Genomic DNA, 51,160 nt, shown 5'->3' with positions numbered 1-51,160 from the left:
ACAAGCACCTCGAACGGGACGAGGTCAATATAATAATAGTCCGATGCCATTCGCGCTTAGCCCGGTCGGAAGTCGAAACAGATCTCCGATTTGCGTGATGAACCGGACGTAGAGATCACCCACCTGCAGGGCCGGGCTCCACACCGTCTCGTTTCCAACGTCGAAGACATAGCTCATGATGGCCATTCTACTAGGACCGTTATACCCGCATACTTCGTTCGGAAATCAGCGAGAGTGTTCTGCACCGCAGCTCTCAATGCCGGATCCACACGTGGAGTGGTGAACCGGATGACTATAGGCGTGTTTTCAAAGAACGCGATATTGCCGCGATACGATGCACTTCTCTATTTTGTCGATGTATTGATCCATAACCCATTTCTCGATATTTGGAGGCGTGATCACAGTCTTTTCTTCCCGCAAAACGACATTCTCGACCAGGACAATATCGGTGACCTATCGAGGCATGGATCACGCCGGCCCACCACGCTCCCCGCCGGGAATTGGAGCGTACAGCTGGGGTATGCTATCGAAACCGTCCCAATAAATCCACAGATGGTCACTGACCGGGCATCGAAATGCTATCGTTCCGCTCCGGTAGATCTGCTCAACATCCACAAGCCCGTGATACGCGTCGAAGTCAATATCTGATATGAGTTTCCACTCATTCTCGTTCGGAATATTACCGCTGGTATGTATCACCGTTCCGCATACGCACACAAACTTTGCCATCAGTCTATTTAATCACGATAATGTCGCTGATTTGATCGGTTATTCCCCTGACACGTGGTAGTAGATCACCGAGCTGGTCGGGCGTAAGGGGTGATTGCCTGAGGTCGATCACTACCCCACCACCACGCACTTGTGATCCCTTATCGGCGATCGCACCGACGATGCGGTCGATATTGCCGGTCGTTGGCGTGTACACATCATATGGTTTGCCGTCCACAACAAGGTCCGAGGTACGTGGGGCAGATGGGTCCGCCTCCCGAAGGATGACGGTGTGTCCGCGATTGGCCAACTCCTGGGCCACCTCGCGCTCACTTGCGGAGAACCGCTCCCCTTCGACGGTGAGGTTGCCCGTCGATGGGTGCGGCGGCTGGCCAGGAGCCTCGCCTGGCGCTGGTTGAGGGCCGGGCTGGGTTGGTGTTGGCTGGGCATCGGGCGGCAAGATCTGTACGCCCCTCGCCTGCAACTCGGCCTCAAACGATTTGAGTGTGCGGTATTCGGCCCAGCAGGCGTCAAGCGCCGGCTGTTCTCGCGGCACTTGGAAAACATGCGTCAGACATTCTCCGCGATACGCCTCTTTCACGCGCTCGTAGAGTGCCTTCAGATCCTGGGTTGTCGTCTCCGCGTAGGTTTGCCGGACCTGCTCCGGTGTCATGTCTTTCGGGGGGATGGGCGGTGGACCCGGTGGTTCTGGGTCAAGTGGTGGAGGCACGCGTGGCGGGGCTTGTGGTGGCGGCCCTAATCCGCGTGGGCCGCCGAGCATTTGAACCCCGCTGGGTCCCGGACCTGGCTTGGGGGACCCGTTGAGCGGTGCGGGCCCGCCAGCGGCGAGGGCAGGAGATGCCGTCACGGGTGCTGCTGGCGCCAACGGCTGAGCCCGCGGGGGTTCGGTGGATAGCGGGGGCTGCCGGGTTTGGGCATGTTGGGCTTGCCCCGCATCAGGGGACTGCGTCGTCGGGGGTGGCTGGGGTTGAGTGTGTGCGAGCGGCTGGGCCGTCGGCGTTGGTGACGGTGCGGCACCAGGCGAGTGCGCCGGTGCGGTAACCGGGGGCTGCAGGATCGAAGCCAGCACCGGTGAGGAACCACCACCGGCACCAGTCGAGGGAGCACCACCGGTGGAGGGCAGCGGCGGCACGGGCGGCATCATCGCCGCAAGACCTTGATACATCCCGCCGCTGCCGACCTGCTCGCCGACCCGGGTCAGGCTCTGCCCGGAGTGGGTGTCTTCGGTGACCACCGACGCCACCGCGGCATCGGCACCAGCGGCATGGGTGGCTGCACTGGTTGCACTGAGCATGGCGGCCGCTTCATCCTGCTCGGCCAACGCAATCAGCGCGGCCTGGACCGCGGCGTCAAACGGGGTGGCCGGTGCGGTGATGGGCGGCGAAGCCGCCGCATGAGAAGCACCGCCAGCGGCGGATTTGGTGCCCACCGCAGCGCCCTGGGCGATCAGCGGCAGCGCCTGGGCGGGTTCGGCGAACAGCTCATCGCCGCCACCGGTGCCCGAGGAAACTACGGCGGCCATCAGCGATCGCGTCGCGCTCGCGAGCCCAACCGGGGCAGCGTGGGGACATGCAGATGGCCGATGACATGCGAGCCAGCGGAGGCAGCCGGGCGGTCACATACCGTGGCGCGCTCACTCCGCGGATCGACCACCACCGCATGATTGCACAACCACCGGCGAACATTCATAACCAGATGGAAGCGTTCAGTGTCCGGGGTTTGCTGTCACGCGGTGATACTAACGACGCCCGCAGGCTTGAGCAGCGGCCATCCGAGCCTGATTTTGCCCTGCCGCTTCCGATCGTGGTTCTGCCGAGTGGGCCGGTAAATACCGGTGAAGTTGTGGTAACGGACGGCCATCGTTACTACCTGACGCTTTAGCCGCGGCCGGGTCGGCCCCACGGCGCTCTGACATGCAGTATCGTCCGCACCCGACGACGCCTCTGCGCCAATGGTGTGTCGAGCCAATCGCTGACTTCGCCCGTCATGACGGCTGCTACGCCGGTAACTGCTCCCATATGTTCCCCTAATTACCGGTTAATGCCGGGCCAGGGACGCGATGCGATGGCATCAGCTTCGATCCACCGAAAGGACACCGACAGCCATGACCAGCGCCGAACAAGCGGCCCGCCTGGGGCCCAGCGACTTCCAACACCTGCTCACCGTCGGCGGACGCGTCTTCGAAACCGAGGCACTCACCCCCTGCCGGCAGCACACTGACCCTGTGCAAGGCCGCGATCTGTGGTTCTCCCCGTTCCGCGACCGCGAACAAGCCGCCCGGATGTGCCAGGACTGCCCATTCCTGGGCCGCTGCGGCTACAACGCCGTCGTCAGCCGCGCCACCCACGGTGTGTGGGGCGGCCACATCCTGCCCGGCGACAAACCGGGCGAGCTCGAACCCATCTACGCAAGCCTCCTGCAACAGTTCGAAGCACGCCGCGCACAAGAACTCGGCAACGCGCCGGCACCTAAGATGCCCGACGCCAGCCCGCGCCGCCGGGCGCGCCCGGACAGCAGTGCGGCGTAAGCACGCGAGCGGTCGAGAGCCGCTAGGGTGCCAGGCATGCCGACAATCAGCTCGAAAAGCCTTGTCCGCAGGTCGATTGCTGCAGCCGCCGCCAGCTTGGCCTTATTCGCGCTGTCGGCCTGTGACTCCCACAAGGCGGCATCGCCGGGGGCTAATCCGCGTCAGGTGACCGTCCTCGGGTCGGGGAAAGTTCAGGGTGTGCCGGACACCTTGACCGCCGACGTCGCCATCGAGTTCACCGCGCCCGACGTCACCAGCGCGATGAACCAGACCAACGACCGCCAACAGGCGGTGATTAACGCGCTGGTGGGCGCCGGGGTGGATCGCAAGGACATCCGCACCAACCAGGTCAGCCTGCAGCCGCAGTACAGCAATCCCGGTCCGTCGGGCACCGCGACCATCACCGGCTACCGCGCCAGCAATGGGATCGAGGTCAAGATCCACCCGACCGATGCCGCCTCCAAGTTGCTGAACCTGATCGTCAGCACCGGCGGCGACGCGACCCGGATCAGCTCGGTCAGCTACTCGATCGCCGACGACTCGCAGCTGGTGAAGGACGCGCGTGCGCGCGCGTTCCAGGACGCCAAGAGCCGCGCCGAGCAGTACGCACAGCTGTCGGGTCTGCGACTGGGCAAGGTGCTTTCCATCTCGGAGGGAACCGGCGCCGCACCCGCCACCGGGGCGCCGCCGGCCCCACGCGGCATGGCGGCGGTACCGGTGGAGCCCGGCCAGCAGACGGTGAGCTTCTCGGTGACGGCGGTCTGGGAGCTTGGCTAGTGACGATCGCGCGCGGCGCAGCCGGGCGAAGCGGGCCGCCACTGTGGGCGCGTCGACCGTGGGGGCTATGGACGAAATGCGTTGACTTTTCATCCATATCACCCACGCTCGGCTAGTGAGAGTGAGTTGAGGCGAACAGTACGTCAGACGACTCAGGACACTAGAGCTGGTAAACCCTGGGATCCAGCGTCCCGATGTACGGCAGGTCGCGGTAGCGCTCGTCGTAATCCAGCCCGTAACCCACGACGAAGTCGTTGGGAATGTCGAAGCCCACGTAGGTGATATCGACGTTGGCACCCACCGCGTCCGGCTTGCGCAGCAGCGTGCACACCCGCAACGAGCGCGGATGCCGGGTGGTCAGGTTGCGCGACAGCCACGACAAGGTCAGGCCGGAGTCGACGACGTCCTCGACGATCAGCACGTCGCGATCGTTGATATCGCGGTCGAGGTCCTTCAGGATCCGCACCACACCCGACGAAGACGTCGAGGACCCGTAGGAGCTGACGGCCATGAATTCGAACTGGGTGGGCACCGGAATCGCACGGGCCAGGTCGGTGACGAAGATCACCGCGCCCTTGAGCACGGTGATCAGCAGCAAATCCTGGCCGGTCTCGGCGGCAATGTCGCGGTAGTCGTTGCCGATCTGCGCGCCGAGTTCGGCAGTGCGTGCCTGAATCTGCTCCTCGGTGAGCAGCACGGACTTGATGTCTCCCGGGTACAGCTCCGGGGTTTGTCCGGGGGTGATCGCCGAGGAGATCTGGGCCACGACCACAGAGTGCCACGCCACTGGTCGAACAACCAACGCGAACCCCGATTTCGTTCGTCTGGACGGGGTTCTCAGGACGTTGGTGTGAGCCGACGGCGTTGCGCGTGCATTCAGGGCGTTGGGCGTGAGCTGACGGCGTTGCGCGTGCATTCAGGGCGTTGGGCGTGAGCTGACGGCTTCCCGTGTGCGTCCACGGCGGAAATTCGGCAATTTTTCCACCCAGGATTCACGCGGAAAGCCGAGGCTTCACACTCGTTGTCCAAGCGTCCGGACGTCCAGCCGGCCACCCACCTAGCCAGCCAGGCCGGCAAGACGTCCTTAGACCGGCTCGCGGCTCAGCATCAAAACGCCGTCATGTCGACCGGCCACCAATCGCTCACCGCGCAATGCAGAGCCGACGGCGACTCCGCCCTGACCGCGCCACGCGGTGACCAGCGTGTCCACTCCGCGGATCTGCTTATCGGTCAGGCCGCTCGCGCCACCGGCCAGCAGCCAGCCGCGGATCACCCGTCGGCGTACCGGGTCTGGCAGGGCAGCCAATGCCTGGGTGTCTAAACCGGGCCCGGCCTTGATGTCCGGCAACGCCTGCGCGGCGAGCTTGTCGATCAGTTCCGTATCCTCGCGCAACGCCGTCGCGGTGCGGGCCAGCGCCTCGGTGACCCCGCCCCCCAACACCTCTTCCAGCAGCGGTAGCACCTCCAGACGCAGCCGGGTCCGGGTGAAGCGGCGGTCGGTGTTGTGCGGGTCGTGCCATGCGATCAGGCCCAGCTCCTGGCACGCCGCGTGCGTGGCGCTGCGCCGCACCCCCAGCAACGGCCGGCACCACGGCGGATCGTGCGGCCGCATCCCGGCAATCGAGCGAGCCCCCGACCCGCGGCCCAGGCCCAGCAACACCGTCTCGGCTTGATCGTCGAGCGTGTGGGCCAGCAGCACCGGCCCGCCACGCCAGGCGTTCAGCGCGGCGTACCGTGCGGCACGGGCCGCCGCTTCCGGACCGCCGTCACTACCCACCTGCACGCAAACGACCTGTGCGTCAACACATCCCAATGCGACTGCCTGCGACCGTGCCGTTTCGGCGACGGCGACCGAACCGGGCTGCAGGCCGTGGTCCACGATGAGCGCTGTCGTGGGCCGCAGCTGGGCCGCGACCGCGGTCAGGGCCAACGAGTCGGGGCCGCCCGACAGCGCCACGCACCATGGATCGTCGGCAGCCAAATAGGTGCGAGCGAACGCTTCGACAGCCGCGCGCAGCTGCCCTACAGCACCCTGTCGATCCATCGTTGCGGCTCTTCGATCTCGGCGGGCAACGGCAGGGTGTCGGGGCCCGACCAGATCGTGTTGAACCGCTCCATTCCGACCCGGTCCACCACATGGTCGACGAACGCCTTCCCGCGGGTGTATTGGCTCATCTTGGCGTCCATGCCCAGCAGCGCGCGCACCAGCCGCTGCAGCGGCGGTTGCCTCTGGTGGCGACGCTCATCGAAACGGCGCCGGATGGTGGCCACCGACGGCACCACCCTCGGCCCGACGGCGTCCATCACATGGTCGGCGTGGCCTTCCAGCAGCGTGCCGAGCACCAGCAGCTGATCCAGGGCTTTGCGCTGCGGCTCGGACTGCACGGCCCGCACCAGGCCGAGAATCCCCGGCGAGCCCCCGTCTGCCGCCCCGTCACCGCGGTTGCGGACGAAGTCGGCGAGCCGGCTCACCACCTGCCCGACGTCCTCGCCGGCGTCCTGGGTCACCATCCCCAGCGTCTGCGACATATAACCGGCCAACCACGGATTGGCGGTGAACTGAACCCGGTGAGTCACCTCGTGCAGACAAACCCACAACCGGAATTCGGATGGCTCGAGGCGTAGCTGACGCTCGACGGCTATGACGTTCGGATACACCAGCAGCAGACAGCCCTGTTGCCCGGCGGCGAACGGGTCGTACTGACCCAGGATCGCCGAGGATACGAACGCCAACACCGCACCCGTCTGCGCACCGGTGATCCGGCCGGTCCAGAACCCCTGCGGTTTCTCGGTCCCCTTCGTCATCACCCGCATCGACTCGGCCGCGGCCCCCACCCACTCCGAGCGGTCGACGATGCGGGTCGGCCGCACGTCGCCTGTTGTAGAGCCGTCGGTAACCAGGCCGGTGATGTCGCGCACCGGCGGTTCGGCTTTCGCGGCCGAGCTCGTCAGCTCCTCGATCACCTGGCGGCGGGTGTAGTCAGTGGACGGCGGCCCCGGCCGGGCCAGCCGCTGGCCCACGGTGGCAGCGAATCGCCAGTCGACAGCGGTACCGAGAGTGAGGTCAGAGGGTGTCACGCGCACCCGCATCCCCACAGCTTGGTAGCCAGAGCATCCATCACGTTGCGGCCGTTGGGGCCCGCGCCGTTGGAGATAAACGCGAACGTCAGCACCCGGCCGCTGCTGTCGGTGAGCACCCCGACCAGCGCGTTGATCGCGGTCAGCGAGCCGGTCTTGGCCCGCAGCCAACCAGCTGGCCCGAGGTTGGTGGCCGGGTCGAGGAAGCGGTCGGACAACGTGCCGCTGCCACCGGCGATGGGCAGCAGATCCAGCAGCGCCCGCAACGACGGCTGATCCGGCCCAGCCGCCGCCTGCACCACACCGTCGAGTGTCTTGGCCGTCAACCGGTCGTCGACGGACAACCCGCTGGAATCGACCAGCCGGACGCCGCCGGTGTCGACGTGTGCGGTGCTCAACCGGTTGGTCACCGCGTCGACCGCACCGGCGAAGCTCTGCGGCCGGTTGATGGCGGCCGCCACCTCGCGACCGATGCATTCGGCCATCACGTTGTCGGAGTGCTCCATCATCTGCGACAGCCGCTGGATCAACGGCGCCGACTGCACCACGGCCAGCTGCCGCGCGCCGGTCGGTGCTGTGGTGAGCGTGACCGCGTTGGCATCCAGTCCAAGGGCCTTGGCCAGCTCGCGGCCGGCATCGAGTGCCGGGGTCTGCGACCGTCGCGAGTTGACGGTGGTCGGCTGGATACGCCCGGCGTCGATCATCACCGCCTCGATCGGGGCGATATCGCCGTTGCCGACGTCGGCCGGGTCCCAGCCCGGCGCCATCGTCGGGCCGGTGAACACGTGGTTGTCCACCTGGACCGCCGTCGGTGTCGTGCCGCTTCGATGGATCTGCTCGACGAGGTCGCTGATCCGCGCCGAACCCCGGTACCAGGTGTCGGCACCGGGCGCCGCTGCCGACAGCGTCGGATCCCCGGCGCCCACCAGCACGACCGGGCCTTGCGCGTTCTGGCTGCCGGCCACGACCCGGGTACTGATGCGGGCCTGACGGTCCAGCGTGAGCAGTGCCGCCGCGGCCGTCAGAACCTTGTTGGTCGACGCCGGCACCAACGGCACGTCAGCTGCCGCCTGCCACAGCTCCTTGGCTGTCATGGCGTCGCTGATCCGACCCCCCAACGTGCCCAGATTGGGGTCGGCCGCAATCGGGGCCAACGCCGCCGCGAGCCCGGCGGCGCTCGGGATCTCGGCGGTGTCGGCCACCGGATTCATGGCCGGTTTGACCGTCGGCGGTCGAGGCGGCGGCACCGTCGGGCGTGCGCTACTGGTGCCGTGACCAGTGGTGAAGTACGCCGCCGCCGCGACCACAGCGGCAACCAACACCAGCACGGCCACCGTGACGATCGCGTAGGTGGATTTCCGCCAGCGAGTAGGACCCATCACTCTCCTGACTGTCTCGTCCCATTCTGCCGAACCAGCAGCCGCATGCTCGACTAGGGTGGATCCGCTACCAACTGACCTACCCCTGCTCAGCCAGATCCCGAGGAGCCAACACGGTGCAATTCGACGTGGTCATCGAAATTCCGAAAGGCCAGCGCAACAAGTACGAGGTCGACCATGAGACGGGGCGGGTGCGTCTGGACCGTTACCTCTACACCCCGATGGCGTACCCCACCGACTACGGCTTCATCGAAGACACCCTCGGTGAAGATGGCGACCCGCTGGACGCCCTGGTACTACTGCCGCAGCCGCTGTTTCCCGGAGTGCTGGTGGAAGCGCGTCCGGTGGGAATGTTCCAGATGGTCGACGAGGCCGGCGGCGACGACAAGGTGCTCTGTGTTCCGGCCGGCGACCCCCGCTGGGACCACATCCAGGACATCGAGAACGTCCCCGCGTTCGAGCTGGACTCGATCAAGCACTTCTTTGTGCACTACAAGGACCTGGAACCGGGCAAGTTCGTCAAGGCCGCCGACTGGGTTGGCCGCAAGGAAGCCGAAGCCGAGGTGCAGCGCTCGGTGGAGCGGTTCAAGTCGGGCGGGCACTGACCAGTTCGGCGTCTGCCCGGGCCCGCGCCTGGCGTCGATTACGCCGTACGCTCGCGCTGAACGCCGCCACGATGAAGACCAAACCCACCGACGCGGTGACCACCTCGGGGACGTGGATCCCCTGCTCGATGTCGACCAGCATGATCACGGCCAGCGCGCCGATCGCCCAGTGCGCGCCGTGTTCCAGGTAGACGTAGCGGTCCAACGTCTCCTGGCGGACCAGGTAGATGGTGATCGACCGGACGAACAGCGAGCCCACCAGTCCCAGACCCAGCGCCATGATGATCGGGTCCGAGGTTATGGCGAACGCGCCGGTGACGCCGTCGAACGAGAATGCGGCGTCCAGAACCTCGAGGTAGAGGAACAAGGCCAGCCCGGCCTTCCCCACAGCCTGACCGGCGCCTTCGGTCCCGATCTCGACGTTCGACGGCCGAAATGCCCGGCTCAAGGCGTTGACGACCAGATAGGTCATCATGCCCACCAGGCCGGCCGTCAGCACCGTCGCCCGCTCGTCGCTGGAGTGGGTCAACTGCGTGCCGACCATGACCAGCACAACCCCGGCCACCACCACCGACAACCGGCCAACCCGCCCGATGCGGGCGAATGGGACCTCAATCCACTTGAGCCACTTGATGTCTCGGTCGTGAAATATGAAATCCAGGAACAGCATCAGCAGGAACATGCCGCCGAATGCCGCGATCTGCGGGTGGGCCAACATGAGCAGCTTTTCGTAGCTCGGTGAGCCGTCCGGAAATTCGAGTGCGTCATGCGGCGGCGCATTGAGCGCCAAGTCCAGCGCCCGCACCGGATCGAGGCCGGCCGTCACCCAGACGATCGCCAGCGGGAAGAGCAGCCGCATGCCGAAGACTGCGATGACAATTCCGATCGTCAGGAACATTTGCTGCCAGAAGGGGCTCATCCGCCGCAGGATTTCGGCGTTGATGATGGCGTTGTCGAACGACAGCGAGACCTCGAGGGTAGCCAGCACTACCAGCAGAAACAGGGCGTCGAGCCCGCCGTGGAAATAGCCGGCTACCAGAGCCACTGCAGTCAGGAGTAGTGAGACGGCAAAGATGCGGAATGTGGTCATGGATCCTTCCGACAGCCACTCAGAATAGGCGACGCCGATGGCTCAGACGTTACGAACAGCGGGCCAGAAGATGCGGATCAACTTCGTGCAGCGAGCCGACGGCTTGCGCACTTAAGTATTTTCGATCTGTGGCGATGCCCGAAGTCGGCGGTACCCAAGCCTCCCCGGCAGCCGCCGGGCCCATCGCGCGTGCCAGCGTGGCCCGGGTCGGGGTGGCGACCGCCGTGACCGCGGTGTGCGGCTACGCGGTGATCTATCTGGCCGCTCGGGATCTGGCTCCGAGCGGCTTCTCGGTATTCGGGGTGTTCTGGGGCGCATTCGGTTTGGTCACCGGCGCCGCCAACGGGCTACTACAAGAAACCACTCGGGAGATTCGGTCGGCGCCCTACGTCGACGTTCTGCCGGTGCACCGGGCCCATCCACTGCGGGTCGCCGCGATGGTCGGCGCGGCTGCGGCCGTGGTGATCGCCGGGAGTTCGCCGTTGTGGAGCGGGCGGGTATTCGTCGAGGCGCGCTGGTTGTCGGTGGGGCTGCTCAGCGTCGGGCTGGCCGGGTTCTGCCTGCACGCGACCCTGCTGGGCATGCTGGCCGGCACCAACCGGTGGACGCAGTACGGCGCGCTGATGGTGACCGACGCGGTCATCCGGGTGAGCATCGCCACGGCAACATTCGTCATCGGATGGGCCCTGACCGGGTTTTTGTGGGCCACAGTCGCGGGCGCAGTGGCGTGGCTGCTGATGCTGGCGGCGTCGCCGTCGACGCGCGCCGCGGCGCACCTGCTCACCCCCGGCACCACCGTGACCTTCCTGCGCGGGGCAGCGCATTCGATTACCGCCGCCGGCGCAAGCGCGATTCTGGTGATGGGATTCCCGGTGCTGCTCAAGCTGACCAGCAATGAGCTGGGGGCCGCTGGCGGCGTCGTCATCCTGGCCGTGACGTTGACCCGCGCGCCGCTTCTGGTGCCGCTGACCGCTATGCAGGGCAACCTGATCGCTCATTTCGTCGACGAGCGCAGCCACCGGATCCGGGCGCTCATCGCGCCCGCGGCGATCATCGGCGGCATTGGCGCGTTCGGGGTGCTGGCCGCCGGTGTGGTGGGCCCGTGGGTGCTGCGCGTCGCCTTCGGGCCGCAGTACCTGGCCAGCAGCGCCCTGCTGGCGTGGCTGACGGCAGCGGCGGTGGCGATCGCGATGCTGACGCTCACCGGCGCCGCGGCGGTGGCCGCCGCCTTGCATCGGGCCTATTCGCTGGGCTGGGTCGGCGCGACGGTGGCGTCGGGAATGCTGCTGCTGTTGCCGCTGCCGCTGGAAACCCGAACCGTCGTCGGCCTGCTGTGTGGCCCGGTGGTGGGAATAGGCGTCCATCTGCTCGCGCTTGCGCGCGTCGGCCGCGTAACCCGCTGATACCGCCCTGCCCGGCGTGTACCTTGTGGGCAGATATGGGCTTGGAAATGAACTCTGAAACGCATTACCCCGACGTCTGGATAGTCGTTCCCGCCTTCAATGAAGCCGCGGTGATCGGCGAGGTGATCGCAGACCTGCGCTCAGTGTTCGACCACATCGTCTGCGTGGACGACGGCAGCAGCGACGGCACCGGCGACATCGCCCTGCGCGCCGGAGCTCACTTGGTGCATCATCCGATCAACGTCGGCCAGGGTGCGGCCATCCAGACCGGCGTGGAGTATGCGCGCAAGCAGCCGGGTGCGCGGGTGTTCGCCACCTTCGACGCCGACGGCCAGCACCGCGTCAAAGACCTGGCCGCAATGGTCGAGCGGCTGGCATCGAGCGACGCCGACATCGTCATCGGCACCCGGTTCGCCAGCCCCGACGCCAGCCAGCCGCCGTTTTTGAAAAGGGTCGTGCTGCGGACCGCCGCGCGGTTGAGCCGACGCGGTCGCCGGCTTGGTCTCACCGACACCAACAACGGCCTGCGAGTGTTCAACAAGAAGGTGGCCGACGCCCTGGACATCACCATGAGCGGAATGAGCCATGCCAACGAGTTCGTCATGCTGATCGCCGAACACAACTGGCGCGTAGTCGAGGAACCAGTCGAAGTGTTGTACACCGATTACTCCAAGTCGAAGGGGCAACCCCTGCTCAACGGCGTCAACATCATTTTCGACGGATTCCTGCGGGGGAGGATGCCCCGATGAAAAAGACCGAAAGATGAAAAGGACCGAAAGATGAACTGGATCCAGGTGCTGTTGATCGGGGCGATCATGGCCCTGCTGGTCTTCCTGCTGCGGTCGCGGCGCAATGCGCGGTCCCGCGCCTGGGTCAAGGTCGGCTATGTGCTGTTCGTGTTCGCCGGGATCTATGCCGTGCTGCGGCCGGACGACACCACCGTGGTGGCGAATTGGTTCGGCGTGCGCCGCGGGACCGACCTGATGCTCTACGCGCTGATAATGGCGTTCAGCTTCACCACGCTGAGCACTTACATGCGGTTCAAGGACTTGGAGCTGCGCTACGCGCGACTCGCCCGCGCCGTCGCGATCGAGGGCGCGCAGGCGCCGGAGAGTTAACCGCGCGGAGCACGCGGCGAGCGTGAAACCATTGCGAAAAAGTTGCCGGGATCTCGCACTGGTTTCACGTTCGGCGTCAGGGTTAGCCCGTGTGCAACCGGCGGAAGTACTCCACTGTGCGGCGTACCCCTTCGTCGAGCCGGACTTGCGGACGCCAGCCCAATACCCGTTCCGCTGAACCGAAGTCGAGGCAGGAGCGCCTGAGGTCGCCCAGGCGCGGCGGATGAAACTCCGGATCGTCGGGCCCCCCGACGGCCGCGGCCACCACGGTGTGCAGTTGCCGGTCCGAGGTCTCGATGCCGGTGCCGATGTTGAAGCGCTGCCCGCCCCCCGCATCGCCGGACGCCTTGACGAATGCGTCCACCACGTCGTCGACGAACACGTAGTCGCGGGTGTTGGTGCCGTCGCCGAACACCTTGGTGGACTTACCCGACAGCAGCGCCTGCGCGAAAATCGCCACCACGCCGGCCTCGCCGTGCGGATCCTGCCGGGGGCCGTAGACGTTGGCCGGTGCGATGTGCGAGCAGTCCAGGCCGTACAGATGGCGGAAGGTGTTCAGGTAGATCTCGCCCGCCACTTTGCCGGCAGCATAGGGCGAAGCAGGATCTGTCGGGTCGTCCTCACTCGTCGGAAACTGCGTCGGGGTGCCGTAGATGGATCCGCCCGACGAGGTGTGCACGACTTTGCGGACACCTGTGCTCCGAGCAGCTTCGGCCAGCCGCACGGTGCCGATGACGTTGACCGACGCGTCGAATTGCGGATTGGCCACCGAACGCCGGACGTCGATCTGGGCCGCGAGGTGGAAAACCACCTCGGGCCGGTGCTCGTCGAAGATGGCCTGCAGGTCCGCGGTGACGATGTCGGCCTCGACGAAGACGTGAGCCGGATTGTCGGCCAGATGCTCGAGGTTGGTCGCGCGTCCGGTGGCGAAATTGTCCAGTCCTACCACGGTGTGGCCGTCTGCCAGCAGACGATCGACCAACGTCGATCCGATGAAGCCGGCTGCTCCGGTGACCAGTGCGCGCACCGGCCCACCATACCGACCGGTAAGAAATAACCATGCTCACCGCGACCGCACGGATACCGCGGGTGGCTCTGGCCGCTGCCGCGCTGATCGTCGTGCAGTTGGTGATCCGCGCGGTTCTGGCGTTCGGTGGCTACTTCTACTGGGACGACCTGATTCTGGTCGGTCAGGCCGGAACTCAGCATCCGCTGTCGCCGTCGTACCTGTTCAACGACCACGACGGCCACGTGATGCCGGCTGCCTACCTGGTCGCGGGCGCGATCACCCGGCTGGCGCCGCTGAACTGGGCCGGACCGGCGATCTGTCTGGTGGTGCTGCAGCTGCTAGCCTCGCTGACGCTGTTGCGCGCGCTGTACGTGATCCTGGGCTGGCGCCCGGTGCTGCTGATTCCATTGACGTTTGCCCTGTTCACACCGCTGGGCGTGCCGGCGTACGCGTGGTGGGCCGCGGCGCTGAACTCGCTTCCGATGCTGGCGGCGCTGGCCTGGGTGTGCGCGGACGCGGTACTGCTGGTTCGCACCGGCAACCAGCGCTATGCGTTGACAGGCGTGCTGGCCTACCTCGCCGGACTGCTGTTCTTCGAGAAGGCCGCCGTGATCCCGTTCGTCGCCTTCGCGGTGACGGCACTGCTGTGCCACGTGCGCGGCGACCGCGGCGTTTTGCGCGCGGTGTGGCGAGCGGGAATCCGGCTCTGGGTGGCTTCGCTGGCTCTGACCGCCGGCTGGGTGGCGCTGTATTTGAGCGTGGTGGATCAGCAGCGGTGGAGTTCCGATCTGGGCATGACGTGGAAACTGCTGTCCCGTTCGATCACCCACGGCATCGTGCCGGGTTTGGCCGGCGGGCCGTGGCGCTGGGAGCGCTGGGCCCCCGCCTCACCGTGGGCCACTCCCCCGCCGCTGGTGATGGCGCTCGGCTGGCTGGTGTTTGCCGGCGTCCTGGCGATATCGCTGATCCGCAAACAACGCATCGGGCTGGTGTGGCTGACCGCGGCAGGCTATGCGGTCGCCTGCCAGGTGCCTATCTATCTGATGCGTTCGTCGCCGTTCACCGTCCTTGAATTGGCCCAGACCCTGCGCTATTTCCCGGACCTTGTTGTCGTGCTGGCGCTGCTGGCCGCCGTCGTGTTCACCGCACCCAACCGGCCATCGGCGCGCTGGCTGGACGCCTCGGCCAAACGTGCCGTGGTGACAACGGCTTTGGCGGGGCTGTTCCTGGGCAGCAGTCTGTATTCGACGGCGACCTTTCTGACCAGCTGGCGTGACAATCCCGCCCAGCCGTACCTGCAGAATGCGCGCGCGAGTTTGGCTGCCGCGCGGGCGGCTTCGAGCGCGCCGCTGCTGGATCAGGAGGTGGATCCGATGGTGCTGCAGCGGATGGTATGGCCGGAGAACCTGGCCAGCCACATGTTCGCCCTGCTCCGCGACCGCCCGGAATTCGATACGGCGACAACGCAATTGCGCATGCTGGACACCTCCGGGTGGGTGGTCGACGCGAAGGTGACCTGGGTCCGCACGATCTCGCGCGGTCCCGTCCCGCAATGCGGCTACTTCGTCCAGCCGGACGCGCCGGCGTGGCTGCTCCTGGACGGGCCGCTGCTACCCGCCGACTGGACCGTGGAGCTGAACTACCTGGCCAACAGCAACGGGTCGGTCACACTGTCGCTGACCGAGGGGCCGAAAGTGAGAGTTCCGGTGCAGCCCGGACTCAACCGGGTCTTCGCCCGGCTGCCGGGCGCCGGAGGCGCAATCGCTGTGCAAGCCAATACGACCGGGCTTTCGCTGTGTATCGCGTCGGGACCGGTGGGATTCCTCGCCCCTCTCTAAGCGCCAGGCTAGCCCGTTTGGGCCGCAACGATCGCGCTCAGTTCGCTTCGCGACCGGATGTTCAGCTTCTGATAGATATGCCGCAGGTGGTATTCGACCGTCTTCGGGCTCAAAAACAACGCGGCCGCAGTCTCTTTCGTCGTCCGCCCGGCACCGAGTAGCTGTGCGATGTGGATCTCCTGCGAGGTGAGGGCGGCGAGCTGGCCTTCACCACGGCGACGCGCCCGCTCACCCGTCGCGTCCAATTCGGACGCTGCCAGGTCCGCCCACGGGCGGGCGCCGAGGCGCTCGAATTGTTCGAGTGCCTGACGGAGGTGCGGGCGCGCCGCCACCCGGCTCTTGTCACGGCGCAACGACGCGCCGAACGCCAGCCGGGTCCGTGCCTCCTCGTAGAGGTCCAGGCTGCCGTGGTGGAGTTGAAGCGCCTGCTCGAACAACGCGTTTCGCTTGCCGACATCGGTGCAGACCAGGGCCATCGCGCGCTGCGCGCGGGCCAGCGCCCAGGGCTGGCCCTTCTGCTGTGCCCGACGCTGGTAGTCGCCGGCCGTTGCCGCCGCGGCGGCCAGATCGCCCTGACGCACTTGCGCTTCGGCGAGTTCCGGTCCGGGAGCCAGGTCGACGTCGTGAAACCCGATGCGGCTCATGGTGTCCTGCAGCTGGGTGAAGCTTTGCACCGCAGCCGCGGCATCGCCGTCGGCGAGGCTGGAGTCACCGAGTGCGTAGCGGACCCAAAGTTCGGCCAGCACAATCTGATGTTTCTGGGCCAGCGCCAGTGCTTCAGTACAGTTGCGGTGGCAGTCCTCCGCGCGGCCCATTCTGGCCTGCAGCCAGGCCAGGCCGGCCAGCGATGCGGCCAGGTCGGTGGTCTGTCCGGTTTCCCTGGCCAGCGTGAGGCTTTCGTCGAATGCGCTGAGCGCCGACGACCATCGATCGGTGGTGGCGTCGTCACGGGCCATGTGGAAGAGCAGGTTGGGCAGCGCGCCCAACGCCGTGCGCGCCCGCTGCTCCTGAACGACACGCCCGACGAGCTCGCGGCCGGCCCGGGACTCACGCAGGAACAGCGGGCCGATCACCGACAAGTCCGGTCGTCGCGGGTCTTCAAACAGCTGGGGATCCTTGGTCATCGACTCGACCGCCGCTCGGATCCAGTGCATGCCTTGCTGACCCGTCAACACCCGCGCCATGCCGATCGCCATCTGCCCGCGGATTCGAGCGACATCGCCGCCGCAGTCATCAAGCAAGCTCTCGATGCGATCGGCGGCCGACGCCGCCGCCGCCGTCTCACACAGGTAAAAGCAAGCGCTGACGGCGTCGGCCAGCAACCGGACCGCGGCGTCCGGGTCGGACGTCGCGGCGCGCTCCGCGGCCCGGGACAGCAGGTGGTGCGCGTCGCGCAGCGAGCCGGTTCGCAACGCGAGATTGCCTCGTATACTGTCGATCTCGGCCGATCTGCCCGGATCCGTCACCAGTTTCCGGGCGGCACTCAGGAATTCGTCGGCCGTGCCGACCCTGCCCGCGAACCAGGCGGATTCGCCGGCCTGAAACAGGCGTGAGCCACGCGATTCGTGGGCCGAGGTGAGTTCGGCGCTGCGCGCCAGCCCGATCGCGGCGGTGCCGTACGCCCCACGCGCGCGGGCGTGTTCGGCCGATTCGGCCAGCATGTCGGCGACCGTGTCGTCCGGCCCGACGCAGGCTTCGCTCAGATGCCATGCGCGCCGATCTGCCGACGACTCGGGTAACGCCGCTGCCACCGCGCGGTGGGCAGCCCGCCGTTCTTCCGGTGCTGCCACCGCGTACACCGCCGATCGCACCAGCGGATGCCGGAACTCTGCGCGACCGCCCCGAAGTTGCAGCAGCCCAACCCGCTCCGCGTCGGCAAGGGATTCTAGGGAATTCAAATCGCGGTCCAGCGCCGCGGCGGCCTGCGCCGTCAACGACATGTCGCCGTCCGCAACGGCAGTCAGCAGCAGTAGCCGTTGCGACGCCATCGGCAGCGTCGACACTCGGCGGGCGAAGGTGCGCGCGATGGTCTCGGTCACCGGCATCGGCAGTTCGGGCCCCACCTGGCCGAGACGATCGGCATCGCGCGCCAACTCGATGAGCGCCAGCGGGTTGCCCGCGGTCACCTGATGCAACTTTGCGGTCATCTCCGCACCCGGGGACCCTCCTGCGGCCGTCGCGAGCAGCGCGCCCGCCGCGTCTCGGTCGAGGCCGGACAGATCCAGGGCCGCCAGGCCTGAATTGTGAAGCAGCGCATCAGGTTCCGGACGTAGCGATATCAGCAGCGCGATCGGGTCGGCCACCAGCCGGCGCGCGATGAACAAAAGCGCCTCGGCAGAGGGCAGGTCAAGCAGGTGCGCGTCGTCGACCAACACCAGCAGCGGGCACTCCTCCGCGAAGCGGCTTATCAGGCTGAGTGCGCCAACGCATACGGCAAACCGCTCCGGCGCAGGGCCGTCGCGCAGCATCAGCGCAACCGACAGGGCGTCACGTTGCGGTTCAGGGATGCGCCCGAGCAGCGGCAAGGCCGGCGATAGCAGTTGCTGCAGTCCGGCGAAGCCCAGTCCGGCTTCCTGCTCGCTGCCCGAGATGCGCAGCACCCGCATCTCCCCGGCTTGGGCAGCGGTGTCGTCGAGCAGCGCGGTCTTGCCGATTCCCGCTTCGCCGCTGAGCACCAGGACACCGCTTTGGTGGACACGCGCCGCGGCCAGCAACGCGGCGAGTCGCTGCTGCTCAGACTCGCGACCGACCAGCATGGCTGAGATCGTACGGCGGCGATCTCAAGCTCGGCGAAGCCGGGCTTGGCGGGGCTTGGAGGGGTGCAGAGAGTCTCCGATATCAACTTCGTGGATCGCCTAATGGTTCGCGCGCGGTACGCATGCAACGCGTGTGGTCAAGAAGATTAGGTGGGGCACCGGATTCGCTAGGGCCTCCCGCGGTGCGACGGTGAGTTCACCTAAGACGAAGGAGCACTCCCATGACAGCACTCGACGACACCCAGGCAGCCGCGATCGACCCGGAGAAGCTGATGGCCTTCGTGTTCCGCGCGGTGGAAGAAGCCGGTGCGGCATTGAACTGCGCCCTGGTGGTGATGGGCGATCGCCTCGGCTACTACCGAAGCCTGGCTGACCATGGCCCTACCACCCCGGCCGAACTCGCCGAACGCACCGACACCGACGAGCATTACGCGCGCGAATGGCTCAACGCCCAGGCCGCCGGATCGTTCGTCACATACGACCCCACCACCGGCCGCTATCAGCTGCCGCCCGAGCACGCGGTGGCGCTCACCGACGAAACCAGCCCGGCGTTCGTGAGCGGCCTGTTCCAGATCGCGCACGGGACCATCACCGATGCGGGCAGGATCATCGATGTCGCCCGCACGGGTGACGGCGTCGGATGGGGCGATCACAACTCCGATGTGCACGTGGGATGCGAGCGCTTCTTCCGTCCTACCTACGCCGCATACCTGGTCAACGCCTGGCTACCGGCACTCGACGGCGTGGTGGACAAACTCAACGCCGGCGCCACGGTCGCCGATGTCGGCTGCGGGCACGGCGCGTCGACAATCCTGATGGCACAGTCGTTTCCGACGGCCAGGTTCTTCGGAATCGACGGTCACGCCGGGTCGATCACGACGGCACGCGAACGGGCCGCGGAGTTGGGGTTGCAGGCACAGGTCAGCTTCGAGGCGGTGGGAGCACAGTCGTTCCCGGGCGGCCCGTATGACCTGGTGACGATGTTCGACTGCCTGCACGACATGGGCGATCCGGTCGGCGCCGCACGGCATGTCCGCGACGTCATCGCGGACGACGGCACCTGGATGATCGTCGAACCCGCGGCCGGCGATCACGTCGAGGACAACCTGACCCCGATCGGCCGCACCTTCTACGGCTTTTCCACCCTGTTGTGCACGCCGTCGTCATTGGCCCAGCCGGTGGGACTCGCGTTGGGCACCCAGGCGGGTCCGGCGCGGATCAAAGACGTCGTGACAACTGCGGGGTTCACCCGCTTTCGGCTGGCCGCCCAGACGCCGTTCAACAATGTTTTCGAGGTTCGGCCCTGACGGTGACGCTAACGCGCGAAGATGAACTGATGAGCGCCGAGCAGCGGCGGGCCCCTCCACCGGACGCATCGGGTACCGCGGTGCGCGAGGGTGTTTCGTTGCACTACGACGTCTACGGCGACGGACCGGTCACCGTTCTGCTGTTGCCCACGTGGTCGATCGTGGACTCGCGGTTCTGGAAGGCGCAAGTGCCGTTTCTGTCGCGGTACTTCCGGGTGATCACGTTCGACGGCCGCGGTTGCGGGCAGTCCGGACGGCCGCGCGGCACCGCGGCCTATCGCGACACGGAGTATGCCGCCGACGCGGTCGCCGTGCTCGACGCGACGTCCACCGATCGTGCCGTCCTCGTTGGATTCTCTTGCGGTGCAACGTGGGCCGTGCACGTCGCGGCCGGCAACCCTGAGCGAGTCCAGGGTATCTTCGCGATCGGCCCCGCATGCGGGCTCGAAAGTGCCAACCCCGCACGTGAACTCGACCGTTGGCTGTCGCAGCCGGAACATCCGCGCGGCTGGCAGAAGTACAACCGCCACTACTGGCAACACGGCGACGTCGACGATTTCCGCGAATTCTTTTTCCGCGAGTTGAATTCCGAGCCACACTCGACCAAACAGATCGAAGACGGCATTCGGTGGTCGACGACAACCGATGCCCAGACGCTGATCGACACCACCGCCGCCCGCCTTCATTTGGACGGGCCGCCAACAGAATCGATGGAACAGCTTGCGGCACGGGTGCGCTGCCCGGTGCACGTTGTGCACGGCACCGACGACCGGGTGCGCCGCTGGAAGGTGGCCGAAGAGCTGGCGCGGCTCACCGGCGGGACGCTGACGTTGTTCGAAGGCGGCGGCCACGGCCTGCCCGGCCGAAAACCGGTGCAGATCAACACGATGATTCGCGAGTTCGTCGAGTCGGTAACCGCGTCCGGCACATCGCGCAATCAGTATTCACGCCCACCGCGCCAACGTCGTCGGGTGCTCTACCTGTCCTCGCCGATCGGGCTCGGCCACGCCCGGCGGGACTTGGCGATCGCCGCTGAATTACGCAGGACCCGTTCGAATCTCGACATCGTATGGCTGACGCAGGACCCGGTGACGAGACTCCTCGAGACAGCCGGTGAGCAAGTGCACCCCGCCGCGCGGTATCTACTCGGCGAGTCGCGGCACCTCGAGGCCGAGGCGGGCGAACACGACCTGCACGCGTTCGAGGCGATCCGGCGGATGGACGAGATCATGGTCGCCAACTTCATGTTGTTCAGCGAGATCGTTCGCGACGAGACACCCGATCTGGTCATCGCCGACGAAGCCTGGGAGGTCGACTATTTCCTGCACGAGAACCCGGAGCTGAAACGATTCCCGTTCGCTTGGCTCACCGATTTCGTGGGCTGGCTGCCGATGCCCGACGGCGACCCGCGCGAGGCAGCGCTCACTGCCGACTACAACGCCGAGATGATCGAGCACAGGGCACGCCTCCCCGGGGTACGCGACCTGTCGGTGTTCGTGGGTAACCCCGACGACGTGGTGACGGAGAAGTTCGGTCCCGGCCTGCCGGACATCCGCGAATGGACCGAGCAAAACTTCCAGTTCTGCGGCTACGTCACGGATCGAGGACGGGCGTCGGCGCCGGAACGTGCCGCCGTACGCCGCAAGCTGGCGCTTGGTTCGGACGAACGATTGTGTGTCGTCACGGTGGGCGGCACCGCGGTCGGCGAGTCCCTGCTGCACCGGGTGCTCGATGCGGCAGCGATCGCACAACAACGCGACCCCGCGCTGCATTTCCTCGTGGTGACCGGACCGCGTATCGACCCCGGGTCGATGCGGCGGCGGCCCGGTGTGACGGTGTGCGGGTTCGTGCCCGACCTCACCGACTACCTCGCAGCGTGCGACCTAGCCGTCGTCCAGGGCGGCCTGAGCACCTGCATGGAATTGACCGCGGCCGGCACACCGTTCATCTATGTACCGCTGGAACACCACTTCGAGCAGAACATCCATGTGCGGCACCGGCTTGACCGTTATGGCGCCGGACGGGCGATGCGCTACGCCGACGCTTCGGACCCCGACCGGCTCGCCGCCGCGATCGTCGAGGAGCTGGGCACCCAAACTCACTTCCGGCCCGTCGAGACCGGCGGCGCGGCGCGGGCCGCAGCGATGCTCGCCGAGCTGGTTTGAGCAGCCCCGAGCGTGACGCTGGTGTCACGCTCGGCGCCGAACGTGACTGTGCCGTCACGTTCGGCATGGGGGATAGAGCACAAAAAACGGGAGCCGCCTAGGAGAATCGAACTCCTGACCTATTCATTACGAGTGAATCGCTCTACCGACTGAGCTAAGGCGGCCTGCCCGCACGCGGGCGGCACGAGTCTACGGCAGGCGGGCAGACTCACCCAAGTTCCTGGCCGATGGTGGCGACCATGGCGTCGACGGCGAACTTGGGCTTGACGTTGACCGCCAGCGCCTCGCGGCAGGCCAGCACGGCCTCGATGCAGCGCAGCAGTCGTTCCGGCGAGGCGTGGGCGGCGAGTGCCGCCACCCGGTCGGCCATATCGGGGTGGTTTGGCCGCACGTCGCCGGCATTCCCCGCGACCAGCAACGCATCCCGGAAGTACGTCGCCAAGTCGACCAGTGCCCGGTCCAGCGCGTCGCGCGAGGCGCGAGTCTGACGTGACTTCTGTCGTCGCTCGAGATCCTTGATCGCTCCGGTAGCGCCGCGCAACGCCGACGCGGTGCCTTTTCCGGTACCGCCGGCGCCGAGAGCCGTTCGCAGCTCTTCGGTTTCGGCTTCGGCGCGGTCGGCGGTTAGCGCTATCGCCTCGGCTTCGGCCGCTGCGACCAACTCTTCGGCGGCGGCATAAGCCCGTGACGGCACCGCGGCGTCGCGCACCAGTCCCAGCGCCCGTTCGCGCCGCTGGCGCGCCTCGGGGTCGGTCGCCAGCCGTCGCGCCCGCCCCACATGTCCACCGCTGACCGACGCAGCCCAGTTCGCCGTGTCGGCGTCCAGCCCGTCACTGTCCGCCAGGACCCGCGCGATCGCCTCCGTCGAGGGCGTCACCAGCGCGACATGCCGACACCGGGACCGCAGGGTGACCGCGATGTCCTCGGGATCCACCGATGGCGCGCACAGCAGGAACACCGTGGAAGGCGGCGGCTCCTCGACGACCTTGAGCAATGCGTTCGCGGCCCCTTCGGTCAACCGGTCGGCGTCCTCGATCACCACGATCTGCCGGCGCCCGGTGGTCGGGCGGCGCGAGGCGATCTGCACGATCGCCCGCATCTCGTCCACGCCGATGGACAGCCCTTCGGGAATGACACGTCGGACGTCGGCGTGAGTGCCCGCCATCGTCGTGGTGCACGCCCGGCAGCGCCCGCAGCCCGGCTCCCCGTCACCGGTGCATTGCAGCGCAGCCGCGAAACACAGCGCTGCGATCGAGCGCCCCGAACCCGGCGGGCCGGTAATCAGCCACGCGTGTGTCAGACTCCTTGCGTCCCCGGGGCTGTGACTCGAATCACCGCGGGCGGAGCGCGCAGCGGCGAGCAGCTCGGCTTCCACCGCCTCCTGACCTACCAGCCGCGTAAACACTCCGGACATCATCGGCAACAGTAGTGACGCCGGCTGACAGATACCGATTGGCCACCAATTCGCGACAATTCCGTGATCTTTCGGCATCTTTCGTGAACTGCGGGCGACTCGCAGCAGTGGATTTAGGTTTCCGACAAGTCCCCGCCGACCGATACGGTGGTTTGGTGGCAACGCAGGCGGCACTGCCCGGGCGGATCAGCGCGTTCGCCCGGTGGGTGGTGCGCACGCCGTGGCCGGTGTTTTCGCTCAGCATGCTGCAAGCCGATATCATCGGCGCCCTCTTCGTGCTCGGCTTCCTGCGCTACGGCCTGCCGCCCCAGGACCGCATCCAGCTACAAGACCTGCCGGTGCTGAACCTGGTGACCGTCCTAACGTCGCTGATTGCCGTCTTCCTCGCCGGCTTCGTGGTGAACGTGAAACTGCTGATGCCGGTTTTCCGCTGGCAGCGACGCGACAACCTACTCGCCGAATCCGATCCGGCCACCACCGAAGTGGCGCGCAGCCGCGCGTTGCGGATGCCCTTCTACCGCACCCTGATCAGCATGGTGTCGTGGGGCATCGGCGGCGCGATATTCATCATCGCCAGCTGGTCGGTCGCCAGATACGCCGCGCCCGTCGTCGCGGTCGCCACCGCGCTCGGTGCCACTGCGACCGCGATCATCGGCTACCTGCAGTCCGAGCGGGTGCTGCGGCCGGTGGCAGTCGCGGCCCTGCGCAGCGGCGTACCGGAAAACGTCCAGGCACCCGGCGTCATCCTGCGGCTGATGCTGGCCTGGATACTGTCCACCGGCGTACCGCTGCTCACGATCGTGCTTGCGGTGGTGGCCGACAAGGCTTCCCTGCTGCGAGCCGCGCCCGAGTCGCTGTTCGATCCCATCCTGTTGCTGGCGCTGGCGGCGCTCGGCATCGGCCTGGTCAGCACCCTGCTGGTGTCGATGTCGATCGCCGACCCGCTGCGGCAGCTGCGCTGGGCGCTATCAGAGGTCCAGCGCGGTAACTACAACGCGCACATGCAGATCTACGACGCCAGCGAACTGGGCCTGCTACAGGCCGGCTTCAACGACATGGTGCGCGACCTGTCCGAGCGGCAGCGGCTGCGCGACCTGTTCGGGCGTTACGTCGGCGAAGACGTGGCCCGTCGGGCCCTGGAGCGCGGTACCGAGCTGGGCGGTCGCGAGCGCGACGTCGCGGTGCTGTTCGTCGACCTGGTCGGCTCCACCCAGCTGGCCGCGACCAAGCCGCCTGCCGAGGTCGTCCACCTGCTCAACGAGTTCTTCCGCGTGGTGGTGGACACCGTCGGGCGACACGGCGGATTCGTCAACAAGTTCCAGGGCGACGCCGCGCTGGCGATTTTCGGGGCGCCGATCGAACACCCCGACGGCGCCGGTGCCGCGCTGGCGGCCGCGCGTGAGCTGCACGACGAACTGCTACCGGTGCTGGGTTCCGCGGAGTTCGGGATCGGGGTGTCGGCCGGCAGGGCGATCGCAGGCCATATCGGCGCCCAGGCCCGCTTCGAGTACACCGTGATCGGCGACCCGGTCAACGAGGCGGCGCGGCTCACCGAGCTGGCCAAACTCGAGGAGGGCCACGTGCTGGCGTCGGCCATCGCAGTCAGCGGCGCGCTCGACGCAGAAGCGCTGTGCTGGGACGTCGGCGAAGTCGTCGAGTTGCGCGGACGCACCGCACCGACTCAGCTGGCCCGGCCGCTGAATCTGGCGGACCCAGAAGAGGTGGCACCTGCCCGCGCCGAGCACGCATAGGGTCGGCCACTAGCTGCGCTTGGCGGCTTTCTTCGCCGGCGCCTTGCGGGCGGTCTTCCTGGCAGGTCGCTTCGCGGGGCCGCGGGCACGCCGGTCGGCCAGCAGCTCGGCGGCACGCTCGTCGGTAATCGACAGCACGTCGTCGCCCTTGCGCAGGCTGGCATTCGTCTCGCCATCGGTGACGTAGGGCCCGAACCGGCCGTCCTTGATCACCATCGGCTTGCCCGACGCCGGATCGGTGCCCAGCTCGCGTAGCGGCGGCGCCGAGGCGCTGGTCCGGCCGGAACGTTTCGGCTCCGCGTAGATCTTCAGCGCTTCGTCGAGAGTGATGGTGAATATCTGGTCTTCGGTTGCCAAAGACCGAGAATCGCTGCCGCGCTTGAGGTATGGGCCGTAACGCCCGTTCTGCGCGGTGATTTCCTCACCCGAAGCCGGGTCGGCGCCGACCACGCGGGGCAGCGACAGCAGTTTCAGGGCATCTTCGAGCGTGACGGTCTGCAGGTCCATGCTTCGCAACAGTGAACCGGTGCGCGGCTTGGGCCCCGTCGGCTTCTTGCCCTTCTTCGCACCCTGGTTGCCTTCGCCAACTTCATTGCCGTCATCGGGCTTCTCGGGCAGGACCTCGGTCACGTACGGCCCGTACCGGCCGTCCTTGGCGACGATCTCGTGGCCGGTAGCCGGATCCACGCCCAGCGAGCGCCCCTCCTGCGGGGTGGCGAACAGCTCTTCGGCCACCTCCAGCGTCAGCTCGTCGGGGGTGATCGAATCGCTCAGGTTGGCCCGCTGCGGCGTTAGCTCGCCGTCGTCATTGGACACGAAGCGTTCCAGGTAGGGGCCGTTCTTACCCACCCGAACGTAGACCGTACGGCCTTCCGCGTCGTCGAATAGCTTGATGGAGTTGACTTCTCGAGCGTCTATGCCTTCGAGATTGACGCCGACCAGCTTCTTGAGGCCACCTGAGCGGGCCACCGAATCGGGCACCCCGTGATCGCCGCCAAAGTAGAAGTTGTTGAGCCAGTTGGTGCGTTGCTCATGCCCGTTGGCGATCGCGTCGAGCTCGTCTTCCATTGCGGCGGTGAAGTCATAGTCGACGAGGCGGCCGAAATGCTGCTCGAGCAGGCCGGTGACCGCGAACGCCACCCACGACGGCACCAGCGCACTGCCCTTCTTGAACACGTAGCCGCGGTCCTGGATGGTCTTGATGATCGACGAATAGGTCGACGGCCGCCCGATACCCAGCTCCTCGAGCGCTCGGACCAGCGAGGCCTCGGTGTAGCGCGCCGGCGGGTTGGTGGCGTGCCCGTCCGGGGTCAGCTCGATCGCGTCCAGCCGCTGGCCCCGGGTGAGATGGGGCAGCCGGCGCTCGGCATCGTCGGCCTCGCCGCCGGCCAGCTCGTCCACGGTTTCCACGTAGGCCTTGAGGAACCCGGGGAAGGTGAGCGTGCGGCCGGATGCGGAGAACACCACCGGCTGCTCCCCGGACATACCCTCGATACGCAGGCTCAGGGTGGTGCCGCGCGCGTCAGCCATCTGCGAGGCCACCGTGCGCTGCCAGATCAGCTCGTAGAGCCGGAAATCGTCGCCGTCCAGTTCGCGACGCACCGCATCCGGGGTGGCGAACGTCTCCCCGGCCGGCCGGATGCCCTCGTGTGCCTCCTGCGCGTTTTTCACCTTGCGGGTGTACTGACGCGGCGACGGGGACACGTACTCCGCGCCGTAGAGCTGACGCGCCTGATTGCGTGCGGCGTTGATAGCCGACTCCGACAGCGTGGTCGAGTCGGTACGCATGTAGGTGATGTAGCCGTTCTCGTATAGCCGCTGGGCGATGCTCATCGTCCGCTCCGAGGAGAACCGCAACTTACGGCCGGCTTCCTGTTGCAGCGTCGAGGTCATGAACGGCGGATACGGACGACGGGTGTAGGGCTTCTCCTCTGCCGACGCCACGGTCAGCTGCGCGCCGCGCAAACCGGCGGCCAGCTCGGTCGCGCGGGCTTCGTCCAGCACAGTGACCTCTGCGACCTCGCGGCCTCTGCGCAACGCACCCTGCGAGTCGAAATCGCGACCGGTGGCCACGCGCAGCCCGTCCACACTGGTCAGCCGGGCGTTGAAGGTAGGCGGCTGCGCCTCGGGATCGGACACGCTGGCGTCCAGCCTGGCGAGAATGTCCCAGTACGCGGCGCTGCGGAACGCCATGCGGTCGCGTTCCCGCTGCACGATGATGCGGGTGGCCACCGACTGCACCCGGCCGGCCGACAGCTTGGGCGCGACCTTCTTCCACAGCACCGGGCTGACCTCGTAGCCGTACAGCCGGTCCAGGATGCGGCGGGTCTCCTGCGCGTCGACCAGGTCGATGTCCAGGTCGCGGGGATTTTCGGCAGCCTCGAGGATCGCTGGCTCGGTGATCTCGTGGAAAACCATCCGTTTGACCGGTATGCGCGGTTTCAGGGTCTCCATCAGGTGCCAGGCGATCGCTTCGCCCTCACGGTCGCCATCCGTGGCCAGGTAGAGCTCGTCGACTCCCTTGAGCAGGCCCTTCAGCTCGGTGACGGTGCTTTTTTTCTCGGGGCTGATGATGTAGAGCGGTTCGAAGTCGGCATCGACGTTGACGCCAAGCCTGGCCCACGGCTCGGACTTGAACTTGGCGGGCACGTCGGCCGCGGCTCGTGGCAGGTCGCGGATATGGCCTCGCGACGACTCGACGATGTAGGCGGAGCCCAGGTAGCCGGCCAGTTTGCGCGCCTTCGTCGGCGACTCGACAATGACAAGTCGCCGCGGGCTCCCATTTCGGCCGCTGCCTTGAGTATTCGGGTCAGCCAACTGCGCTTACGCTCCATCTCTATATTTCGGCCCCCGACGGGACCGCCCAGTAAGAAGGATGACCGTCGGGCCCGAAGTCCGCCTGCAATTGAGGCGATCCGGGTCCGTCGGCGTCCCTCCGCCAGCGGGCACCTGACAATTTCGCACCCTTGGGCGGGCCCGCGCAAACTGGGTGCAATCCAACTTCTTAGAACGCAGACCCCGGCGGGCCGCTAAACCCGGGGCCACTGCGACAACGCGTCCGCGCCGTCAGGCGGTTCCCCCACGTTCTCTACCAGGCGCGATAGCCTGCGTCGGCCGCTAATCCGCAGTGCCGGCCGACCGCCGCGGGTGCCAATCAACGTGGGTGCGATACCGACCCGCATCAGAGCCGACGCGAGCGGCGAATGGGTGTCCGGCGCGTGTGGATCCAGACCCAGCAGGTAGCGGTCGGCCTCGGGGCTTCCGGCGGCCAGGGTCCACGCCCGCAGTTCGCGCGGCCCCGGCAGCCAGCGCGGGGGCACCGTCTTGACCGCGCCACGCGTCCATTCGGCGGCGATGGTGCGCAACAGCGCGCTCACTTCCGTCCTGACCAGCGGGGTGTCTTCCTCGGTACGGGTGATCTCGGGTCGCAAACCGGCTTCGCGGATCATCTCGGCCAGCGCCTCTGCCCGCCAGGGCTGATCCACCACCACCGACAACCGGGCGCCCTGAATATCGCCGTTGCTGACGATCACTATCTGGCCTGTGGCCGCCAGCACCCCGGCAAGATCGGCGACCGCGGGCGGTACCGATTCTGCGGTGAAGAAGGAAAGCTGGCTCACGTCACCGACAGTAGGCCAGCGAGCCGATCCGCGGCTTGAAGTATTCGGCGCGGCGGTTGGTGGCGAGCAGACACAAAAGCCCCTGTCTTGGCCCGCTACCGGGTGCTTTTGCGTCTGCTCGCCACCATCGGGCGACCACCGGCCCAAACGAAAACCCCCCGGACTGCACCGGGGGGTCTCGTCAGCTTCTGCTCTCTTAGACGGAGCGGACGCCGGTGGCCTGGGGGCCCTTAGGGCTATGGCCGATCTCGAACTCGACCTTCTGGTTTTCTTCGAGGGTGCGGAAGCCCGAACCCTGGATCTCCGTGTAGTGGACAAAAACGTCTGCGGAACCATCTTCGGGGGCGATGAAGCCAAACCCCTTCTCCGCGTTGAACCACTTCACAGTTCCCTGTGGCATTTCTCGATCTTTCCTTTTCTTCTGGGTGCGGGGCACCCTTTCGATGCCCCGGGCCAGCTACGACCGCCATACCTTCGCGGAGTCGCCGGAACTTCACCCGACCGATAACCTCGCAGGAACCGCGGCCGCAACGTCGATCCTGCGAAAGTTTGACACGAACACAGAAGCTGCGACCGGCATCAGTCAACCATGTTCGGCGCGTCGGCGACAGCACCTTGGTCGCCGGAGGGCCGGTGAATTTACGTCAGCGTCACTCCGACACCCCGGCTGGCGACGTCGCAGAGAGGTACGGAATGGCGAGTTTCGGCAGCGAACTGCTGACCGTCGCGCTCGCCGGCACCCCGGCGGGCGAGCGCCCGCTGCGCCATGTCGCCGAACTGCCGGCGAGTAGCGGCCAGCCCCGCTCGTGGCCGGAGTGGGCCGAGCCCGCCGTAATTCGCGCGTTCGCCGACCGCGGCATCGTCGCTCCCTGGTCGCACCAGTTGGAGGCCGCCGAGCTGGCGCACGCCGGCCGTCATGTGGTGGTGAGCACCGGTACCGCATCGGGAAAATCATTGGCCTACCAACTTCCGGTCCTCAACGCGCTGGTGACCGACCCCGCGGCCCGGGTTCTGTACCTGTCGCCGACGAAGGCGCTCGGCCACGATCAACTGCGCGCCGCACATGCTCTGACCGCCGCCGTGCCGCAGCTGGCCTCCGGAAGTTTCCCAGTGGCGCCCTCGGCCTACGACGGCGACAGTCCCGCCGAAGTGCGCCGCTTTGCGCGCGAACACTCCCGATGGCTGTTTTCCAACCCCGACATGGTCCATTTGTCGGTACTGCGCAACCATGCGCGCTGGGCGGTGCTATTGCGCCGTCTTCGCTACCTGGTTGTCGACGAATGTCACTACTACCGCGGTGTTTTCGGCTCCAACGTGGCGATGGTGCTGCGTCGCCTGCTGCGGTTGTGCGCCCGCTATTCGGCCGAACCGACTGTCATCTTCGCCAGTGCGACGACGGCGTCACCGGGAGCGACGGCCGCCGAGCTGATCGGCCGGCCCGTCGTAGAGGTAACCGAGGACGGGTCTCCGCAAGGGGCACGCACCGTGGCGCTTTGGGAGCCGGCGCTGCGCACCGACCTGACCGGTGAGAACGGCGCCCCGGTGCGGCGATCCGCGGGCGCCGAGGCCGCGCGGGTGATGGCCGACCTGATCGTCGAAGGAGCGCAGACCCTGACGTTCGTCCGGTCGCGGCGCGCCGCGGAGTTGACCGCGCTGGGTGCCCAGGCCCGCTTGGACGACCTCGCCCCGGGGCTGTCGGACCGGGTCGCGTCCTATCGGGCCGGCTACCTCGCCGAGGACCGCACCGCACTTGAGCACGCGCTGGCCGAGGGCAGGCTGCGCGGTCTGGCCACGACCAATGCCCTGGAACTTGGTGTCGACATCGCCGGGCTGGACGCGGTGGTGCTCGCGGGGTTTCCCGGCACTGTCGCGTCGTTCTGGCAGCAGGCCGGCCGGTCTGGGCGGCGGGGCCAGGGCGCGCTGGTGATGCTGATTGCCCGCGACGACCCGCTGGACACGTATCTGGTGCACCATCCGGCGGCGCTGCTGGACAAACCGGTCGAGCGGTCCGTGATCGATCCGGGTAATCCCTACCTGCTCGGACCGCAGCTGCTGTGTGCGGCGACCGAATTACCCCTGGACGACGCCGAGGTTCGGTCGCTGGGCGCAGAGCAGGTAGCCGAGGGTCTGGTCGACGACGGGCTACTGCGGCGGCGCAACGGCAAATACTTCCCCGCGCCCGGCCTCGAACCGCACGCCGCGGTGGACATCCGCGGTTCGACCGGCGAGCAGATCATGATCGTGGAAGCGGGCACCGGACGGCTGCTGGGCAGCGCCGGAGCCGGCCAGGCTCCGGCCACGGTCCATGCCGGGGCGGTGTACCTGCACCAGGGCGAGAGCTATGTCGTCGACTCGCTGGATCTCGACGACGGCATCGCTTTCGTGCACGCCGACGATCCCGGCTACGCGACGTTCGCGCGGGAAATCACCGACATCTCGGTCACCGGTATTGGCGACCGGTCGCGGTTCGGGGCCGTCGCGCTGGGGCTGGTGCCGGTGACCGTCACCCACCAAGTCGTCGGCTATCTGCGCCGCAGGCTCACCGGGGAGGTGATCGACTTCATCGATTTGGACATGCCCCAACACACGTTGCCCACCACTGCGGTCATGTACACCATCGCGCCGGAGGCGTTGTCGCATAACGGTATTGAGGCACCGCGGATCCCCGGGTCGTTGCACGCCGCCGAGCATGCGGCCATCGGACTGTTGCCCCTGGTGGCCAGCTGCGACCGCGGCGACATCGGCGGAATGTCCACCGCTATCGGCCCCGACGGTCTGCCCAGTGTCTTCGTCTACGACGGCTATCCGGGCGGGGCGGGATTCGCCGAACGTGGCTTCTGCCAGGCCCACACCTGGCTGAGTGCCACCGCCGCGGCCATCGAGGCATGCGAATGCCCCAGCGGGTGCCCGTCGTGTGTGCAGTCGCCGAAGTGCGGCAATGGCAACGACCCGCTAGACAAGGCGGGCGCTGTGCAGGTGCTGCGGTTGGTGCTCGCGGAACTGGCCGGCGAGCCAAGCTGAGCAATCCAGCGGAGGCGACCGACCCCTCGACGGTCGACTTCCACGGATCCGCTCAAATGGATTAGCGTTGTGACGATTGCCACACCGCGTACGAACGGTCGGACAACGCGATCCGCTCGTAAGCCCGACAATGCGGGTGCAGAGGAAAATTACCTGGTTCGAAGCGGTCTGCGCAAATTTTTCGCGGCGCAGGTCCCGGCTCTCCCGGTATTTCAACGAGACGCCGGGCGGCCCGTAAACTTGGCCGCATGGCCCACGACTGGCTGCTCGTGGAGACGCTGGGCGACGAGCCCGCCGTGGTAGCGCAGGGACGTCAACCAAAAAACCTCGTTCCGATCACCACGTTCCTGCGTCGCAGTCCCTACCTCTCCGCGGTCCGGACGGCGATCGCCGAGTCACTACAGACCGGCCAGAGCCTGAGCAGCATCACCCCCAAAAGCGACCGCGTCATTCGCACCGAACCGGTGCTGATGTCCGACGGCCGCATGCACGGCGTGCATGTCTGGAGCGGACCCGCCGGGACTGAGCCGCCCGAGCGGCCGGTCCCAGGCCCGCTCAAGTGGGATCTGACCCTGGGCATGGCCACCGATACTCCGGAGTCGCTGGCCAACAGCGGCAAAGATCCCGCGGTCGAGGCCACTCATGGCAGGGCCTTCGCGGAGGATCTGCCGTCGCGCGATCTCAATCCCAACGAGAGCAAGGTGCTCGCGTTGGCCATCAGGGCCGAACCAGGTCAAACTTTGTGCAGCAGTTGGGATGTCACCGATTGGCAGGGCAAACCAATCCGGGTGGGCTTCGTCGCACGCAATGCCGTGGAACCGGGCCCCGACGGTAGCGACCACCTGATCTCGCGCGGCATGAACTGGCGCGGCGAACTCGAAGGCGGGCCGGTGCCAGTCGATCGTCTGGCGCAGCAGATCCTCAACGGGCTGGCCCAGCCAGGGGTGCACCGGGCCTTGGTCGATCTCAACAACTGGACCCTCCTGAAATGGCTCGACGACCCCTGCCCGTTCTATGACTGGCGCGGCAGCGACCCCGACCGGCCCCGGGTGCATCCCGAAGACGAGCACCTGAAGTCGTCCATGACTTCGGAATTCGTCAACGGGGCTACCGCCCGCGTGCTGCGCCTGCCCGGAGAACCGGGCATATGGGTGCCGATGCATGTCACGGTCAACCGGGTGGAGCTCGAGCCGGATACGTTCGCCGGATTGCTTTCATTGCGTCGGCCTACCGATGAAGAACTCGCCGATGCGGGCCTCCCTCGAGGCGCGGACGACGCCTGACGCCACAGCGGTCTGACTCGCCACCGGTCCGGCCCGGGCGGCCGCCTGCGCCGTACCGGTGAAGGCGACCGGCACCCGGACCGTGATCAGCACGTCGAGGCCGTCCACCCGGCATTCAGCGTGGTCGACACGCATGTTCCGGGCCACCGCCGTCGCGCGGGCGCAGGCCACGGCGACGCCGGACGGCAGTCGCGCCGCTGCGGCCAGCGCGGCCAGATCGGCCGCCGCTTGCGCGCGGTGCCGCGCCACCGTGACCGAGCCGAGGTATGCACCGGCGCCGGTGACGAACAGCAGCACAGCGACCATCGCGGCCGCGATCACGGTGGCCGAGCCGCGATCCCCCCCGGTCATCCCGACGGCTCTGCCGCCGAGACTGCTCTGCCCGCAATGTCCAACGCGGGCAACAGCTTCGACTGCGCCACGACCGTGGCGACCAGGAAGTCGCCGTTGCGCTGTACGCGGACCTGCGCTCCGGCCGGCGCGATCCGCCGCGCGGCGGCGACCCCCGCGCGTTCGTCGCCGCGGGCGGCCATTCGGGCCGCTTCGCGGGCGGCATCGATACAGCGAAGCTGCATCGAGACCGCGGTGATCCCCGCCAGGCACAGCACCAGCACCACCACCAATGTGGCGACCCCCAGAGCCGCTTCAACGGTGCTCGTACCGACACTCGAAGCTAGACCTTGGTGTTGAGTGCACGGCCGATGATGTTGGTCAGCGCCGACACGACGGAGTGACCGGTGACGACGGAGTAGAGGATCGCGCCGAAGGCCGCGGCCGCGATCGTGCCGATGGCGTACTCGGCTGTGTAGGTTTACACCCGTGATTCCAGCAGACATCCTTGAGAAACTGACAACTTCGCTCGCCCGTTGGGACGGGCGTGGCCCCAGCGATGATGACACGCTCCGCGCTGGCCAAGAGATGGCCACGGCGGTAATGGCCCTGCTCGTCTGGGACTCTCAGCAGTGAGGGCATTGATCGTTGTCCGGTTGTCCCGCGTCACTGACGCTACAACCTCCCCTGAGCGGCAGTTACAAGCCTGCCGTGAGCTGTGCGCTCAGCGCGGTTACGAGGTAGTCGGGATCGCTGAGGATCTCGACGTGTCAGCCGGGGCTACGTCCCCGTTCAATCGTCCCCAGCTTGGCGACTGGCTGACCAACCGGCTCGGAGAGTTCGACGTTCTGGTGTTCTACCGGATGGACCGGATAGTCCGCAGGCTGCTGGATCTCGCAGACCTAATCCGTTGGTGCCAAGAGCATTCCGTCTCGGTCGTGAGCGCAACCGAACAGTTCCTCGACCTCACGGCTCCGTTTGGGGACATCATCGCGCTACTCGTCGCGAAGGTGGCTGAGATGGAACTGGCCGCGATCAGCGACCGCAACGCTTCGGCTGCCCAGTACAACATCAAGACTGGCAAGTACCGAGGTGGCATCCCACCATGGGGCTACCTTCCCCGGCGCGACGACAGCGGCGATTGGCGGCTGGTCCAAGACCCCGAGCAAGTCGAGGTGATCCGCGAGGTAGTCGAGCGCGTGCTGGCCGGTGAGCCGCTGCGGTCGGTGGCACACGATCTGACGGGCCGGAAGATCCTGACTCCGAGGGATCGGTTTGCACAGTGGCAGGGCCGAGAGGTCAAGGGTTACGAGTGGCACTCCAGTCCGCTGAAGCGGTCTCTGACGAGCCCGACGCTGCTAGGGCAGGTCGTGGCAAGGGAGCCGCTGACGGACGCTCAGGGGCGCGTCAAGCGTGACGCCAAGGGCCGCAAGGTGTTCGGACCCGAGACCGTTGTTCGCAACGACGACGGTTCGCCCGTCGTCCGGTCTGAGCCGATCGTCACCCGCGAGGTGTTCGACCGGCTCGGCGTAGAGCTGGCCGACCGGGAGAACCGGAAGGAACCGACCAAGCGCAGCACCGGCCTCTTGCTTCAGGTGGTCCACTGCGGAGTCTGCGGTCGACCGGCCTACCGACAGAAGGGCGGCGTAGGCCGCAAGCCCCGTTACCGGTGCGCCTCGGCCCAGTATCGGGAGTCCTGCGGCAACAAGTCGATACCGCTGGAGTATGCGGACGAGACGGTCGAGAGCCTGATACTCGGGCTGCTCGGTGAGTCCGTGCGCCTAGAGCGTCTGTGGGACAAGGGTTCTGATCACTCGGCAGAGCTTGCCGAGATCAATGACACCCTGGCCGACCTGACCGGCCTGCTCGGCACCGGCCCGTACAAGGCCGGTACGCCTCAGCGCGTCAAGTTGAACGAGCGCATTCAGGCGCTGGCCGCCCGCCAGGCCGAGCTGTCGACCGAGACGGTCAAGCCGTCTGGCTGGAGGTGGCAGCCGACCGGGGAGAAGTTCGCCGACTGGTGGGACCGCCAGGACGTGACGGCGCGGAACGTCTGGCTGCGGTCGATGGGCGTCACGCTCGGGTTCGTCTACTCACTCGAAGGAAAGGGGCCGACGCTGAACCTGGACCCCGGAGACCTCGAAACGCTGACCCAGCAGTTGGAGGCCAGCGGGCCAGCGGCCGCTTTACGGGAGACATTCGAATCTATGAAGGAGAACGGCATCGCTGGTATCGAATTGTCCCGTGGCAAAAGGATATTCGTCCTCACGGACGGTCGGAGGATCGACGCATCCGACCTCGATCTGAGCGGAGTCTGACCGCTACCCGTAGCGCAGTAGCTCGAGTTCCCAGCGCACAAGGTCGAGCGCCGCTCGTACGGCGGGGTCATCGGGGTCGAGCCCTTCGGCTCGGATCGCTTCGCATTCGTCGTCGTCCACACAGGGTTAGACGCAGTTGGGTTGCACCCGGTTCCGTCCCGAGTGCAATTTGGTACGCGTGCGAGGCAAAATCACAGTCGTGGGTGAGGCCGGCTGGGTAAAGACTGACTGGAGCGGACAGCTCGGCGGTCGGCGGTCGAAGGACACAAAGCCAGAGGTGCTGTTGCGGCAGGCGCTCCATCGCGAGGGGGCACGTTTCCGCCTCCACCGACGACTTGGCAAGGGCTGTAGTCCTGATCTCGTTCTCCCGCGTCGTCGACTGGCGGTCTTCGTTGACGGCGACTTTTGGCATGGCTGTCCGCGCCACTGTCCGGATCGGAAACCGACTGGCCCGAACGCGGCGATGTGGCAGGCTAAGTTTTCGGCCACCCGCGCCAGGGACGCCAAGGCCACCGCGATGGCTCAGGAACTGGGATGGACAGTGGTTCGCTTGTGGGAGTGCGAGGTCATCGAAGACCCCCAAGCCGCCGCTCGTCGTGTGCTTGACGCGTCCAACCTCTGACCAGTTACTGAACGCTCGCCATGCGCTGGTCGAGGAACGCAAGAAACCGAACGACGAGCGGTACGGGCGTTGTAGGGACGTACAGCTCACGAACTGACCGATGCACCTTCGGCGAGTCGACTGCGACGGCATAGATCGTGGCAGCGGCGTAGATGTCCTCGGCGGCCGTGCCCTCAATCGACAGAGTGTGCACCTCAAAATCGACTCGGGGTGCACCGAGGAAGTGCTCCAGCAGAAGCTGCATGATGTTCGCTTCGTAAAGCGGTTGATACAGCCGATCGCTTCGCAGGCTTCGCTTAGCTGCGATCGCCAGAATCAATTCTCCCGGTTCGATCCGTCCGGCTAATTTGGTGTAGGCAGAGGTCAGGACCACCTGCTGCGGAGTTTTGAGATTGTCGACTGCGGTGCGCCAACTGTTGTCCGACCGGGCCTCATCGTCTGGCAGAACCACCACCGCAATGTCCGGAGTGCTCGTCGGAATCGTCAGACCTTTCTCCCCGAGGGGTGCCCGCACATCTTCGATCGCTTGCTGCGCCTTTGCGTTGAGCAAGCCCACCCAGTCATAACCTCGAGGCAGGTTCAGGACAGCGACCTGTCGAGAAGAGAGCGGCGACGTTGTCGGTTTGCTGTAGCCGGAACCACTTTTCCACTTGCCGGTTGTCATGTAGGTGTTCCACATCGCAGCTGCGTTCCACAGCATCGCGGTGGTGATCGTCTCGTACAGGTCGCCAAGAACTTTCGCCTTGGCGTTACCCGACACCTCGTAGTCCTGCTCGAAGCGAAGCCAACCCTCCGCGTTTGCGTTTTCAATCCCTCGCTGAACGAGGTCGTGCACGGCGGTCGTGTTGTACACGTGGCTGCTTGAAAACCCGGGAACCCACTGGTCGAACGTGTAGCTCAAGATGTTCTGCGTCATCAGCCGAAACTTGGTGTCGCGGCCCCTAATCGGCTCGTTCCGGAGGTCCTTGACGAGCTGTTCAGAGGGTGCAAGGGCGTTGGTGGTCACCTTGCTGAACAGGTAAGGCATCTATGCCAACTCCTCGGCTCGCCTGATCAGATCGCTGAGCTGGACGCCGAGAGCAGCCGCCAGACGCGTCATTGAATCGAGCGTCGGGTTTTTGGTTCCCCTCTCGACCCCGCTGACGTAGGTGCGATCGAGACCGGCCAGCTCTGACAGGCGTTCCTGCGAAATGCCGCGGATCGACCTGGCCTCTCGAATCGCGAGGCCCAGTTCGGATGCCAACCCGCCGTTCGGCACATGGGGAAGGTAGATGGAAGTGGTCTATAAGCCCACGGTCTATAGTCAACATCCGCCGGTCGATCGGCGAGCCTCTCCGATTTTTCTTGTCGGACGTCGAACATAGTTTCTACCGTGTGGAAGGGAGCGAGGGTGGGATACAGAGCGGTGTCGCTGTTCTCTGGGTGCGGCGGGTTCTGCGAGGGTGTGAGACTAGCCGGCTTCGATGTGGAAGCCGCCGTTGAGCTTGACCGATTCGCTTGCGAGACCTACCGGCACAACTTTCCGGAGGTGCCCCTCATGGAAGGAGACATTCACGACTTCGTCAATCGTCGTTCCGACGTCTGGAAGTCAGAGAAGCGCCGCTTCGGCCATCTAGCTGACTCAGAGATTGATTTGGTATTCGGCGGACCCCCTTGTCAGGGCTACAGCCAGATCGGAACCCGAATCCTCGACGATCCTCGAAACGAGTTGTATGGGCAGTTCATCCGCGTGTTGACCACGCTACGGCCGCGCTTGTTTCTGATGGAGAACGTTCCGAACATGCTGCTGTTGGCGAAGGGTCGCTTCAAGCGTGAGGTACTGGAGGCGTTCGCAGACAACGGGTATACGAACTCAGGCGTCGTCGTCGTTCCGGCAACGGCTGTAGGGGTGCCTCAGCTTCGCAAGCGTGCGATTTTCTTCGGTGTGCGGAACGACCTCAACCTCGGGGAAACCGCCGAATCCTTCCTTTCCTCTGGGCTAGACGAGGAGAAACAGCCCGAGCAATGGGTGAGACATGCGATCAGCGACATCCCGGAGCGAACGGCAATCCATTACGAGGATCTGAAGTATCCACGAGCGCGCTCGGGTAACGACATCCTTGACGAGTTGCGCCTCGATCGGGACGGCCGCTGGTACTCGTCGGCGTACAAGCTTCGCCAGGCCGGTGGGAAGATGCGGCTGTTTAACCACCACACCAAGGAGATGCAAGAGCGTCGGCGGCACCTGATCTCGTTTCTGGAGCCTGGCGCGAAGGCAGACACGTTGCCGCCGGAGATCTGGAACGGCGCTCGCCCGGAAAAGTGGCGGCGCCTCCATCCCGACAAGCCGGCCTACACGATCCTGGCGCAGATGCATCGCGACATGTCCGAGTGGGTTCACCCCAAGTACGAGCGATGGATCACTGTGCGTGAGGCCGCTCGACTGCAGTCGTTCCACGACGGCTTCATCTTCCAGTCGAGTGAGTGGCAGATGCTCAAGCAGATTGGTAACGCGGTGCCGCCGCTACTGGGTCGTGCTGTCGCGTCGGTGGCCGAGACCGCGCTCCTGAGACTTGACGGCCTGCCACAAACAACGCGCTAATCGCGAAGCGTAAGTTGAATCAGTAGGATCAATTCCAGTTTCCACCGAATTGCTACCGCCGAGAATTGTCGATAGTTGTACGAACACAGCAAGGGGCTTGCCCTCGAGCCGGCCTCGGTGTACCGTCGGAACTAGTCCGGTCGATGGGCCGGACTTAGAGTTGTGCCCTGAGTCAGGGAGGCCTCTAGGAGGCTCTGAGGGCCACGGAGAGCGACGAACACCCCTTGTCCGCATAAGCGGTACCGGAGAGCCTGGTCCAGGCCGGCAGAGGCGAGCTGAGAGCCAAGTTGTCTCCGAATCGAGCATAAATGCTGGTGAGGGCCGGTTTTGGGCCGTTCCTCGCGCGCGCCCCTGCACGCGAGACATGGAATCTTTTGATCCCCCAACGCAGTTGGGGGTGATTAATAACTAACCAACCCCGAAGGGGTTGGAGTAAATAATTAATTTAATAATAACCAAACCCCCTGAGGGGTTTGGAGTTAATTAATTCTCAAATAACCAAACCCCCTGAGGGGTTTGGAGTTAATTAATTCTCAAGGGGCTCCTGAAGAGCCCCGTTAGAGTTATTCCACGGAGGCTCTGCAGAGCCTCCTCTAGATTAATCCGAGGGAGCCAAAGAATGGCTCCCGAGGTAGGGTCTTTACCATTGTTTGAGGGAGCCTAGAATGGCTCCAGCTGGTGATAAAGGAATGGCTAATTTGAACCTCCCGGAGTCGAATACAGTTCGGTGCATTCGCCTCCTCCCGGTGCAACCTGTTGTGTCAGGCATCCGCCTCCACAGCGACGGCCACACCCCTTACCCCCTGAGACCGGGGGGAGGGGGTGGGGCATGGCCTTACCGCTGAACGGCGGATGCCAGCCACGGCCCCGAAGGTACAACGGTTGGTACAAACGACACCCGATGTACTGCAGCGTTACCAAACGCTGTGAGTTCCGACACACAGCAACACCACACACCACCGAAGGAAAACAGCCAACACATGAACCTTGATTACGAAGACTGGAGCCACGGCGGCGGGCACATGCACTTTGTGCCCCGTGGCTTGATGCCGTTCTCGATGTACAAGTTGACCCCAGAGTTCCGGCAGAAGCAGATGCACAAGCCGCAGCACGACACCAGGAACCCCAGCGGGACCACGGTGAAGCGCTGGGAGGTGCAGGGAGGCACCTGTGTAGAGATGCGAGGAACCCGGTCTTGGTTCGGCCAGTGTGATTGTGGCTGTTGGATCTACTCCGAGCGCGACGTGTCCACCCCTGAGTTCCGAGGCAAAGGGAACCGTGGCCCCAGGGGCCGGTGGCCCAAGTACTGCGCCGCGTGTCGTGAGCGTCGTCGCGAGGAATCGCTACAGCGTCGATCCTCCGCGAAGCGGAAAGCTGACCGCGAGCGCATCGCCGACAAGCGCATTATGGAACTCGACGAGCGGGATCAACCGAAGTACGTCGAGGGTCACTGGTTCCGCGACGAGCGCGGTGAAGAGCAGTGGTCCGAGGGGTACTGGGTCTGACCCGGTGACCAGCGATTAGTCGCACATCAAATAACTCTAGATAGTAGAAGGGGCAAGAGAAGGCCCCAGTGATCTTGCGTGCTTGAGAGCGCACCCGTCCCCGGTGCGCCTCGTACGCAGCGGGTGACTGTAGGCACCCGATGGCGGTCGGTCCACGGCTCTCACCTCCCGACCGCCCGACTTCCCGCTGGACCTGCTCCAGCGGTGTAAGCCGCTGTTTCATCAGCGGATAAGGCACGCCTAGCCCGCGTGCCGTCTCCTTTGGTAGAGATCCCCTGACCTGTCTCGTCGGACAGCAGGTCGGGGGGTTTCTCCTTTTTTTGACTCCAATCGGATCAACAGATCCACCACCCCGTCAGCGGCGGGGTGCCCGTCAGCGGTCGTCAGCGGCGACCAGGAACAGGAACACACCAATGCGACACGGCAACGCTTGTACCAAACACCCGCGTGACAACGTGCGGCCCGATGGCCGCTGCCGGTACTGCCGCACCGAAGCGCAGAAGCGGTACATGCGGTCGTGTGTCGAAGCACGACGTCAGCTCGCAGCCGTCCAGGCTGCCCTAGCCGTTTGAGCGGCCCGACAACTGAACAAGCAACCGGGAGCCCTGGCCTGACAGCCGGGGCTCTCGGCGTATCTGGGCTCGGCAACCGCTGAGCCTTGACAACCACCAAAGGAGAGCGAGATGCAAGACCAACTGGAGCGAGCCGTCCTCGACGCCGCCGAGTTCGGTGCGCCGGCCAAGACCTTCCAGGTCGGCCCGGACGCAGTTGTGGACTTCGGCAACGGAGCCAACCCGTTCGAGCACATGACCGTCACTCACTGGAGCGTCGACTGATGCCGTTCGAAGAGTGGTTTGAGAAGTACGGCAAGCCGTACGAGGCTGCCGTGGTCGCCAACGGCGGCACACCGTGGCCGCTGGACCCGGTCAAGCGAGCTGGTGTCGCAGAACGGCTGGGGCTGCCCGAGGACACAGACCCTATGGACCTGCGCCGCGCTTTGTGGGAGCGCAGCAAGAGGAGCAACCCAGCATGACCGAGACAACTGTCCCAGGCTCTGAGAGCCCCCTAGAGGGATCAGAACCGACCCCCGAGAGTGGCGGCAGTACCGGAGAGCCGCAGAAGGGCAACAAAGAGGCCCGCTACCGCGTGGAGCGGAACGAGGCCCGAGCTGAGCGTGACGCCCTCGCCCAGCGGATCGAGCGGATGCAGCGGGCCGAGGTCGAACGGCTGGCAGCCGATGGGTTGAGCCATCCGGCCGATCTGTTCAGCCTGAGCGGCAACGAGCTGGCCGACTACCTCACCGACGACGGGGACGTGGACGCCGAGAAGGTGGCCGCTGATGTCGCCGCGATCCTGGCCGAGCGACCCGGTCTGAAGAAGGGGCTGCCCGTCGCCGGTTACGACCCGACGCAGGGCTACGGCGGCAGGCCGCAACCCAAGCGTGAGCCGACGCTCGCTGACCTGCTGAAGAGCAGCACCCGACAGCCCTACTGATCTTGAGCACAGCCGTCTGTGGCGGCAGCTCACAAAGCCTCTGTGAGGCATCCGCGGGTCCGATCTGTGATCGGGCCTTTTCCATTGCTACACAACATGTTTCAAGGAGAAACAGATGACCATGCTGCACAGCAACACCGCTGACGCATTCACCCCCGAGGACTACGGCAAGGCCGTGGACCTGGCCGTCAAGGCGACCTCGGTCGCGGCCCGCACCGCGACGGTCGTCGGCACCGACAAGGTCAAGATCAACTTCCCGATCTGGACCGCCGATCCGACTGTCGGTTGGTACAACGAGAACGACACGATCGCCGAGACCGACGGCGCGACCGACGAGGTCGAGGTCACCCCGACCAAGACGGCCGGTCTTACCCCGATCTCGAACGAGCTGGCCGAGGACTCCACCCCGGCCGCTGTGGACCTGATCGCTGCGGGTCTGTCGAACCAGATCACCCGCGCCATCGACGGCGCGTACCTGGCCAACACCACGGCCAAGGGTCCGAACGGTCTGCTGTCGATCAGCTACTCGACGGTCGACACCGGGGCCTCCCTGGCCGACCTCGATCCGTTCATCTCGGCCCGGTTCGCAGCCAAGGCCAACGGGTCGGACCTGACCTCTTGGATCATGTCCCCAGAGCAGGCTGAGGAGCTGAGCAAGATCAAGAAGCTAACCGGCTCCACCGAGAACCTCATCGAGTTCGTCGAGGACGGGCTGAAGGTCGTCGGTCTGCCGGTGGTCGTCTCCGACCAGGTCGACGCCGCTACCAAGTTCTGGGGCATCCCCCAGGCGCACGTCGTCCTGGTGATGCGTAAGGGCACCCGCGTGGAGAAGTTCCCGAACGTCCAGAAGGACGGCATCTGGGTACGCGCCGTGTCGCGTCTGGGCATCGGCTTCCTGAACGAGCCCGGTGTTGTTCGCGGGTACGACGTGGCCTGATCAATTGATACCGAGTCGGGGACGGAACTCCGCCGTCCCCGGCAACGGTGCTGTTTCTGGATAGGCTCGGCTGATGCGCCGCAAGGAGATCCGAGTCGCGGTAGGCCAGCCGGGTGACGAGATGTCGCCCGTGTTCAAGATCTTCAACAACCGAAACGACGTGTACATCACCGAGCGAAACACGGGCCATGCGTTCAAGGTGAGCCTCCACGAATCCGGAGTGTCAGTCATCGCGGCTACCTCTCAATCAGGCATCGAAGTAAAGGACGGGAACCGCCGGCTGGAGTCCTGGAAGAGGCCAGAACCGGTAGACGGGCTTGCGTGGGTGTTCGCCATCGGCGTTCCCCGCATACCCGAGGCTGACCACGTCGCGATTGACGAGGTCCGAACCACCAAACCGATTGAATGGATACCCGCTGCCGAGCCGGGGCATCGGGTGAAGATCAGTCTGGGGTTCGTAGAGCCCGGACACGCGCTGAGCGAGTACGGCCTAGCCGATGGCCACCCACACCTCGAGCTGAAGAACAAAACGAAGGTCGTTCTGGTCGCTGAGTACGAGGTTCTCGATGCAACCGATCTCGAGAACATCCGGTACTACCAGTCTCTGATAGAACCTTGGTACGCGGCCAACGACAATGACTTGTACGGCTTCCTAACGTCGCTGATGACCGGGGGCGAAGCGCCCTGCGTCTACGTGGTCAAGTACGGCAGAACACCCTCCTAGACCCCCAGGGGGTTGCCCCCTCCCCCCTGGGTCCCTGACCGGTCGGTACTGCGTCCGCCCAATCCTGTGGCACTTAAACCCCTGTTTTTCGAGAGTCAGTAAGAAGAGAGAAGACATGCGCGTACCTGCGGATTTGCAGAAACCCGGCCGGAAATTGTGGCGTGAAATCACGTCAGAATTCGACATCGAACGCGACCCAGACCGGCGTGAACTGCTGTTCCAAGCGTGCAAAACCGCCGATCAGATCGCAGAACTTGACGAGGCAGCCGCCGAGGCCCCGCTGACCGTCAGAGGCAGCATGGGCCAGCCGGTGATCTCCCCGTTCATCGCTGAGGCACGCGTCCAGCGCGGGCTCCTAGCCCAACTGCTGGCCCGGATGAACTTCGCAGAGTCGGGGGACGACGACTGATGTCCAAAGCAGGACGAAAGACGAAGCGGCTGAAGCGTCAGCCGGCTACTGCGACTCAGACGCTGACCGTGGTCGATCTCATCTACCGACGCCTAACTGGCGACGAGACCGGCCTGGCACCTATCGGAAGAGGTAACCGTGACTTATGCATCCGCCGCTGACGTAGCGGCACTAGTGGCGCGTCAACTAACCGCCGAAGAGACGGCACTTGTCGAGCGCCGGTTGGCTCAGGTCGAACGAATGATCATGCGTCGTATCCCGGACCTAGCCGAGCAGATCGACGCTGGAGACCTGGACCTGGCCGACGTGATCGACATCGAGGCCGAGGCCGTGCTGAGGCTCCTCCGCAACCCCGAGGGCTACGCCTCGGAATCAGATGGGACATACAGCTACCAGTTCAACCGCGAGACGGCTTCGGGGCGGCTGGAGATCCTCCCGGAGGAGTGGGAACGCCTCGGGATCAAGCCGAGTCGGATGTTCTCTATCGCGCCGAGCCTCGGAGGTGCGGCGCTATGAGCTTGCTACACAGAGGAACTGAGACCGTCACGGTCTACCCCGAGGAAGTCATCACCGACTCAGACGGCAACACGATCACTAAACCCGGCTCGACAGGAGTTCTGACCCGTGCGGTCGTCCAGCCGCTGTCGTCCACTGAGGACGCGGACGGCACCAGGTCGAAGTACCGCCTACGGCTCGTCGGATACACAGGTCTCCTCGGCGCACAGAGCGCCGTGGAATGGAACGGCAAGCGGTACGCAATCGAGGGGGATCCCAAGGTCTACAACGGATCTCGCCGCACGGCTCACGTCGACTACGTCATGGTAAGGAAGTAGGCGCGGGCTACTTGCCGATGGGGCGCATCATCGCCTCGACCGAATCGCGCTCGACGCGAATCAGCCGGGGACCGAGCCGAACGGCCTTGAGTCGACCCTCGGCGATGTAGCGGCGCACTGTCTTCGTGCAGATTCCGAGGTACTCAGCGGTGTCGGCGATGGATGCCATCCGAGATTTTTCAGCCATGGCTCTCAGCGTAGGGACGGCGGGGCTGCTCAGAGCCCCTCGACACGCAGCTAATGGCCGTCACCACTTGCCATCCACCCGGTGTAAAACTAGACAATCGAGTATTCGACCGTGGACATGCCCGACTCGTCGGTCGCGAGCAGCGTCATGCGCGCCACGAATACCCGAAACATGTTGTTCACCAATGCATCCCCTTTTCCCTGCGCTCTTCACAGCAGTCCCGATTGAAGAAGATCACTCGCCAGCCCGGCGACCACTGGAACGATGCCCAGGCATACGAACGCCGGCAAAAAGCACAGACCGAGTGGTCCGGCGATCAATACCCCCGCCCGCTCAGCGGCCGCGGCGGCCGCGTGTGCGGCGTCGTGACGACATTGGTCGGCCAGTTCCGCGATGCCCACGGCCAGCGCCGATCCCGATGACGCCGACCGCCTCGCCAACCGCAGCAGCGCATCGGTCTGCGGGTCGACCGGATCCGCCGGCCGATCCTGCGACGATGACCATGCCACGGCTGGGTCGGCGCCCAGCGCCAGCAGATCGGAAGCCCGGCGCAGCATCGTGGCCAGCTTGGGTGGCGCGGACGGCGCCGTCGCGGCCGCGGCCGCGGACACCGCCATGCCGGCCGCCAGGCAGACGGCGAGCACGTCGAGGCTGGATGCGACCGCCAACGGGTCCGCACCGCGTGCCACCCGGTGCAGCAGGCTCCGCCGAGGAACTCCCCGCCCCGGCATCCTGGCGCGCGCCCGCACCGTCGACGGACCGGCGGCCGTCCACAATGCCACGGCCAGCAACACCGCCGCGGTACTCATGCCCCGGCTCGCTCGGTAACCCGGTCCGCCCACAGCAGTCCCAGGCAAGCCAGCGTCGACCCCACCACCAGCAGCCACCCACCCCCGCCACCACTCAACAAGAAACTCAGCGGCCGGGCGCCGATCAGCTGACCCAACAGCACCCCGAGCAGCGGCAGGCCCGCCAGGATGGCAGCTGTGGCGCGGGCGCCGGCCATCCCCGCCGCCACCCGCGCCGCGAATCGTTGCCGCTCGCCGATGTCTCGTTGCGCGGCGCGCATCAGGGTCGCGATGGCCAACCCATGGTCGCTGGCCAACTGCCAGCACACCGCGAGTCGTTCCCACTGCGTGGGCAGCGCCGAGCAGCCGGCCGCGCTGCGCAGACCCGCCGCCACGTCGGCGCCCAATCTGGCGCGTGCCGCGACCGCGCGCAACGAGGCGGCAACCGCGCCGTAGGTTTCGTCTGCTGCGACGTCGAACGCGCGTACTGGATGCGAGCCCACCCGCAATTCGCCGACGACCACATCCAGCGCCGTTTCCAGGGTTCGGCCCTCGTCGGTCGCCCGGCGTCCCCGGCGGGTGCGACGGCGGCGCACCGCGGCGGTCGCACCCAGCACCGCGCCGGCGAGGACGGTCGTCCACGGCAGCAACACGGCGGCGGCAACCGCGGAACACGCAACGGCGATGCTGCCCACCCAGCGTGCGCCGGCCAACCGCATGTGCCGACGGTCTGGGCGACCGAAGGACGCCGATGAGCTCAGTCGGCGCCGCGGCGACGACGAGAGGACCACGATCGCGAGCGACAACAACAGTGCCGCAGTCAGCTGAGGGTTCATGCCGACATTCGGCTTCCCAGCAAGTGATGCAGATCGGCCGCATCGTCGGTCAGTCCCCGATCGGCGTGCCACACGGTGACCGCACGGACCCGGCCGTCTGTCGGGCGCAGCAACGCGATCTCGGCGAGCCGACGCCGACCGGCCCGGTTCCGGGCGACGTGCAGCAGCACCTGGACGGCTGCGGCGAGCTGGCTGTGCAGCGCGGCGCGGTCCAGCCCGCCGAGCGCGCCCAGCGCCTCCAGCCGCGCGGGAACCTCGCCCGGGTTGTTGGCGTGCACGGTGCCGGCGCCGCCGTCGTGACCGGTGTTGAGGGCCGTCAGCAGATCTACCACCTCGGCGCCCCTGACCTCGCCGACCACGATGCGGTCAGGCCGCATCCGCAGTGCCTGTCGGACCAGTTGGCGTACCGGCACCTCGCCGACGCCTTCCACATTGGCGCACCGCGCGACCAGTTTGACCAAGTGCGGATGCCGGGGTGCGAGCTCCGCGGCATCCTCGACGCAGACGATCCGCTCGGTGGGCGCTACCGCGCCCAGCATGGCGGCTAACAGGGTTGTCTTTCCGGCTCCGGTACCACCGCACACCAGAAACGCGAGCCGGGCGGCGATGATGTCGCTAACCAGCGCGGCGGCCTGCGGCTCGATCGCGCCGGCCGCGATCAGCGCGGCCAGATCCTGTGTGGCCGGCCGCAACACCCGCAACGACAGACAGGTGCCCGCGGCCGCGACCGGCGGCAACACCGCGTGCAGTCGCACCGCGAATTCACCGCCGCCGATCCCGGACAGCTGGCCGTCCACCCAGGGCTGTGCGTCGTCGAGGCGGCGACCGGCGGCCAATGCCAGCCGCTGCGCCAATCGCCGCACCGCCGCCTCGTCAGCGAACCGAATCTGGCTGCGTCGCAAACCGTTTCCGTCGTCGACCCAAACTTCATCCGGCGCGGTGACCAGGACGTCGGTGGTGCCCTCGGCGCGCAGCAACGGCTCCAAGATCCCGGCGCCGGTCAGTTCGGTTTGCAGCACCCGAAGATTGGCGAGCACCTCGGTATCGCCGAGCACTCCACCGGATTCGGCCCGGATCGCGGCGGCCACCACCGCGGGCCCGAGACGAGAACCCGGCGCGGCCGGCTCCGCGGCCAGCCGCTCCCGCACCCGTTCGATCAGCGACCCGCTCACGCCGCCCTGCCGTTCTGCATTGCGCCGGGACGTGCGGGCAGCACAGCGAGCACCCGACGAGCGGCCGCCGCCAGCGCGGAGCCGCGCCGCAATCGCAGGCCACCGTGTTCGAGCTGCTCGGCGAGCCGCGGCTGGGCTCGCATCGACGCCAGCAGCGGCAGGCCCGCGATGTCTGCCACCTCGCCTGCGCGCAATCCGCCCGGCGACGGGCCCCGGACGACCAGGCCGAGGTTGGGATTGATCGCAGCCAGCACCGGAGCGACCGTCGCGGTGGCCGCGCACGAACGCACATCGCACGGACTGATCAGGACGACCAGATCGGCGGTGTCGAGCGCGGTCTGGGTGGCATCAGTCAGCCGACGGGGAAGATCGCACACCACGGTGACGCCGCCGCGACGGCCAGCATCGACGACGGCCTCCACCGGGCCCGCATCCACCTCGTAACCGGATCTGGTGCCGGACAGCAGGGTGATCCCCCGATGCCGCGGCAGCGCCTCACGCACCGCCGGCCAAGTCAGCCGTCCGCCCTGTAGCGACAGGTCGGGCCAACGCACACCGGGTGCGCTTTCCCCGCCCACCAACAGGTCGATCCCGCCGCCCCACGGGTCCAGGTCCACCAGGAGCGCATCGGTGGCCGCCAAGGCCAATGCGACAGCGAACAACGACGTCCCGGCCCCGCCGCGCCCCCCGATCACCGCGACGACCTCACCGCGGGGCGCGTCGTCACGCGCCGATTCGGCGGCCTCGGCCAATTCACGGACCAGTTCGGCCTCTTGCTCGGGCAGCTTCAGCACGTGCCGGGCTCCGATGGTGATGGCCGACTCCCACGTCGCGGTCGTGGGTTCGGCGGCGGTCAGCACGTTGACGTGGACGCGCCTGGGCAGCGCCACCCGCCCGCAACGATCGGCCGCAGCCTGGTCGAGTATTACGGCCGCGGCCGCCGACCAGGTTCTCCTGCTCAGCGCAGCCCCCGCGCTGAGATGCACCACCCGAACACCGACGGCAGCCGCCACCCGGTCCAGATCGTCGCGCAACTCAGAGTCGGTCAGCACCGCCAACACACCCGCAGAACCTGTCCCTGCCGTCTTCGCGGTGCCGCTCATTCACCCAGCGTGGACGCAGCCACAGATGGGACGCCAGGCTCAAATAGCGAATTGTGGATAGAGACGCAAGTGTGCACAAACTGACTGGCACGGCACTTCGGCCGCGCGCAACAGCACAATCTCCGCAACGGGAAAACAGCTGCGCTAAGCGCCCTGCTTATGACGAATATTTACCCGAGAAAAGGGACGACCCCCGCCAGGGGGGGAGGAGGCGAGGGTCGTCGTGTATCAGCCCCGGGGGGTCGGGCTGATACACCCTCGGCGTAGGCCGAGTACTGCTTACTATACACATGACAGTGCGGGCTAACGCAAGTGGGCGTTCCATCAAAAAGACACCTTGAGCCGCAAAAACACTACCTGCCCCGGGTATCACGCCCGACTTCAGCGACCGTTTTTGGCGCAACATCGCGGCCTCGTCAAGCCTGCAACCTATGCTGAGTGAGTGACTGCCTCCGACTCGGCCGCGCAGCAGCAAATCTCACCGGAAGCAGGGCCATCCGCCGGTTCCGGCGCCCGCACGGCGGCTTTTTTCGACCTCGACAAGACCATCATCGCGAAGTCCAGCACACTGGCGTTCAGCAAACCATTTTTCGCTCAGGGACTGCTCAGTCGCCGCGCCGTGCTCAAATCCAGCTATGCGCAATTCATTTTCCTGCTCTCCGGGGCGGATCACGACCAGATGGACCGGATCCGCGCTCACATGACCAACATGTGCGCCGGCTGGGACGTCGCGCAGGTTAAGTCAATCGTCAGCGAAACACTGCACGACATCGTGACTCCGCTGGTGTTCGCAGAAGCAGCGGACCTGATTGCCGCGCACAAGCTCTGTGGCCGTGACGTGGTCGTGGTCTCGGCATCGGGCGAGGAGATGGTGGCCCCGATCGCCCGCGAGTTGGGCGCCACCCACGCGATGGCGACCCGCATGGTCGTCGAGGACGGCAAGTACACCGGCGAGATCGCGTTCTACTGTTACGGCGAAGGCAAGGTGCAAGCGATCCGCGAGCTGGCCGCGCGTGAGGGCTATCCCTTGGAACACTGCTACGCCTACTCGGACTCGATCACCGACCTGCCGATGCTCGAGGCCGTCGGCCACCCGAGTGTGGTCAACCCGGACCGCGCGTTGCGCAGGGAAGCCATCGAGCGCGGCTGGCCGATGTTGTCGTTCAACCGGCCGGTGTCGCTGCGCGATCGCATCCCGGCGCCGTCGCGTGCCGCGATCGCAACAACCGCCGCGGTGGGTATCAGTGCGCTGGCCGCCGGCGCGGTCACCTACGCGCTGTTGCGCCGCTTCGCTTTCTAGCTCTCGGATCTTCGGCGCCAGCAAACTCACCAGCGCGTAAATCCCGTGCCCTTCGCAATATTCGCAGAATTGGGCCTTGCTGTGCTAAGGGTCTAGGAGTACAAAGGAAACACGGAAGCCCGGTGAGGCCTAGGTCGATCCGGAAGAGAAGGTTCGATCTCCCGATCTGGGCACCTAGCACGGTTCCCGGCACCCACGCTGAGTCATAGCCGCGATAATGGCAGAAGTGTTGCGGGCCTGCGTAATTGCGAAGAGTGGAAGGTATCGACGGCCCTTTGGGTGGGGTTGCAACCGGAAGCGTCGCAAGATCGCCGAGGCCATCCCACGCAGCCCATAGGATGTACGCCTGGTAACCGAGTTCCGTGCTAGCGGGCGGCGGACCGAATACTTCGGACCGCCGCCCGCTTCGCATTTCTCAAAACGTATCGTCACCGATCTTCGGAGCCGGTTGGCTACTGTTTCGGATTTCTCGGCAACGACTCGGCAATCGACAGCGCCTCCTGCGCTCCCGCCTGTAGCGCGCGGCAACACAGCACCAGCCACGCCTCCACGCCCTTCGGTGTCCCTTCGGCGAATCCGCGCGCGGCGTCGCGATAGTCCGCGGATTGCCGCATCCACCGCACCTCCGGTACGCCCAGTCCGTGCGGGTCCAATCCGGATGCGATGGTGACCAGCCGGGATACGGCTCGGGCCACCACACCGTCCGCACTGCCGAACGGTTCGAGGGTCAGCAACTCTCCGTGCACGACCGCCGCAATCACCGGCGCCGACGCCCGGGTGTCACCGGTCACCAGCTCGGCGAGCAACTCCAGACGCGGCCCAACCTCGGGCTCGGCGCGAGGACGTCCGAGACGATCCGCATCGACCTGGTCTGCGGCGGCCAGCATGTGTAGGCGCGCCAGTGCTTGCAACGGCGCCCGGCGCCACACCCCGACCAAGGCGCCGCCGCCGCCTTCCAGCGCCTGGGCGACCCGCAGCGCTCCACCGAAGACCGGATCGCTGACGCCCGAGTCCCGTCCAGCCGACTCCGCCAGGTCTTCCAGGCGCACGGGACCGCCGTCGAGCACCGAGGAGGCGCGCGCCGCCCGCAACGCCGACTCGGCGGCGGTCACCGGCCAGCCGCGCAGATTCGCACGGTGGCGGTGCGCCCG

50 protein-coding genes, 1 tRNA gene and 2 pseudogenes (1 of these 53 only partly in view) are annotated in these 51,160 nt (G+C 66.2%); 26 read left to right on the top strand and 27 right to left on the bottom strand.

Going from position 1 to position 51,160, the window contains the following annotated elements; all coding sequences use genetic code 11:
- Window positions 1-24: 24 nt before the first annotated feature.
- From AC5Y21_RS09885 to AC5Y21_RS09875, 3 genes are all read right to left on the bottom strand, one after another.
- Window positions 25-177, bottom strand: a complete 153-nt coding sequence (locus AC5Y21_RS09885; RefSeq protein ID WP_499911770.1) for a DUF6086 family protein — start codon at window positions 175-177, stop codon at window positions 25-27.
- 291 nt (window positions 178-468) lie between these two features.
- Window positions 469-729, bottom strand: a complete 261-nt coding sequence (locus tag AC5Y21_RS09880) for a DUF8617 domain-containing protein (protein ID WP_499911768.1) — start codon at window positions 727-729, stop codon at window positions 469-471.
- A 4-nt stretch (window positions 730-733) separates the two neighbouring features.
- The gene (locus tag AC5Y21_RS09875) at window positions 734-2,251 is read right to left on the bottom strand and encodes a CdiA C-terminal domain-containing protein (protein WP_499911766.1); all 1,518 of its coding nucleotides are present in this window, start codon (window positions 2,249-2,251) and stop codon (window positions 734-736) included.
- Window positions 2,252-2,298: 47 nt separating this feature from the next.
- Here AC5Y21_RS09875 and AC5Y21_RS09870 point away from each other — a divergent pair, with 47 nt between their 5' ends.
- From AC5Y21_RS09870 to AC5Y21_RS09860, 3 genes are all read left to right on the top strand, one after another.
- Window positions 2,299-2,610, top strand: a complete 312-nt coding sequence (locus tag AC5Y21_RS09870) for a hypothetical protein (RefSeq protein WP_499911764.1) — start codon at window positions 2,299-2,301, stop codon at window positions 2,608-2,610.
- Between the two features lie 223 nt (window positions 2,611-2,833).
- Window positions 2,834-3,256 carry a WhiB family transcriptional regulator gene (locus tag AC5Y21_RS09865; protein ID WP_499911762.1) on the top strand — a complete coding sequence of 141 codons (423 nt, stop codon included), beginning with the start codon at window positions 2,834-2,836 and terminating at the stop codon, window positions 3,254-3,256.
- Window positions 3,257-3,292: 36 nt separating this feature from the next.
- Window positions 3,293-4,033 carry an SIMPL domain-containing protein gene (locus AC5Y21_RS09860; RefSeq protein ID WP_499911760.1) on the top strand — a complete coding sequence of 247 codons (741 nt, stop codon included), beginning with the start codon at window positions 3,293-3,295 and terminating at the stop codon, window positions 4,031-4,033.
- A 160-nt stretch (window positions 4,034-4,193) separates the two neighbouring features.
- Here the strand turns inward: AC5Y21_RS09860 and hpt are convergent, their stop codons facing one another.
- From hpt to dacB, 4 genes are all read right to left on the bottom strand, one after another.
- The gene (gene hpt, locus AC5Y21_RS09855; protein WP_499911759.1) at window positions 4,194-4,805 is read right to left on the bottom strand and encodes a hypoxanthine phosphoribosyltransferase; all 612 of its coding nucleotides are present in this window, start codon (window positions 4,803-4,805) and stop codon (window positions 4,194-4,196) included.
- 312 nt (window positions 4,806-5,117) lie between these two features.
- Entirely contained in the window at window positions 5,118-6,077 is a 960-nt protein-coding gene (tilS, locus tag AC5Y21_RS09850) for a tRNA lysidine(34) synthetase TilS (protein ID WP_499911758.1), read from the bottom strand.
- The gene (locus tag AC5Y21_RS09845; protein WP_499911756.1) at window positions 6,056-7,123 is read right to left on the bottom strand and encodes a zinc-dependent metalloprotease; all 1,068 of its coding nucleotides are present in this window, start codon (window positions 7,121-7,123) and stop codon (window positions 6,056-6,058) included. Before AC5Y21_RS09845 ends, tilS begins: the two co-directional genes overlap by 22 nt.
- Window positions 7,108-8,490: a D-alanyl-D-alanine carboxypeptidase/D-alanyl-D-alanine endopeptidase gene (gene dacB / locus AC5Y21_RS09840; RefSeq protein WP_499911754.1), complete on the bottom strand. Its 1,383-nt coding sequence runs from the start codon at window positions 8,488-8,490 to the stop codon at window positions 7,108-7,110. The genes AC5Y21_RS09845 and dacB overlap by 16 nt, the downstream gene beginning before the upstream one ends.
- A 116-nt stretch (window positions 8,491-8,606) precedes the next feature.
- On the opposite strand from dacB, the gene AC5Y21_RS09835 reads away from it, so the two are divergent.
- Window positions 8,607-9,095 (top strand): inorganic diphosphatase, encoded by a 489-nt coding sequence (locus AC5Y21_RS09835; protein ID WP_499911753.1) that lies wholly within the window; start codon window positions 8,607-8,609, stop codon window positions 9,093-9,095.
- Here AC5Y21_RS09835 and AC5Y21_RS09830 read toward each other — a convergent pair.
- Window positions 9,076-10,185, bottom strand: coding sequence for a DUF475 domain-containing protein (locus AC5Y21_RS09830; RefSeq protein ID WP_499911752.1), 1,110 nt, complete (start codon window positions 10,183-10,185; stop codon window positions 9,076-9,078). The genes AC5Y21_RS09835 and AC5Y21_RS09830 overlap by 20 nt on opposite strands.
- 134 nt (window positions 10,186-10,319) lie before the next feature.
- Between AC5Y21_RS09830 and AC5Y21_RS09825 the strand changes: the two genes are divergently transcribed.
- Genes AC5Y21_RS09825 through AC5Y21_RS09815 form a run of 3 tightly spaced genes read left to right on the top strand, consistent with a single transcriptional unit; the run spans window position 10,320 to window position 12,706 of the window.
- Window positions 10,320-11,588, top strand: coding sequence for a hypothetical protein (locus AC5Y21_RS09825; protein WP_499911813.1), 1,269 nt, complete (start codon window positions 10,320-10,322; stop codon window positions 11,586-11,588).
- A 47-nt stretch (window positions 11,589-11,635) separates the two neighbouring features.
- The gene (gene ppgS, locus AC5Y21_RS09820; protein WP_499911750.1) at window positions 11,636-12,337 is read left to right on the top strand and encodes a polyprenyl-phospho-N-acetylgalactosaminyl synthase PpgS; all 702 of its coding nucleotides are present in this window, start codon (window positions 11,636-11,638) and stop codon (window positions 12,335-12,337) included.
- A gap of 30 nt (window positions 12,338-12,367) precedes the next feature.
- Complete coding sequence (locus tag AC5Y21_RS09815; protein ID WP_499911749.1) at window positions 12,368-12,706, top strand: DUF2304 domain-containing protein; 339 nt, start codon at window positions 12,368-12,370, stop codon at window positions 12,704-12,706.
- 82 nt (window positions 12,707-12,788) lie between these two features.
- Here the strand turns inward: AC5Y21_RS09815 and AC5Y21_RS09810 are convergent, their stop codons facing one another.
- Complete coding sequence (locus AC5Y21_RS09810) at window positions 12,789-13,733, bottom strand: NAD-dependent epimerase/dehydratase family protein (protein ID WP_499911747.1); 945 nt, start codon at window positions 13,731-13,733, stop codon at window positions 12,789-12,791.
- Window positions 13,734-13,765: 32 nt separating this feature from the next.
- On the opposite strand from AC5Y21_RS09810, the gene AC5Y21_RS09805 reads away from it, so the two are divergent.
- Window positions 13,766-15,553 carry a hypothetical protein gene (locus AC5Y21_RS09805; protein ID WP_499911745.1) on the top strand — a complete coding sequence of 596 codons (1,788 nt, stop codon included), beginning with the start codon at window positions 13,766-13,768 and terminating at the stop codon, window positions 15,551-15,553.
- 8 nt (window positions 15,554-15,561) lie between these two features.
- On the opposite strand, the gene AC5Y21_RS09800 is transcribed toward AC5Y21_RS09805, so the two are convergent.
- Window positions 15,562-18,309 carry a LuxR C-terminal-related transcriptional regulator gene (locus tag AC5Y21_RS09800; protein ID WP_499911743.1) on the bottom strand — a complete coding sequence of 916 codons (2,748 nt, stop codon included), beginning with the start codon at window positions 18,307-18,309 and terminating at the stop codon, window positions 15,562-15,564.
- A gap of 221 nt (window positions 18,310-18,530) precedes the next feature.
- Here AC5Y21_RS09800 and AC5Y21_RS09795 point away from each other — a divergent pair, with 221 nt between their 5' ends.
- Together AC5Y21_RS09795 and AC5Y21_RS09790 are read left to right on the top strand one after the other, a co-directional pair.
- Window positions 18,531-19,616 (top strand): class I SAM-dependent methyltransferase, encoded by a 1,086-nt coding sequence (locus AC5Y21_RS09795; protein WP_499911741.1) that lies wholly within the window; start codon window positions 18,531-18,533, stop codon window positions 19,614-19,616.
- A gap of 29 nt (window positions 19,617-19,645) precedes the next feature.
- The gene (locus tag AC5Y21_RS09790; RefSeq protein WP_499911738.1) at window positions 19,646-21,781 is read left to right on the top strand and encodes an alpha/beta hydrolase; all 2,136 of its coding nucleotides are present in this window, start codon (window positions 19,646-19,648) and stop codon (window positions 21,779-21,781) included.
- 91 nt (window positions 21,782-21,872) lie between these two features.
- Here AC5Y21_RS09790 and AC5Y21_RS09785 read toward each other — a convergent pair.
- A tRNA-Thr gene (locus AC5Y21_RS09785) sits at window positions 21,873-21,945 on the bottom strand.
- A gap of 44 nt (window positions 21,946-21,989) precedes the next feature.
- A complete protein-coding gene (locus tag AC5Y21_RS09780; RefSeq protein ID WP_499911737.1) occupies window positions 21,990-23,195 on the bottom strand; it encodes a DNA polymerase III subunit delta' in 1,206 nt (401 codons plus the stop codon).
- Window positions 23,196-23,302: 107 nt separating this feature from the next.
- On the opposite strand from AC5Y21_RS09780, the gene AC5Y21_RS09775 reads away from it, so the two are divergent.
- On the top strand, window positions 23,303-24,946 hold the full coding sequence (locus AC5Y21_RS09775; RefSeq protein WP_499911736.1) for an adenylate/guanylate cyclase domain-containing protein: 1,644 nt from the start codon (window positions 23,303-23,305) through the stop codon (window positions 24,944-24,946).
- Window positions 24,947-24,955: 9 nt separating this feature from the next.
- On the opposite strand, the gene topA is transcribed toward AC5Y21_RS09775, so the two are convergent.
- From topA to cspA, 3 genes are all read right to left on the bottom strand, one after another.
- Complete coding sequence (topA, locus tag AC5Y21_RS09770; RefSeq protein ID WP_499911734.1) at window positions 24,956-27,763, bottom strand: type I DNA topoisomerase; 2,808 nt, start codon at window positions 27,761-27,763, stop codon at window positions 24,956-24,958.
- Between the two features lie 212 nt (window positions 27,764-27,975).
- Complete coding sequence (locus tag AC5Y21_RS09765) at window positions 27,976-28,566, bottom strand: hypothetical protein (RefSeq protein WP_499911733.1); 591 nt, start codon at window positions 28,564-28,566, stop codon at window positions 27,976-27,978.
- A 196-nt stretch (window positions 28,567-28,762) separates the two neighbouring features.
- On the bottom strand, window positions 28,763-28,966 hold the full coding sequence (cspA, locus tag AC5Y21_RS09760) for a cold shock protein CspA (protein WP_007166602.1): 204 nt from the start codon (window positions 28,964-28,966) through the stop codon (window positions 28,763-28,765).
- A 293-nt stretch (window positions 28,967-29,259) separates the two neighbouring features.
- On the opposite strand from cspA, the gene AC5Y21_RS09755 reads away from it, so the two are divergent.
- On the top strand, window positions 29,260-31,587 hold the full coding sequence (locus AC5Y21_RS09755; RefSeq protein WP_499911811.1) for a DEAD/DEAH box helicase: 2,328 nt from the start codon (window positions 29,260-29,262) through the stop codon (window positions 31,585-31,587).
- Between the two features lie 248 nt (window positions 31,588-31,835).
- Entirely contained in the window at window positions 31,836-32,870 is a 1,035-nt protein-coding gene (locus tag AC5Y21_RS09750) for a PAS domain-containing protein (RefSeq protein ID WP_499911732.1), read from the top strand.
- Here AC5Y21_RS09750 and AC5Y21_RS09745 read toward each other — a convergent pair.
- The 3 genes and pseudogenes from AC5Y21_RS09745 to AC5Y21_RS09735 form a co-directional block, all read right to left on the bottom strand.
- A complete protein-coding gene (locus AC5Y21_RS09745) occupies window positions 32,802-33,221 on the bottom strand; it encodes an Rv3654c family TadE-like protein (protein WP_499911730.1) in 420 nt (139 codons plus the stop codon). The genes AC5Y21_RS09750 and AC5Y21_RS09745 overlap by 69 nt on opposite strands.
- The gene (locus AC5Y21_RS09740) at window positions 33,218-33,508 is read right to left on the bottom strand and encodes a TadE family type IV pilus minor pilin (RefSeq protein ID WP_499911809.1); all 291 of its coding nucleotides are present in this window, start codon (window positions 33,506-33,508) and stop codon (window positions 33,218-33,220) included. The genes AC5Y21_RS09745 and AC5Y21_RS09740 overlap by 4 nt, the downstream gene beginning before the upstream one ends.
- A gap of 35 nt (window positions 33,509-33,543) precedes the next feature.
- Window positions 33,544-33,675, bottom strand: a pseudogene (locus AC5Y21_RS09735) (DUF4244 domain-containing protein); the annotation flags it as partial.
- A gap of 142 nt (window positions 33,676-33,817) precedes the next feature.
- Between AC5Y21_RS09735 and AC5Y21_RS09730 the strand changes: the two are divergent.
- Both AC5Y21_RS09730 and AC5Y21_RS09725 read left to right on the top strand, forming a co-directional pair.
- Window positions 33,818-35,518: a recombinase family protein gene (locus AC5Y21_RS09730; RefSeq protein ID WP_499911807.1), complete on the top strand. Its 1,701-nt coding sequence runs from the start codon at window positions 33,818-33,820 to the stop codon at window positions 35,516-35,518.
- A 178-nt stretch (window positions 35,519-35,696) separates the two neighbouring features.
- Window positions 35,697-36,140, top strand: coding sequence for a very short patch repair endonuclease (locus tag AC5Y21_RS09725; RefSeq protein ID WP_499911728.1), 444 nt, complete (start codon window positions 35,697-35,699; stop codon window positions 36,138-36,140).
- Between the two features lie 4 nt (window positions 36,141-36,144).
- On the opposite strand, the gene AC5Y21_RS09720 is transcribed toward AC5Y21_RS09725, so the two are convergent.
- The gene (locus AC5Y21_RS09720) at window positions 36,145-37,167 is read right to left on the bottom strand and encodes a Cfr10I/Bse634I family restriction endonuclease (protein WP_499911726.1); all 1,023 of its coding nucleotides are present in this window, start codon (window positions 37,165-37,167) and stop codon (window positions 36,145-36,147) included.
- Window positions 37,168-37,398, bottom strand: a complete 231-nt coding sequence (locus AC5Y21_RS09715) for a helix-turn-helix domain-containing protein (protein ID WP_499911724.1) — start codon at window positions 37,396-37,398, stop codon at window positions 37,168-37,170.
- A gap of 132 nt (window positions 37,399-37,530) precedes the next feature.
- Between AC5Y21_RS09715 and AC5Y21_RS09710 the strand changes: the two genes are divergently transcribed.
- From AC5Y21_RS09710 to AC5Y21_RS09665, 10 genes are all read left to right on the top strand, one after another.
- On the top strand, window positions 37,531-38,721 hold the full coding sequence (locus AC5Y21_RS09710) for a DNA cytosine methyltransferase (protein WP_499911722.1): 1,191 nt from the start codon (window positions 37,531-37,533) through the stop codon (window positions 38,719-38,721).
- 980 nt (window positions 38,722-39,701) lie between these two features.
- Complete coding sequence (locus AC5Y21_RS09705; RefSeq protein WP_499911720.1) at window positions 39,702-40,226, top strand: hypothetical protein; 525 nt, start codon at window positions 39,702-39,704, stop codon at window positions 40,224-40,226.
- Window positions 40,227-40,909: 683 nt separating this feature from the next.
- The gene (locus AC5Y21_RS09700) at window positions 40,910-41,062 is read left to right on the top strand and encodes a hypothetical protein (protein ID WP_499911718.1); all 153 of its coding nucleotides are present in this window, start codon (window positions 40,910-40,912) and stop codon (window positions 41,060-41,062) included.
- Complete coding sequence (locus AC5Y21_RS09695; RefSeq protein WP_499911716.1) at window positions 41,062-41,259, top strand: hypothetical protein; 198 nt, start codon at window positions 41,062-41,064, stop codon at window positions 41,257-41,259. Before AC5Y21_RS09700 ends, AC5Y21_RS09695 begins: the two co-directional genes overlap by 1 nt.
- Window positions 41,256-41,720, top strand: coding sequence for a hypothetical protein (locus AC5Y21_RS09690; protein ID WP_499911714.1), 465 nt, complete (start codon window positions 41,256-41,258; stop codon window positions 41,718-41,720). The genes AC5Y21_RS09695 and AC5Y21_RS09690 overlap by 4 nt, the downstream gene beginning before the upstream one ends.
- 115 nt (window positions 41,721-41,835) lie before the next feature.
- Entirely contained in the window at window positions 41,836-42,657 is an 822-nt protein-coding gene (locus AC5Y21_RS09685) for a phage major capsid protein (protein WP_499911712.1), read from the top strand.
- 73 nt (window positions 42,658-42,730) lie between these two features.
- The gene (locus tag AC5Y21_RS09680; RefSeq protein WP_499911710.1) at window positions 42,731-43,381 is read left to right on the top strand and encodes a hypothetical protein; all 651 of its coding nucleotides are present in this window, start codon (window positions 42,731-42,733) and stop codon (window positions 43,379-43,381) included.
- Between the two features lie 115 nt (window positions 43,382-43,496).
- Window positions 43,497-43,790 carry a hypothetical protein gene (locus tag AC5Y21_RS09675; RefSeq protein WP_499911708.1) on the top strand — a complete coding sequence of 98 codons (294 nt, stop codon included), beginning with the start codon at window positions 43,497-43,499 and terminating at the stop codon, window positions 43,788-43,790.
- A gap of 138 nt (window positions 43,791-43,928) precedes the next feature.
- Complete coding sequence (locus AC5Y21_RS09670) at window positions 43,929-44,306, top strand: Gp19/Gp15/Gp42 family protein (protein WP_499911706.1); 378 nt, start codon at window positions 43,929-43,931, stop codon at window positions 44,304-44,306.
- Window positions 44,303-44,623 (top strand): hypothetical protein, encoded by a 321-nt coding sequence (locus tag AC5Y21_RS09665; protein ID WP_499911704.1) that lies wholly within the window; start codon window positions 44,303-44,305, stop codon window positions 44,621-44,623. The genes AC5Y21_RS09670 and AC5Y21_RS09665 overlap by 4 nt, the downstream gene beginning before the upstream one ends.
- Window positions 44,624-44,630: 7 nt before the next feature.
- On the opposite strand, the gene AC5Y21_RS09660 is transcribed toward AC5Y21_RS09665, so the two are convergent.
- From AC5Y21_RS09660 to ssd, 6 genes and pseudogenes are all read right to left on the bottom strand, one after another.
- Entirely contained in the window at window positions 44,631-44,810 is a 180-nt protein-coding gene (locus tag AC5Y21_RS09660) for a helix-turn-helix domain-containing protein (protein ID WP_499911702.1), read from the bottom strand.
- Between the two features lie 95 nt (window positions 44,811-44,905).
- Window positions 44,906-44,983, bottom strand: a pseudogene (locus AC5Y21_RS09655) (DUF4244 domain-containing protein); the annotation flags it as partial.
- Window positions 44,984-45,019: 36 nt separating this feature from the next.
- Window positions 45,020-45,619: a type II secretion system F family protein gene (locus tag AC5Y21_RS09650; RefSeq protein ID WP_499911700.1), complete on the bottom strand. Its 600-nt coding sequence runs from the start codon at window positions 45,617-45,619 to the stop codon at window positions 45,020-45,022.
- Window positions 45,616-46,434: a type II secretion system F family protein gene (locus AC5Y21_RS09645; RefSeq protein WP_499911698.1), complete on the bottom strand. Its 819-nt coding sequence runs from the start codon at window positions 46,432-46,434 to the stop codon at window positions 45,616-45,618. The genes AC5Y21_RS09650 and AC5Y21_RS09645 overlap by 4 nt, the downstream gene beginning before the upstream one ends.
- Window positions 46,431-47,606, bottom strand: a complete 1,176-nt coding sequence (locus AC5Y21_RS09640) for a TadA family conjugal transfer-associated ATPase (RefSeq protein WP_499911697.1) — start codon at window positions 47,604-47,606, stop codon at window positions 46,431-46,433. The genes AC5Y21_RS09645 and AC5Y21_RS09640 overlap by 4 nt, the downstream gene beginning before the upstream one ends.
- Window positions 47,603-48,658 (bottom strand): septum site-determining protein Ssd, encoded by a 1,056-nt coding sequence (gene ssd / locus AC5Y21_RS09635; protein WP_499911805.1) that lies wholly within the window; start codon window positions 48,656-48,658, stop codon window positions 47,603-47,605. Before ssd ends, AC5Y21_RS09640 begins: the two co-directional genes overlap by 4 nt.
- A gap of 493 nt (window positions 48,659-49,151) precedes the next feature.
- Between ssd and AC5Y21_RS09630 the strand changes: the two genes are divergently transcribed.
- On the top strand, window positions 49,152-50,009 hold the full coding sequence (locus AC5Y21_RS09630; RefSeq protein ID WP_499911696.1) for an HAD-IB family hydrolase: 858 nt from the start codon (window positions 49,152-49,154) through the stop codon (window positions 50,007-50,009).
- A gap of 452 nt (window positions 50,010-50,461) precedes the next feature.
- On the opposite strand, the gene AC5Y21_RS09625 is transcribed toward AC5Y21_RS09630, so the two are convergent.
- On the bottom strand, window positions 50,462-51,160 hold the 3' portion of the coding sequence (locus AC5Y21_RS09625) for a Fic family protein (RefSeq protein WP_499911695.1). It continues 81 nt past the right edge of the window; only the last 699 of its 780 coding nucleotides appear in the window; its start codon lies beyond the right edge, outside the window; its stop codon occupies window positions 50,462-50,464.

The organism is Mycobacterium sp. NGS41 (genome assembly GCF_059812725.1).
Note: the sequence above shows the minus strand (reverse complement) of the source record. Positions and strands in the feature narration are given on the sequence as shown.

Excerpts from the sequence above, each read along its gene's own strand:
- AC5Y21_RS09695 (WP_499911716.1), top strand. The coding sequence starts at position 41,062 with ATGCCGTTCGAAGAGTGGTTTGAGAAGTACGGCAAGCCGTACGAGGCT.
- AC5Y21_RS09845 (WP_499911756.1), bottom strand. The coding sequence starts at position 7,123 with ATGCGGGTGCGCGTGACACCCTCTGACCTCACTCTCGGTACCGCTGTC.
- AC5Y21_RS09660 (WP_499911702.1), bottom strand. The coding sequence starts at position 44,810 with ATGGCTGAAAAATCTCGGATGGCATCCATCGCCGACACCGCTGAGTAC.
- AC5Y21_RS09720 (WP_499911726.1), bottom strand. The coding sequence starts at position 37,167 with ATGCCTTACCTGTTCAGCAAGGTGACCACCAACGCCCTTGCACCCTCT.
- AC5Y21_RS09780 (WP_499911737.1), bottom strand. The coding sequence starts at position 23,195 with ATGTCCGGAGTGTTTACGCGGCTGGTAGGTCAGGAGGCGGTGGAAGCC.
- AC5Y21_RS09800 (WP_499911743.1), bottom strand. The coding sequence starts at position 18,309 with ATGCTGGTCGGTCGCGAGTCTGAGCAGCAGCGACTCGCCGCGTTGCTG.
- AC5Y21_RS09685 (WP_499911712.1), top strand. The coding sequence starts at position 41,836 with ATGACCATGCTGCACAGCAACACCGCTGACGCATTCACCCCCGAGGAC.
- AC5Y21_RS09705 (WP_499911720.1), top strand. The coding sequence starts at position 39,702 with ATGAACCTTGATTACGAAGACTGGAGCCACGGCGGCGGGCACATGCAC.
- tilS (WP_499911758.1), bottom strand. The coding sequence starts at position 6,077 with ATGGATCGACAGGGTGCTGTAGGGCAGCTGCGCGCGGCTGTCGAAGCG.
- AC5Y21_RS09865 (WP_499911762.1), top strand. The coding sequence starts at position 2,834 with ATGACCAGCGCCGAACAAGCGGCCCGCCTGGGGCCCAGCGACTTCCAA.
- AC5Y21_RS09860 (WP_499911760.1), top strand. The coding sequence starts at position 3,293 with ATGCCGACAATCAGCTCGAAAAGCCTTGTCCGCAGGTCGATTGCTGCA.
- ppgS (WP_499911750.1), top strand. The coding sequence starts at position 11,636 with ATGAACTCTGAAACGCATTACCCCGACGTCTGGATAGTCGTTCCCGCC.
- AC5Y21_RS09680 (WP_499911710.1), top strand. The coding sequence starts at position 42,731 with ATGCGCCGCAAGGAGATCCGAGTCGCGGTAGGCCAGCCGGGTGACGAG.
- AC5Y21_RS09745 (WP_499911730.1), bottom strand. The coding sequence starts at position 33,221 with ATGACCGGGGGGGATCGCGGCTCGGCCACCGTGATCGCGGCCGCGATG.
- AC5Y21_RS09675 (WP_499911708.1), top strand. The coding sequence starts at position 43,497 with ATGCGCGTACCTGCGGATTTGCAGAAACCCGGCCGGAAATTGTGGCGT.
- cspA (WP_007166602.1), bottom strand. The coding sequence starts at position 28,966 with ATGCCACAGGGAACTGTGAAGTGGTTCAACGCGGAGAAGGGGTTTGGC.
- AC5Y21_RS09815 (WP_499911749.1), top strand. The coding sequence starts at position 12,368 with ATGAACTGGATCCAGGTGCTGTTGATCGGGGCGATCATGGCCCTGCTG.
- AC5Y21_RS09825 (WP_499911813.1), top strand. The coding sequence starts at position 10,320 with ATGCCCGAAGTCGGCGGTACCCAAGCCTCCCCGGCAGCCGCCGGGCCC.
- AC5Y21_RS09690 (WP_499911714.1), top strand. The coding sequence starts at position 41,256 with ATGACCGAGACAACTGTCCCAGGCTCTGAGAGCCCCCTAGAGGGATCA.
- AC5Y21_RS09700 (WP_499911718.1), top strand. The coding sequence starts at position 40,910 with ATGCAAGACCAACTGGAGCGAGCCGTCCTCGACGCCGCCGAGTTCGGT.
- AC5Y21_RS09870 (WP_499911764.1), top strand. The coding sequence starts at position 2,299 with ATGCAGATGGCCGATGACATGCGAGCCAGCGGAGGCAGCCGGGCGGTC.
- AC5Y21_RS09875 (WP_499911766.1), bottom strand. The coding sequence starts at position 2,251 with ATGGCCGCCGTAGTTTCCTCGGGCACCGGTGGCGGCGATGAGCTGTTC.
- AC5Y21_RS09880 (WP_499911768.1), bottom strand. The coding sequence starts at position 729 with ATGGCAAAGTTTGTGTGCGTATGCGGAACGGTGATACATACCAGCGGT.
- AC5Y21_RS09750 (WP_499911732.1), top strand. The coding sequence starts at position 31,836 with ATGGCCCACGACTGGCTGCTCGTGGAGACGCTGGGCGACGAGCCCGCC.
- AC5Y21_RS09665 (WP_499911704.1), top strand. The coding sequence starts at position 44,303 with ATGAGCTTGCTACACAGAGGAACTGAGACCGTCACGGTCTACCCCGAG.
- dacB (WP_499911754.1), bottom strand. The coding sequence starts at position 8,490 with ATGGGTCCTACTCGCTGGCGGAAATCCACCTACGCGATCGTCACGGTG.
- AC5Y21_RS09650 (WP_499911700.1), bottom strand. The coding sequence starts at position 45,619 with ATGAGTACCGCGGCGGTGTTGCTGGCCGTGGCATTGTGGACGGCCGCC.
- AC5Y21_RS09805 (WP_499911745.1), top strand. The coding sequence starts at position 13,766 with ATGCTCACCGCGACCGCACGGATACCGCGGGTGGCTCTGGCCGCTGCC.
- AC5Y21_RS09645 (WP_499911698.1), bottom strand. The coding sequence starts at position 46,434 with ATGAACCCTCAGCTGACTGCGGCACTGTTGTTGTCGCTCGCGATCGTG.
- AC5Y21_RS09830 (WP_499911752.1), bottom strand. The coding sequence starts at position 10,185 with ATGACCACATTCCGCATCTTTGCCGTCTCACTACTCCTGACTGCAGTG.
- AC5Y21_RS09885 (WP_499911770.1), bottom strand. The coding sequence starts at position 177 with ATGAGCTATGTCTTCGACGTTGGAAACGAGACGGTGTGGAGCCCGGCC.
- AC5Y21_RS09795 (WP_499911741.1), top strand. The coding sequence starts at position 18,531 with ATGACAGCACTCGACGACACCCAGGCAGCCGCGATCGACCCGGAGAAG.
- AC5Y21_RS09790 (WP_499911738.1), top strand. The coding sequence starts at position 19,646 with ATGAGCGCCGAGCAGCGGCGGGCCCCTCCACCGGACGCATCGGGTACC.
- AC5Y21_RS09755 (WP_499911811.1), top strand. The coding sequence starts at position 29,260 with ATGGCGAGTTTCGGCAGCGAACTGCTGACCGTCGCGCTCGCCGGCACC.